Genomic DNA, 55,598 nt, shown 5'->3' with positions numbered 1-55,598 from the left:
ATCCGCGCGGGGCGCATCCTGGAGAATCGCGAAACGGCGTGGAGTCGCCTCGTCACGAGAAGGTGTCCCGTGCGCTCAGACGAGCGCCCACAGCGAACGGGCGCGTGAAAGCGACGCGCTCAGAGGGAGCAGGAACCGCCGCCGCAGCACTGCGAGGCCGAGGGAGCGTCATCCTCGGTCTCGACCGCGGGAGCGTTCAGCAGCGTGAGGAGCGGCGCGGACGCGGGAGTGTCAGACGTGGAGTCACCGGACATGCGCTCCATGCTACGCCTGCGCGCGAGCGCGAGGGCCGCGGCCTCCCACGACCGCGACGCCCGCCGTTTCCCGCCCGGCTAACCCCTGCTCGTGGCGACCGCAACCCCCGCCCCCGCGCCGCATCGCGTTCCTAGCGTGGATCACCTCACCGACAACGAAGAGAGGCGTATCCATGACCGATCTCAGCGGCAAGCGCATCGCGTTCCTGGCCACCGACGGATTCGAAGACAGCGAACTCACGAGCCCGTGGGAGGCCGTGACCTCGGCCGGCGCCGAGGCGGTGCTCGTTTCCCCGAGCGAGGGCAGCATCAGCGGCGAGAAGGGCCACGAGCAGAAGGTCGACCTCGCCGTCTCGGGCGCCTCGGCCGGCGACTTCGACGCCCTCGTGCTCCCGGGCGGCGTGCAGAACGCCGACGACATCCGCATCGTGAAGGATGCCGTGTCCTTCACCCGTGGATTCTTCGACCAGCACAAGCCGGTCGCCGTCATCTGCCACGGCGGGTGGATCCTGACCGAAGCCGACGTGCTGAAGGGCCGCACCCTCACGAGCTACCCGACCCTGCAGACCGACCTGCGGAACGCCGGCGCGACCTGGGTCGACGAAGAGGTCCACGTCGACCAGGGGCTCGTCTCGAGCCGCAACCCCGACGACCTTCCCGCTTTCAACGCCAAGCTCGTGGAAGAGGTCGCCGAGGGGAAGCACTCCGGCCAGACGTCCTGAGCATTTCTATGAAAGGGACCCGGACCACGGTCCGGGTCCCTTTCACGTCGGCCTGCGCGCACACCCTCCGTGATGCGCACAACCTCAGCCCGAAACCGCCCTCACGAACGGAGGATGCGCACATCACGGAGGCAATGTCGCGCCGACGCATCCCCGCCCGCGCGCGACACGACCCGTCGCCTCCGCGCACATCACGGACGCCATGACGTTCCGACGCAGACCCGCGCGCGCGGTGCCGAGGCACCCCCGCCCACGCGTCGGCCCACCAGCCCCGTAGAACCGGCCCTGCCGTCGCCCGAACCCCGCACGCGCCCGGCCCTCACCCACCCTGGCACGACGGGCACCACTGACCGCCGCCCTTGGTGCCGGGGATGTCCTCGATCGCACCGCCGCACCCGGGGCACGGCTCGCCCGTGCGGCCGTGCACTCGCATCGCGGCCACTTTCGCCGCCTTCTGCTCCGCGATGGGGACGCCGCGGCGCGCCGCCACGGCCGTCGCGAGGGTGTCGTGCAGGGCCTCGTACAGCCGGGTCACCTCCTCGGCGTTCAGCGAGGACGCGTGGGCGACCGGCGACAGCCGCGCGGCGAAGAGGATCTCGTCCGAGTACGCGTTCCCGATCCCGGCCAGCGTCTCCTGCTCCTGCAGCAGAGCCTTGAGCTGCTTGCGTCGTCCGCCGAGCGCCGCCCGGAGCATCTCGAGAGAGAAGGCCGGGTCGATGGCATCCGGTCCGAGCTTCGCCACCGACGGCACCTCTCGCGCGTCGTCGACGAAGTGCAGCTGCACCGACAGCCAGTCCCCCGCGTCGGTGATGCCCAGGATGCCGTCGGCGAAGACCACGCGCGCTATCACCGCGGCCGCGGTCGCGGGCTCCTCCTCATCGACCTCGGTCCAGGTCGCCCAGCCCGCCCGGCCGAAGCCGAGAGCGAGGTGCGCCCCCTCGAGGTCGAGGTCGACGTGCTTGCCGTACCGCGTCACCGCGGTCACCCGTCGCCCCACGAGCTGGTCGAGGGGACGGGCCCGGGTCTTCCACGCCCTCCCCTCGACGAGCTCGGTATCGACGACCTCGCGACCCGTCAGGCGCTCGCGCAGGAACAGCGCGAGCGCCTCGACCTCGGGAGCTTCGGGCATCGGCGGATGCCGCTCAGGCCCCGGACTCGGACGCCGTGGGCGCCGCGGGGGCGGTGGGAGCCGCAGACGCCGCCGCCGAGGGACGCGCCGCCGATTCGGCGAAGGCGTCGGCCACGACACGTCCCTGGATGATCTGCGTCAAGTCGATGCCGGTCGCCGCCCGGACGGCCTCGAACGACGAGCGCAGGCCCGTCGCCGACTCCGCGGCGAGATGGCCGCTGGCGCCCTCGCCACCGAGCACGGTGATGTTGCCGACCCGGTCGTAGCCCTTGGCGAACTCCGCCATCATCGGCACGAGCGCTTCGAGGGCCCGCTGCGCCAGCAGTGCCTCCTGGTTGTGCGACAGAGCCTCCGCCTCGGCGCGGATCGCCTCGGCACGTGCCTCACCGGCCAGGCGCACAGCCTGAGCGTCGGCCTCGGCGCGCACGCGCACGGCCGCGGCCTCCTGCTGGGCGATCTCGGCGCGCGCCTGAGCCGCCTTGATCTGGGCGTACGACTCCGCGTCGGCGTCTTTCTGACGCTGGTAGAGGTCGGCGTCGGCGACGCGGGAGACCTCGGACTCGAGGCGAGCCTGGGTGTTCTGCGCCTCCTGCTGCAGAACGGCCTGGCGTCGCTCGGCGCGCGTCAGGGCCTCCGCCTGCTCGGCTTCGGCGTTCGCGCGGCCGACCTCGGCCTTGGCCGCGGCGCTGTTCTTGTCGAGCTTGGTCTGCTCGATGAGGTTGGCCTCGTCGGTGGCGATCTGTCGCGCGCGGATCTCTCGGACCGCGTTGATGCGGGCGACCTCGGCCTCGCGCTTCACGCGCTCGACCTCGGTCGCGCCGAGCGCGGCGATGTAGCCGTTGCCGTCGGTGACGCCCTGGATCTGGAACGAGTCGAGGATGAGCCCCTGCGACGACAGATCGCCCTTGATGCCCTCGGCGATCTGGTCCGACAGACGCTGGCGGTCGCGCATGAGCTCCTCGACGGTCAGCGTCGCGACGACGCCACGCAGCGCGCCCTCGAGCTGCTCGGTCGTGAACTGCTCGATGGCCTTGTCCTGCGAGGCGAAACGCTCGGCCGCACGGCGCACCGACTCGGGGTCGGACCCGATCTTGACCAGTGCGACACCGCTGACGTTGACGGTGACGCCGTTCGACGACTGCGCGGTCGGCTCCATCTTGATCTGACGCGCGCGCAGCGAGATCATCTCGCCGCGCTGGGTGAGCGGGTTGACGATGGCGCCGCCGCCGGTGATGACGGTGATGCGCGAGGACTCCCCGTCCGCGCCCCTCTGCCGCTTACCCACGATGACCAGGGCTTCGTCGGCCTTCGCGACGCGGTACCAGCCGCGGATCAAGCCCGCGACGATCAACAGGACGACGACGACAACGACGAGTGCGATGACCACGACGATGCCGATCGCCCCCAGAGCAGCAAATTCCATGGTTCTCCTTCGACAGGCACCGCCGGAGGCGGCGCGGGGGAATTGCTTCCAACCTATCCGGGGCCCCGCGGGCACTGTCCAGCCCCGGAGCGCACGATCGACGTCCCCGAGGGGCCGGCCGGGAGCGTACCGTTGAGGGTGAGGCGGCCCGAACCGCCCGAAGAAGGGTCCCCCATGAAGATCGTTTCGTCGCAGGACTGGCGGGATGCCATCCGCTTCGACGCCCCCGTCCTCGTCGCCGATGTCGTCCCGGGCGAAGCCACCCGCTGCGTCGCCTGCGGAACCGAGGGTCCGCTCTACGAGCGCACCGAGCTGTGGGCGGTCAAGCACCGCCATCCGAAGCACCACGGCGGATTCGTCCGTTTCTACTGCGAGGCGCACAAGCCGGCTGCCCCGCCTCCGCCGCCCGCGCCGACCATTGAAGCCCGCCGCGCCCGCGCCACCTCCGCCCCCAAGGAGCGTCGCGCGCCGAGCCTGAAGCCCACTCCGATCACCGACCGCCCCACGCGCGCGATGTGCCCCGACTGCTTCGTCGAGGTCTCCGCCGGCGGCGACTGCGGAATGTGCGGCGCTCAGGTCGTCTGACCGACCGCCCACGCGAAAGAACCGCCCCGGATCGCTCCGGGGCGGTTCTCGCGTTGCAGTGACCTCAGCGCGCCGAGATCGTCCACCCCGCGTCGTGCGAGGCACCGGGGTCGAGCGAGACCACGCCGGTGGCGAAGTCGTAGGCGTCGTCGTTGAACGCGTCGGGCGCGCAGGTCATCGGCTCGACCGCGAGTCCTGCTCGATGTCCGGGGGTTCCGGGCCCCGTCGGCAGGTCGGCCGTGTGGATCTGCACCCACGCGCAGTCCTCGTCCCACGTCATGGCCACGGCCGAACCGGAGGGATCGGTGAGCGTCACGGTCGCGCGGCCGTCGGCATCCCGGATCAGTCCGGTGTAGGCGTGATCGATCTCGACCGCGCCGAGCACGCGCTCGTCGCGGTAGTCGAAGCGGTCGCCGTCGACCTCGACGGATGCCAGGGCCACCGGCGCGAGGCGGTCGGGCGTGACCTCCAGCACGGTGTCGGCCGGCAGCGAGAGCGTCCATTCGTCGAGGCTCGCCGGACCCGCGACGAGGTAGGGGTGCGGACCGGTCCCCCACGGTGCGGGCGTGTCCGACAGGTTGGTCGCGCGGACCGTCTGCGTGAGGCCGTCGGCGTCCAGGCGGAACGTGGTCGAGACGGCGAGCCACCACGGGTATCCCGCCTGGGCGGTCACGGTCGCGGTGAGGGTCACGGATTCGTCCGATGCCTCGAGGATGTTCCAGTCGACCCACGACAGCAGTCCGTGCAGGGCGTGGCCACGGTTCGGCTCCGTGAGGGGCAACTGGTGCTCGACCCCGTCGAAACGATGGATGCCGTCCACCACCCGGTTGGGCCAGGGAGCGAGCGTCGTACCGCGATACGCGGGACGCAGTTCGTCGGCGTCGAAGGGGACCACGAGGTCGCGACCTTCGAAGGTGAGTGAGCGGAGGGACGCGCCGACGCTGGCGATCGCGGCTTCATAGCCGTGGGCGCGCAGGACGACGGGAGTGCCCGAGACGAGCGTGGGCGTCTCGGTGGGAACGGCAGCGGTCATTCCGCCATTATCGCGAACGCGGGCGCCCGCCCCCGGCATCCGTCCCGGAAACGACGAATGCCCCGACCGCGGGGGTCGGGGCATTCGGGGAGGGCGACTTACTTGAAGGCGTCCTTGACGTTCTCGCCGGCCTGCTTAGCGTGGGCCTTGGTCTGGTCCGCCTGGCCCTCGGCCTCGAGGCGCTCGTTGTTGGTGGCCTTGCCCGTGGCTTCCTTCGCCTTGCCCGCGATGTTCTCAGCGGCGTTCTTGATCTTGTCGTCGAGTCCCATGTCGGCACCTCCCGTTAGGTTTCCGGGTATCTCCCGATGTGCGTCCACGGTAGGTCGGCCCCCTCGACGCGCCGGGGGGGCTTGAAATTCGTGTGCGTGTGAGGCAGGCAGACCGGTTAGGTTCGAACTATGCGCCGGGGGGAAGCATCATTCGCGACGGTCGGTCTCGTCTCATGACCGCGCCGGACACGCTCGCCGATTTCTCGAGCCTGCTCGACGACGCACCGCGCGAGCCCGCGCCGCGCGGCCGGGGCGGCAGGATCGCGCTCATCGTCTTCCTCGTCGTCCTGCTGGCGACGCTCGGCGGCGGCGGTGGGTACGTCTGGTGGGCATCCGCGGCGCCCCTCCCGGCCCCGACCGTCACCTCGCAGGCTCCGAGCGTGAGCGCGGGGGCGGCGGCATCCCTCGTCCTGCCCTCCTCCGGCTCGGCGCGGGTGAGCATCGACGGAGGCGAACAGTACCTGGGACCGGACGCCGCGGGGGTGTTCGCGTCGTCGGGCGGAGACGAAGCCCGTCCCGTCGCCAGTATCGCCAAACTCGTCACCGCCCTGGTCGTCCTCGACGCGCATCCGCTGACCGACGCCGCCGACCCCGGTCCCACCATCGCCTTCACCGAGGCCGACACCGACCTCTACGACCGGTTCTACGTGCAGGGGGTCACGATCGCCAAGATGCCCGACGGCACGCGGATGCCGCTGCACGACGCCCTGGCGACCATGCTGCTCCCCTCGGCGAGCAACTACGCCGTCGCGATCGCCCGCTGGGGGTTCGGGTCGGAGGGCGCGTACGTCGACGCCGCCCGGTCGTGGCTGGCCCGCAACGGCCTGAACGACACCCGGATCGTGGATGCCACGGGCATCGACGCGCGCAACACCTCCACGCCCGGCGATCTCGTCGCCCTCGGCCGTATCGCCGCGGCGAACCCCGTGATCGCCGCGATCACCTCGCTCCGCTCGATCAGCGTCGCGGGCGCCGGAACCGTGACCAACACGAACGATCTGCTCGGCACGCTCGGCGTCGACGGGCTCAAAACCGGCAACCTCGGCGACGGCAGCTTCAATCTGCTGTTCACGGCCAGCCTCGACGTGGGCATCGGCACCCCGTTGAAGATCACCGGCGTCCGTCTGGGTGGTGAGACCCACGACAGCACCGACGCCGACGTGGCGCGGTTGCTGCAGAGCATCAGCGACGGGTTCCACGACGTGCCCGTCGGCTCGCTCGGCGCGACGATCGGCACGATCACGACACCGTGGGGATCCGAGGCGTCTCTCGTCCTCGCCAAGAACGCCGAGCTGCGCACCTGGTCCGACACCCCGGTGACCGTGACGCTCGACACCGTCGCCCCGCGCACCTTCGCCGACGGGGAGACCGTCGGGACGGTGACTTGGACGGCCGGTCCGCAGTCGACCTCGGCCGACGTGAAGATCTCTGGTGCGATCGAGGAGCCCACGCTGCTGTGGCGACTGACCCACCCGGGCGAGCTCGGCTGACGAAGGCCCGCGCCCCTCAGCGCAGGTGGTCGCGCGCCCAGAGGGCCGCGCTCGTGCGGTCGGCCACCCCGATCTGGCGGAACACACTGCTCAGGTGCGCCTTCACGGTGCGTTCGGTGATGCCCAGGGCCGTGGCGACCTGCTTGTTGGCCAGGCCGTCGGCGACGAGACGCAGCACCTCCTCTTCGCGGGCGCTCAGACCGCTGCCGGGGGCGGTGGGCTCCGGCAGCAGCGCACCCGCGACCCGCGGATCCAGCGGCGCATGACCCCCGTGCACGGCCCGGACGGCCGCGCGCAGGTCGTGGGGCTCGGCATCCTTCAGCTGATATCCCGTGGCGCCCGCCGCGACGGCACGCCGCACCTGCGCGCGGTCGCCGAACGAGGTGAGCACGAGCACCCGGATGCCGGGAACCCGGGCGCGGAGCTCCCGAGTGGCCGTCACGCCGTCCATCACGGGCATCGAGAGGTCCATGACCGCCACGTCGACGTCGACGCCCTCGACGAGGGCGAGGGCGTCGGCGCCGTTGGCCGCGGTCGCCACGACGGCGATGTCGCCCTCGGCCGAGAGGACGGATGCCAGGCCCTCCCGCACCATGGAGTGGTCGTCGACGACGAGGACGCGGATCACGGGGTCTCCCGGAGTGTGTCGGAAAGGCGGAGACGCCAGCGCGTACCCCGGCCGGGGGCGGTCGCGAGAGCGAGCTCGGCTCCCGCATCGGTGGCGAGGTCGTGGAGGACGCGCAGGCCGAGGTGCCCCTCGGCCGGGGCGTCGAGCGCGGCACGGGCGTCGAAGCCCGGGCCGTCGTCGGCGACGACGAGCTCGACCCGCCCGCCCTCATGGGCCACGGAGATCGTCACGGCGCACGGCGCGGCGTGGGTGACGGCGTTGCGGAGCGCCTCCTGGGCGACCCGGTAGATCAGGCGCTCGTCCGCCTCCGACAACGCCTCTACCGGCGTGCGCAGGTCGATCGAGACCTCGACGCCGCGCGTGCGGGCGGTGGCCGCCAGATCGTTCAGTGCGGAGGCCAGGCCGGCGGCCGCGAGGTTCTCGGGGTAGATGTCCACGAGCAGGGAGCGAAGGACCCGGACGTTTCCGCGCACGGCACCCGCGATCTCGCGCATTCCCGCCGAACCCTCCCCCTCGCCGCGCGCGGCCGCGGCGGTCGCGGCGGCCTCGGCTCCGTAGCTGGTGGCGACCAGCTCCTGCACCGGACCGTCGTGCAGCGAACCCGCGATGCGGCGCCGCTCGGCGTCCGAGGCGTCGACCGCCCGCTGGAGGAGTTCGGCACGGCGGGCCTCGGCTCCGCGCAGCTGGCGCAGCAGGGTCCACACGATCGGGGCGGTGAGCACGACCAGTAGCAGCAGGCTGCTCGTGGTCACGCCCGCGAATCCGCGCCAGAGCTCGGCGGAGCGGGCGGCCACCGGCTCGTAGGGGTAGTACGCCTCGAAGAGCACCTGCTGCCCAGCGGGCGTCCACATCGGTCGGTACACCTCGAGCAGTCGCGAGCCGGTCTCGAATTCGTTCTCGTCTTCCGACAGGTCGGACACCGCCGCCCGCGTCGACGGCGTGGACAGGGCCGCACGCTGGGCGTCTTCGAGGGCGAAGGTTCGCCCGATCAGCTGCGGCTCGTCGGCGTAGAGGACGCGGCCCTGCGTGCTCCAGATCTTCACCCGGATGACGTCGTCGCCCAGGATCTGGGTGCGCATGATCTCGTCGAACGCGGCGATCGCGCTCGGCTCCCCCGCGGCGAGCGCATCGGTGAGCGCGGGCCGCACGACGGCTTCGGCGAGCACGTTCGTCACGTGCGCGGCGTCATTGACGGCCTCGCGTTCCGCCAGCCATTGCGCCCCGAACCCGGCGAGCGCCGCGACCGCGACGAGGACGGCGGCCAATCCCAGGGCCAAACGCACCAGAACGGCACGTGTCGACAGACGACGCGGTGCGGCGGAGGCCGTGCGGGCCTGCACCAGCACCTCCCAGGAGGGCGCGGGCGGATCGGACGTCACTCAGTCGTCTCCCCCGTGGCCGCCGCCGTCGCGCCCGCCGTGATGCCCGTCGTCGCCCGAGGTCGACCCTCTCGAGGAGGATCCTCCCGAGGCCGCGTCGTCTTCCGAGGGCCGATCGTCGCCCGAGCCGGTCACCGCACCACCTGAACCTCCCGCATCCGATGACGAGCGGTCGTCACCGGGCTCCACCCGATCGTCGCGGGGAGCGTCGCCGCCGCGGTCGTCCGCGCCCGACGGCACGACGGCGTCGTCCGAACCGGTGGACCCGCCGCGGTCGTCCGTGGGGGAACCGGCATCGTCACCGCTCGAAGTGCCGGAGTCGCGGTCGTCTCCCGCCTCGGTGCGCTGATCCCGGGCGACGTCGCCGCCGTGATCGTCGGCCGTCGGAGAGGGCGTGGGCTGCAACACCTGCGCGGCCGTCGGCACGGGCACCGGAACGGATTCCGCGAACGAGGCGTTGCCCCACAGCCCGATGGCCGCGGGGGCGGCGGCGAGCACGAGTGCGCTCGCGCCGATGAGGATCCGCTTCTTCATGTCATCCGTCCTTCCGCCCATTGTCACCCGCGACACGGGCTGTCGTGATCCCTTCACTGTGCGCGAAGCGGCGTCCCCGGGGAATCGGACGATGGTCGTAGTACCAAGGTCGCATTGCCCGGTCCGTGGCCCCGGCCCGACGGTGGACACAGCTCGCCCACCGACGAAACGAGACACCATGAGCATCACAACCCCGCCCCGCCGTCGACTGGCCCGCGGTACCGCGATCGTCGCGGCCGCCCTGGTCGCGGCATCCGGGCTCCTCCTGCCCGCCGCGGCGCACGCCAAGACCACCTCGACGGGCGGCGACTACGCGGTCACCGTCAACGGCACCACCTACAACCCCGCTCCCGGCAAAGACGCGAAGCTCAAAGACCTCACCGTCTCGGGCCGCATCACCGTGAGCGGCAAGAACAACCGCTTCACGATCGATCCCTCAACTCTCGGCGTCTACGACTACACGCTCACCGGGGCGCCCGACACGCAGCGGATGGTGACGAGCCCCACCGTGGTGTTCGCCTCGAAGGTGCCGACCCTCACCGACGCGCAGCGCGCGGGAGCGCGCCTGTCCAGCCTCGAGGTGCGCGACGACGCGATCGTGGCGATCTTCACGACCGCGGGCGGCAAGCTGAAGATCCAGGCGAAAGACGGCGCGCAGGGCGGCATCTTCCAGATGGAGCCCGAGTTCGCCGCTCCCGTCGAGCTCGTGCACACGCTCGGGCCGGGCCTGTTCTACTTCGTGAACCAGTACACCGGCAAGGTCAACTTCGGCAACGGCGTGGATGCCGTCGCCTCCGGCGCGACCGCCCACCAGATGCTGCTCGGCAAGGACAGCCCGCAGGTCGCGACGAAGACGTATCAGGATGCCACCGTCACCCGGTGGACGGTGGCCTCGGGCGGTCGCATGGGCGGCGTGCTCGGCGAGGATGCGGTGGAGCTCTCGGCCGGCGCCACGAACTGCACCAGCCAGTGCCAGGCGCAGAACCGCATCAACGGCTCTCTCCCCGTTCCGCCCGACCCGACGAACCCGACGCCGATCGGCGGCTGAGTCGCGCCGTACCCCTCGGAACCCCCGGCCGCGTGGTCGGGGGTTCCGCGTGTTCGTGGCCGCGAGCCCCTGCGGCCCGACCGTCGTCCCCGCGGAGCTCGCGAAACCGTCGGCCGGAGCGGGCGGCCGGGTCGCTTCCTCGTTTCGACGCCCCGTCGCTACGCGGAGGGCGGGCCTCCGAGCGCGTCCACGAGGATCCGCGGGTCGATGTCGAGGTTCTCGGCGGAGACCGTGCGACGACGCCGCTTGCGCCCGTCCTGGCGCGCGAAGACGACGAGAGCCGTCCGCAGCAGACCGGACGCCGGTCGGATCTCCGCGGTCGTACCTTCTCGGGCCCACTCCTCACCGCGCACCCGCGGAAACAGACCCGACGGCCGCTCGATCGCGGGGAACTGCACGCTCGTGGGAGTGATCGCGACAGCGATCTCGGGGATGCGCGGCCGCCGCCGGAGCTGACGCACACCCAGCGCGCCCATGGCGAGAGGGACGACGAGCATCGCTGCGATAGCGAGGAAGAGCGAGACGCTCGCCTGTCCGACGATGGACGCCGCCACGACCGGCAGCAGAGTAACAAGTCCCCACAGCACGCCGAGAACGAGCAGCAGGATGCCCTGCTTCCGGACGAGCGTGGCCAGGGTCCGTCCCACGGCCGCTCGCTTCGCCGCGTCATGGCGCGCGGTGACGGTCACGTCCGCAGCCATCGATCGACCCCGTCCGTCCGACCCGCGCGTCAGTTGTTGAAGCGGAACTCCACCACGTCGCCGTCCTGCATGACGTAGTCCTTGCCCTCGAGGCGTGCCTTGCCCTTCGCACGCGCTTCGGCCACCGAGCCGAGCTCGACCAGGTCGGCGAACGAGATGACCTCGGCCTTGATGAAGCCCTTCTCGAAGTCGGTGTGGATGACACCGGCCGCCTGCGGGGCCTTGGCACCCTGCGGGATCGTCCAGGCGCGCGCTTCCTTGGGGCCGGCGGTGAGGTAGGTCTGCAAGCCCAGCGTGGCGAAGCCGATGCGGGCGAGCTGATCCAGACCCGACTCGTCCTGACCCGTGGATGCCAGCAGCTCGGCGGCGTCCTCGGGGTCGAGGTCGATCAGCTCGGACTCGATCTTGGCATCCAGGAAGACGGCCTTCGCGGGAGCGACCAGGGCCGCGAGCTCGTCCTTCTTGGCCTGATCCGTGAGCACGGCCTCGTCGACGTTGAAGACGAAGATGAAGGGCTTCGCGGTGAGCAGGCCCAGTTCGCGGATCGGCGAGAGGTCGAGACCGGATGCCGACAGCAGCACGCCCCGCTGAAGGGCGTCCTGCGCGGCCTTGGCGGTGTCGAGCACCGAGGGGTCGAGCTTCTTGCCCTTGACCTCTTTCTCGTACCGGGTGATCGCCTTCTCCAGCGTCTGGAGGTCGGCGAGCTGCAGCTCCGCGTTGATGGTCTCCATGTCGCTGGCCGGGTTCACCTGGCCGTCGACGTGGACCACGTCGTCGTCGGCGAATCCGCGGACGACCTGGGCGATGGCATCCGCCTCACGAATGTTCGCGAGGAACTGGTTGCCGAGCCCCTCGCCCTCGCTCGCGCCGCGGACGATGCCGGCGATGTCGACGAACGACACCGCGGCGGGCACGAGACGCTCGCTGCCGAACACGTCGGCGAGCTTCTGCAGCCGCGCATCGGGAAGGTTCACGACCCCGACGTTGGGCTCGATGGTGGCGAACGGGTAGTTCGCGGCGAGCACCGAGTTCTTGGTCAGGGCGTTGAAGAGAGTGGACTTTCCCACGTTGGGAAGGCCGACGATTCCGATGGTAAGAGCCACGGGAGTCCAGGTTACCCGGCCCGGGGCGCCCTCACCGCGTCAGGGCCGCCGCGCGCGGAACGCGTGGGTGACGTAGGGCAGCGCGACGGTGCCCCCGTCGGCCAGTTCGGGAACGGATGCCACCACCCCGTCGACCGCGGCGTCGATCCGCGCGCGCTCCCGCGGACTCGCGGTGATGATGTCGCTGCGCGAAGAGACGAGCTCGCGCAGCACGGGCAGGGTGATCGGCCGCTCCCACCGCCATTCGCGATGCTCGAGCCCCGCGAACGGCTCTCCGACGCGCGGGCCGGTGGTCGCGAGGAGCACCTCGGCGTTCGAGCCGCCCATGGCCGCCGTCAGGCGCCGCACCCAGTCGACGGCGTCGTCGCGGATGTTCCAGATCAGACCGAGCGAGCCGCCGCTGCGCAGCACCCGCCCGGCTTCGCGCGACGCGGCCTCGACGTCGACCCAGTGCCAGGCCTGCCCCATCACGAGGGCGTCGAGGCCGGCGTCGGGAAGCGGCAGGTGCTCAGCCGTGCCGACGAACGTGGGGACACCCCTCACCGCCTCGCGCAGAGTCGCGAGCATGTCGGCATCCGGGTCGACCGCCACGACGTCGGCGCCGAGCTCGACGACCGCGCGCGTGAGCTTTCCCGTCCCGGCACCGACGTCGGCCACGCGCAGGCCGCGTCCCGGCTCGCGCACCGGCGCGAGCAGCCACTCCACAGCCGCGGCCGGGTACCCCGGTCGGCCCGATTCGTAGGCGGATGCCGCCTGCCCGAACGACGTCGACTTCTCACTCCCCGTCATGGCCCCGACCCTACGCTGCCCCTCCGACACCGCAGCAGGGCGATCGGCCCGGCGTCGGAGGCGTGCCCCTCAGCCCGGGAGCCGTTGCGCGGAGTCGGTGCTCGACACGCCGATCCCGGATGCCGAACGCCGGTGTCTCGCCGACGGACCCCGCGCGACAGTGTCCGCCGCCCCCTCCGCCGTGCAGGGCGGACCCCGGTGTGTCGCCGACGGACCCGCGCGACGGTGTCCGCCGCCCCTTTCGCCCTAGGTGGCGGACCCCGGCGCGCCTCCCGGGCGACGCGGCCCCCACGGCGCAGGGTGGAGCCGTGGCTCTGGATTTCACCGCGATCGACTTCGAAACGGCGAACTCCAGCGGAGCGTCCGCCTGTGCCGTGGGGCTCGCGCGGGTGCGCGGGGGTCGCGTCGTCGCCACCGCGGCCTGGCTCATCAAGCCGCCGCCCGGGCACGACCACTTCGCCCCGATCAACGTCGGCATCCACGGCATCGAACCCGCCCACGTCGTGGACGCGCCGTCGTGGAGCGCCCAGCTCGAACGCCTCACGGCCTTCGCCGGCTCCGACGTGCTCGTGGCGCACAACGCCGGCTTCGACATGTCGGTCCTCCGTCGCGCGTGCGCCGCGACCGGCGACGAGTGCCCGCCCTACCGCTACCTCTGCAGCGTGCAGATGTCGCGCAAGACCTACACGCTCGACTCCTACCGGCTGCCGCTCGTCGCCGCCGAGGCGGGCTGTTCCCCCTTCGCGCACCACGACGCGCTCGCCGACGCCGTCGCGTGCGCCGAGATCACGATCGACTGCGCCCGGCGCGCCGGGGTCGACGACGTACAGGGCCTCGCCGCGCACTTGGGCGTGCGCATCTCGCAGATCGCCGTCGAACCGGCCGAGCGCGCCGTCGCCTGAATCAGGCCATCGCCTCCCGATCGCGGTCTGAGGCCTCCCACCGAGCACCACCGGCAACCTTCTCGCGTCGCATCCGCCCTCGCCCGCGCCCGCCCGGCCCGTCTTTCCGGCGATGTCGGAGGTGTGCGGCATGCTGACCCCATGGATGCCATCACCCTCGTGCTCGTGATCCTCGCCCTGGCGCTCGGCGTCGCCGGCGGGTGGTTCGTCGGTGGGGCCCGTGTGGCCGCGCGCAGCGCTGTCGACCAGCGCGATCTCGAGGCCCGCGCGGTTGCGGCCGAGACCGCGCGGGCGGGGCTGCAGCAGCAGCTCGAGCATCAGGCGGCGATGTATCGCGAGCTCGTCGGCCAGTCGCGATCCGACCAAGCCGCTCGCGAAGAACGCGAGCGTCGCGAGCAGACCGTCCTGCGCGCCCTCGACCCCGTCCGCGAGACCCTCGACGCGATGCAGCGCAAGGTCGACGGGCTCGAGCGCGACCGCGTCGAGCAGTACTCCGCGCTGGGCGAGCAGCTCAGGCTCTCGCGCGAGGCCGACGAGGCCCTGCGCGCCACCACCGAGTCGCTCGCCTCCGCCATGCGCTCGGGCGCGACGCGCGGGGTGTGGGGCGAGACGCAGCTCCGACGCGTCGTCGAAGCCGCAGGACTCACCCGCTACGTCGACTTCGACCTCCAGACGGCGATCTCCAGCGACGCCGGAGCCGGTCGCCCCGACATGGTCGTGCGCCTCCCCGGGGGCAAGGCCCTCGCGGTGGATGCCAAGGTCCCCCTCGACGCCTACCTGCAGGCGAGCGCCATCGCGGTGACCGCGCACGGCGACGAGGGCGCGCGGCGAGCATCGCTCCTGTCCAAGCACGCGCGGGCGGTACGGGCGCACGTCGACGCGCTGGCGAAGAAGGCCTACTGGGCGGGACTGACCACCAGCCCCGAGTTCGTCGTGTGCTTCCTCCCCAGCGAATCGCTCCTCGCTTCCGCTCTCGACGAAGATCCGACCCTGCTCGAGTACGCCTTCGCGCGGCGCGTCGCCCTCGCCTCTCCGGTCAACCTGTGGGCGGTGTTGAAGACGGTGGCGTTCACCTGGACGCAGCAAGACGTGTCCGACGAGGCTCGAACGCTGTTCCAGCTCGGCACCGAGCTGTACGAGCGGGTCGGGGTCCTCGCGGGGCACGCCAACGACCTGCGTCGCGCGATCGAGAAGACGGTCGACAGCTACAACCGTTTCGCGGGGTCGCTCGAGTCGCGCGTGCTCGTCACCGCCCGCAAGTTCCCGGGGATCGACGAGACGAAGCTCGCGGCCGTCAGCGCTCCCCCGGCCCTCGACGCGACGCCCCGCCGGTGGACGGCGCCCGAGATGCTCGACATCGACGCGCCGGCGTCACCGGCCGACCCCGAGGGCTCCGCCCCCGACGACCCCGCCGACGCGACGCTCGGCGAGACCGAAGCGGCCGCGGCGCCCACCTATGCCGATATCGGGAGCGTTCGCGAGCGGGCGGGGTTCCCCGCCGACCCGGGTCGACCGGCGGAGCAATGACGCGCCGCGACGCCGCGGCCTGAGCGACTCAGGTCGACGATCGACGGGCGCCATCCCCGCAGACGAGACCGGGCCGACCCTGACGGATCGACCCGGTTCGGAAAGCGGGATGCCGCGACCTCGGGCCGCGGTATCCGGAAGAAGGCTCAGGACCCGCCGGGCACCCAGCTCAGCAGGCTCACCACGGCGGCGGACACGCCCACGAAGGCACCGACCATCCACCACGCGCTGACCTCGTGACCCTCGTCGCGGCGGACGCGCAAGAGTACGTCGGGACGGCGAGCCGGGTCGACGGCGCTGGCGATGACCGCCTGCGCACCTGTCTGAGGTGCGGTCTGATTCGTCGGAGCTGTTGCCATGGACGATCCCCCTTCGGGTCTCGGAAGAACACAGCGTCGCCGTTGACACTCCTAGAGATTCTGCCAGACGAGGTCCGAGGGACCGGTCACGCTTGCGTCACGACACGCCCGGCTGTATCTGCACGCCGGTCGGTCGTTCGCGCTGCGGCGGTCCGCGGAACAGCAGCCCGCCGACGGCTGGTCGCCACGTCGCGGGCGAAATGTCGGCGACCCGCTCTTCGGACCCGATCGCCCGCTCGAGCTCGGCCCGTGCTCGCCTCACCAGCCGGCCCGTCTCGGCAGACGGCCCGTCCCCGAAGCCAGCCCGCCTCGGCAGCCGGCCCGTCTCAGCAGTCCGCCCGCGTCACAGCCACTTCGAGGTCAGGTGCTCCGACGAGATGCGCCGGAGCGTGCCCGAGGCTCCACGCAGGACGACGCTCTCGGTGTAGATGAAGTCACCGTCGCGGCGCACGCCCTGCACGAGCTGGCCGTCGGTCACGCCCGTCGCCACGAAGATCGTGTTCTTGCCCTTCACCAGATCATCGGCCTCGTAGACCGTGCCGTCGATCTTGAGGCCGGCATCCAGGCCCTTGTGCTTCTCGTCGTCGGTACGGGGAGCGAGCACGCCCTGGATGTGACCGCCGAGGGCCTTGATGGCGCAGGCGGTGACGATGCCCTCGGGGCTGCCGCCGATGCCCACGCACATGTCGGTACGGGCGTTGTGACGGGCGGCGTTGATGCCGCCGGCCACGTCGCCGTCGCTCATCAGACGGGTTCCGGCGCCCGCTTCGCGGATGTCGGCGATGAGCTGCTCGTGGCGGGGACGGTTCAGCACCGACACGACGATCTCGTCGACCGGCTTGCCCAGCGCCTTGGCCAGCAGGCGGATGTTCTCGCCGATGGGCAGGCGGATGTCGACCACGCCCACGCCCGCGGGGCCCGTGACGAGCTTGTCCATGTAGAAGACGCTCGATGCATCGAGCATGGTCCCCTGGTCGGAGACCGCGATGACCGAGAGGGCGTTCTGACGGCCGGCGGCCGTGAGCGAGGTGCCGTCGATCGGATCGACCGCGACGTCGCACTGGGGGCCACGGCCGCTGCCGACGCGCTCCCCGTTGTAGAGCATGGGGGCGTTGTCCTTCTCGCCCTCGCCGATGACGATCGTGCCGTCGAAGTTGACGGTGCTGAAGAAGGCGCGCATCGCGTCGACGGCCGCGCCGTCGGCGGCCTCCTTGTCACCCCGCCCGATGAAGGGGACGGCACGGATGGATGCCGCCTCCGTCGCCCTCACCAACTCCAGAGCCAGGTTGCGGTCGGGGTGCAAAGGGCTCATGTCGGCAGTCAGGCTCACCATGGGCCCCACTGTATCCAGCGTGGCCGTCACATTCGGCTGTTTTCCGCGCCGCGGACACGAAGGATTCGCCGTTCTTAACGAAACGACAGAACTGCCGCGTTCCTGTCGCCGCGGGACCGTCACGATCCGGCGGCTTCGCTAGAGTGACCGTTGTCCCGACAACACCAAGGAGCACCTCCATGCCCGTCGCTTCCCCTGAGCAGTACGCCGACATGCTGGACCGCGCGAAGGCCGGCGGCTTCGCGTACCCGGCGATCAACGTCTCGAGCTCGCAGACCATCAACTCGGTGCTCCAGGGCCTGACCGAGGCCGGCTCCGACGGCATCCTCCAGGTCACGACCGGTGGTGCCGACTACTTCGCCGGTCACACGGTCAAGGCCCGCGCCACCGGCGCCCTCGCCTTCGCCAAGTACGTGACCGAGGTCGCGAAGAACTACCCGATCACGGTCGCCCTGCACACCGACCACTGCCCGAAGGACGCCCTTCCCGGCTTCGTGCTCCCGCTGCTGGAGGCCTCCGAAGAAGAGGTCAAGGCCGGTCGCAACCCCATCTTCCAGTCGCACATGTGGGACGGCTCGGCCGTTCCCCTCGACGAGAACATCGACATCGCGGCCGAGCTTCTCCCCCGCATGAAGAACATCAACGCCATCCTCGAGATCGAGGTCGGTGTCGTCGGCGGCGAGGAAGACGGCGTGCAGCACGAGGGCTCCAACGAGGCGCTCTACACGACGGTGGCCGACGTCACCAAGGCCGTCGAGCGCCTCGGCCTCGGCGAGAACGGCCGCTACATCTCGGCCCTCACCTTCGGCAACGTGCACGGCGTGTACAAGCCCGGCGGCGTGAAGCTCCGCCCCGAGCTGCTCGGTGAGATCCAGGAGGGCATCGCGGCGAAGTTCGGCACCGGCCCCAAGCCCCTCGACCTCGTCTTCCACGGCGGCAGCGGCTCGACCGACGAGGAGATCGCCCTCGCGGTCGCCAACGGCGTCGTCAAGATGAACATCGACACCGACACCCAGTACGCCTTCACGCGCTCGATCGCGGGCTACATGTTCTCCAACTACGAGGGCGTGCTCAAGCTCGACGGCGAGGTCGGCAACAAGAAGCAGTACGACCCCCGCGCCTGGGGCAAGGTCGCCGAGTCGGCCATGGCCGTCCGCGTGGTCGAGGCCACGAAGCAGCTCGGCTCCTACGGCCAGTCGAAGAGCTGACCCACTCGCGCCTCACGAACGCCCCGGCTCCGGCCGGGGCGTTCGTCGTTTCCGGATGCCACGCTCCTCCGCCTCCGTCGGGCCCCACGACCGGAACGCACCGCGCCACCCAACGCCGCCCACGCACGCCCCCGCGCACAACGGCTGGACGAATGGACGACTCGCCGCCTCCGTCGAGCCCCACGGCCGAAACCCACCGCCCCCACCCAACGCCGCCCACGCACGCCCCCGCGCACAACGGCAGGACGAACGGACGACTCGCCGCCTCCCACGCCTGCCGGCCGGCGTGTCGCCAAAACTTCCCGCCGTCGTGCACAGCCGCCCCAATGGCGCGCACGCCCACCGTCGGCCGATCCCCCGGCACCGGCGCGCACGCCCGACGGCCCGCGGCTCAGCTGCGATACACCTCGAGCACGGTCGGCGCTCCCTCCGGCGACGACACGACCTCGACGGCATCCCCCGCGCGCACCTCGCCCGCGCGACGCACGCGCAGATAAGCGCCCAGACGCCCCTCGTCGGAGAACCGCTTGACCCATCCGCGTGCCGCCGCGCCGCCGACCCAGCGTGCGAAGGTCGCGCAGGGCGTGCGGGGCATCGTCACCTCCACCTCGACGGCGTCACCGATGCGCCACACCTCGCCGATGCGGGCGTTGTTGACGTCGATGCCCTCCACGCGCAGGTTCTCCCCGAACCATCCCGGGTGCAGCTCGCGGCCGAGCTCGCCCTCCCAGAACGCGGCGTCCTCCGCCGCGTAGGCGTAGACCGCCTTGTCGGGGCCGCCGTGATGCTTCCGGCTCGCCTGCACATCGGCGCGCACCCCGAGCTTGCCCACGCGCACGGCGCCGTCGAGTGCGCGCTTGTCGATCGCGGTCACGCCGACGGACCCGGCATCCGGATGCAATTCACGAACGGCGCAGACGGCGACGAGACGGGGCATGGATCGATGCTAGAGCGTCGGCGCAGGGCGGCCGCACCACGTCTCGGCATCGCACACGCCCGCCGCATCACGACGGGGTCCGCGCCTCACGGCGTGGTGAACTCCCGCCGCATGACGACCGTGTCGCCGTCGAGGGTGCGGATCTCCACCGATCCGATGTCGGCGGCCGCCAGATCGGTTCCCGCGCTCAGTTCGGTCGTCGATCCCGGGCCGGCGCGCCACGTCGACAGCACGCTCGTGGATCCCGAGTCGTCGGTGATGGCGAGCGCGTACGGCCACCCCCCGGGAGGAGCGTCGAGCACCTCACCGGTGTACTGGCACACGAGGTCGATGCGCGTGCCCCACGGGGCCGAGGTCAGCTTGACCGACGCCTCCAGCGGTGCGCCCGACACGCCGTCCAACGCGTACACCGTTCCCGACGACGACACGGCGCTGTTCAGCGCGACGACGCCCGGAACGGCGACCGCGACCAGGGCGATGGATGCCGCGAGCGCCCACCCCGTGATCCGTCGCCGACGACGACGCCGAGCGGCCTGCACGACCCGGCCGCGCAGCGCGGGATCGGGCGCGGCCACCGGCGCCGGTCCGGTGCCCGCGTCGATGCCCCGCGCGCGGTCGGCCGACAGCCGCGACAGCAGCCCCGCCGTCGGCGCGATCTCTGCGACCGCGGCGCGGCACTCCGCGCACACGACCAGGTGGGCCTCGAACTCCGCGCGGTCGGGTGCCGACAGCGCTCCGAGCACGTAGGCGCCGTCCCAGCTCGACAGACGCTCGTGGTCGACGTTCACCGGGTCACCCCTCTCTCCTGCAGGGCGAGCCGCAGCGCTCGCACCGCGTAGTGCAATCGCGACTTGACGGTCCCGGAGGGGATGCCGAGTTCCTCCGCCGTCTGGGCGACGCTGCGCCCTCCGTAGTAGGCGCTGACGATGACCGCCCGATGGTCGGGGGTGAGGGTCGCGAGCGCTTCCTCGACGAGGAGCGCGTCGAACATGGCATCCGTGTCATCGCTCCGCGCCGTCTCGGGGAGCTCGTCGACGGGATGCTCGTGCCGCCGCCGCGCACTGCGCGCCTCGTCGATCACGAGATTGCGGGCGACCGTGTACATCCACGACCGCAGCGATGCCGGGTCGTCGCTCATCACGCGCGGCGTCCGCCACGCACGGAGCAGGGTCTCCTGCACGATGTCGTCGGCGCCGGCGTGATCGCCGGTCAGGCTCACGACGTAGCGCCAGACGGGGGTGGCGTGCGCGTCGTACAGCGCCGTCAGCTGCGCGTGATCGTCTCTCACCGCGGCATCCCCTCTCCCTCGTTCACAGGGGACACGGGATGCCGGGCCTCGCGGTTCAGTTCGGGACGCTGTCGAGGATCGCCGACATGAACTGCGCGTCACCGACGAGGGCCATCGTCACGCAGACACCGGCGACGAGCGCCGTCGCGACGAAGCCGACGAGGGGGACCCAGAACGCGATCCGGCCGCGGCGCAGACGCCGCCAGGTGAAGACCGCCGTGAGCAGCCACCCGACGCCGTACACCAGGGCGGCAGCGGCGCCCCAGACGTATCCGGCCGAGAGGTTGGTGAACGTCGCCGTCACGCCCAGCATCTGGGCGCCGCGCTCCGCATACTCGGGGAAGTTCAGCAGCTGGACGATGGTCGTGACCACCGAGAACAGGCCGTAGAACAACAGGCCGAAGGTCACGATGCGGTCGACGCGCGCCCCACCGGTGGCGGGCGCGGCCAGGGCCACGGGAGCCTTCGCGGCGGCCGGCGACTCCCGCTCCGGCTGCGGGGCGACACCCGCCTCGAGCGCCTCGGTCACCTCGGGTCGCTGGATGCGCGCCCTCTGCTCCTCGGGCGTGGCGTACTCCCCGAACTGCGGGCGCGGACGCTCCGCGCCCGGGGCAGGCACGCCGGAGTCGTCGCTCACGCGCGACCCCGACCGCCGAGGGCCCGGTTGTCGCGCTTGCCGCTGGCATCCTGCCGCAGCTCCTTGGGGAGCGAGAAGATGAGGTCCTCCTCGGCGGTGCGCACCTCTTCGACGTCGCGGTAGCCGGCGCCGGCGAGTTCCTCGAGCACCTCGGTGACGAGCACCTCGGGCACCGAGGCGCCGCTGGTCACGCCGACCGTCTGCACGCCCTCGAGCCACTCCTGCTTGACCTCGTCGACGTAGTCGACGCGGTACGCGGCCTTCGCGCCGTGCTCCAGGGCGACCTCGACCAGACGCACGCTGTTCGAGGAGTTCGCCGAGCCGACCACGATCACGAGATCGGCACCGACGGCGACCTTCTTGATCGCGACCTGGCGGTTCTGCGTGGCGTAGCAGATGTCGTCGGAGGGCGGATCCTGCAGCTCCGGGAAGCGCTCGCGGAGGCGCCGGACGGTCTCCATCGTCTCGTCGACCGACAGCGTGGTCTGCGACAGCCACACGACCTTCGAGGGGTCGCGCACCTCGATGGTGTCGGCGTGGTCGGGCGAGTTGACGACGGTGACGTGCTCGGGAGCCTCGCCCGCCGTGCCCTCGACCTCTTCGTGGCCCTCGTGGCCGATCAGCAGGATCTCGAAGTCGTCGCGCGCGAAGCGCACGGCCTCGCGGTGCACCTTCGTGACGAGGGGGCAGGTCGCGTCGATGGCCTGGAGGCCCCGATCGGATGCCGCCGACACCACGGCCGGTGACACGCCGTGGGCGCTGAAGACGACGTGCGCGCCCGAGGGGACCTCGTCGACCTCTTCGACGAAGATCGCACCCTTCTTCTCGAGCTCGGTGACGACGTGGATGTTGTGCACGATCTGCTTGCGCACGTACACCGGAGCGCCGTAGCGCTCGAGGGCCTTCTCGACGGCGATCACGGCGCGGTCGACACCCGCGCAGTATCCGCGCGGCGCCGCCAACAGCACCTTCTTCTGTCCGTCGACGGGGATATCCTGGAGCCGCCCGCGTCGACCCGGGATACGGGGAACGGGCAGGTGGACGGCAGGTGAGCTCACCCCTCGATTCTACGGGGGCGCCCCTGGACGCCGGCCGAACCTCCCCCACCGCGACCCGCACGGATACGATGACCCCCTCCCCTCCCCGCCCCTCCCGCCGCCACCGGCGCGCATCCGAGCCGATGACATGACCTCCTTCCAGCCCGAGACCATCCCCGGTCAGGCCCCACCGGCCGACAGCGTTCACCCCCGCGATTCGCGCACCGACGCGCCCACCTCCGTCTCGCGCTTGAACGACACCATCCGCGGCTTCATCGAACGGTGGGGTTCGGTGTGGGTCGAGGGCGAGATCACCTCGTTCAACCGCCGCGGCGGCAACGTCTTCGGGCGTCTGAAAGACCTGGGCACCGAGTCGACGGTCTCGTTCCGGATCTGGTCGAGCACCCTCGCGCGACTGCCGAAAGACCTGCAGGTGGGCGATCACGTCGTGGCGTGCGTCAAGGCCGATTACTTCCCCCGCACGGGCGATTTCTCGTTCGCGATCTCGGCGATGCGCCACGTGGGCCTGGGCGAACAGCTCGAGCGCCTCGAGCGCCTGCGCGTGCAGCTGCGCTCCGAGGGGCTCTTCGACCCCGCGCGGAAGAAGCGCCTGCCGTTCCTGCCGCAGTGCATCGGCCTCATCACGGGCGAGAACTCGGATGCCGAGAAAGACGTGCACCGCAATGCCGAGCTGCGCTGGCCGCGCGTGCACTTCCGCACGAAGCACGCGGCGGTGCAGGGCGACCGGTGCGTCCCCGAGACCATCGCCGCCCTGAAGGCCCTGGATGCCGACCCCGAGGTCGACGTGATCGTGATCGCACGCGGCGGCGGCGACCCGCAGACGCTGCTCGGCTTCAGCGACGAGCGCCTGCTGCGCGCGGTGGCCGCGGCATCCACGCCGGTCGTCAGCGCCATCGGGCACGAGAACGACCGCCCCCTGCTCGACGAGGTCGCCGACGTGCGGGCTTCGACGCCGACCGACGCGGCCAAACGCGTCGTACCCGACGTGAGCGAGCAGCGCGCGCTGGTCGCCCAGCTGCGCGCGCGGCTGACCGGGCGCCTCACGCAGCGCGTGGTGCACGACATCGCTCAGCTCGAGCAGATCCGTTCACGTCCCGCGCTGCGCACTCCCCACTCCATGCTCACCTCGCGTGCGCAGGAGCTGTGGATGCTGTCCAACCGCGGCCGCGACATCGTCGACCGCCGCCTCGAGAGCGAGCGGCGGCGCACGCGCGAGCTGAGCGCGGGCCTGCGCGCTCTGTCGCCGCTGGCCACCCTGGCACGGGGCTATGCGATCGCGCAGCTACCCGACGGCGCCGTCCTGCGCGACGCGGCCGACGCCCCCGCGGGCACGGCGCTGCGGCTGACGCTCGAACAGGGCACGGTCGCGACGACCTCGGAGGGCGTCGTCGCGGATGCCGTCCCCCACGGCTCCTCCCCCGCTCCCGCTCCGTTCGACGACGAGGCACCCGACGCCGGTCCGGCCGACGGGGCCGCCTAGAATGGATGCCATGACCGCGACGACCCCCGGCCCCGCCGCCGACGTCGCCACCCTCTCCTTCGAGCAGGCTCGCGACGAGCTCGTGCGCGTCGTCGCCGAGCTCGAACAGGGCGCTCCGACGCTCGAGGAGTCCCTGGCCCTCTGGGAGCGCGGCGAGAAGCTCTACGCCCGCTGCGAGGAGTGGCTGCTCGGCGCCAAGCGCCGTCTCGACGCCGCACGCGGCGAAGGAGACGACGACTGATGGCCCGCGTCGTCGCCCACCTCGGCCGCCCCGAGACCCCGCAGGAGACCGCCGACCGCAAGGCCGAGGCCTCCCGCCGGTACCGCTCGAGCAAGACCTTCCGCAACCTCATCGCCGCCCTGCTGGTGACGGTCGCCGTCGTCTTCGTCGTGGTCGCCGGCGTCCCGCGCGGCGAGCCGACGCCCCCGCCGGCCCCCGACGTGCCCGCCCTCGCGGCTGAGATCGAAACGGACCTCGGGCGCCCCGTGCTCTCGCCGTCGCTCGGCGAGGGGTGGCGGGTCAACCAGGCCACCACCGAGGGCGTCGGCGGCACCGAAGCCTGGACCATGGTCTACGTGCGCTCCGGCGAGTCGGGGTTCCTCCGCGTCGCGCAGGGGTTCGACGCCGACGAGAACTGGGTCGGCCAGGTGCTCGACGGCACCCGCAGCACCGAGACCGTCGACATCGACGGCATCACCTGGAACGTCTACCGCCCCTCCAACCCCTCGGGGACGGGCAACATCGACTACGCCCTGGCCACCCCGGCCGGCCCGGACTACGTGCTCGTCTACGGCGACGCCGCACCCGAGACCGCGGCCCTGGCGGCCGCATCCGTCACGTCCCAGATCGAGCAGTTGAGAGAGGTCCCGTGAGCGAGCGCATGACCCCCCGTCAGGTGTGGCAGCAGATGGTGGAGGGCAACCGGCGCTTCGTCGCCGGTGAACCCGCTCACCCCCGTCAAGACGTCGAGCGTCGCGCCGAGCTCGCCAGCTCGCAGCATCCGACCGCCGCGCTCTTCGGTTGCTCCGACTCGCGTCTGGCCGCTGAGATCATCTTCGACGAGGGCCTCGGCGACCTCTTCGTCGTCCGCAACGCCGGCCAGGTCATCTCCGACTCGGTCATCGGCAGCCTCGAATACGCCGTGGGCGTGCTCGAGGTCCCGCTCATCGTGGTTCTCGCGCACGACGCGTGCGGCGCCGTGGGGGCGGCGATCGACAGCACGGGCGTCGACGCGCCCACCCTCCCCGCCTACATCTGGCGCCAGATCGCGCCGATCGTGCCGGCCGTGCGCCGCGTCCAGCGCGAGAGCGCCGTCGACGGGCACCTGCCCGACCACGTCGACCCCGAACTGGTGGGTCGCGAGCACCTCCGCCACACGGTGGCCGACCTGCTCCGCGCCTCGGAGCTGATCAGCGAAGCCGTGGCCGAGGGCCGCACCGCCGTCGTGGGCGCGAACTACCGTCTCGACGAGGGAGAAGCCTTCCCCGTCGTCATCGTGGGCGACGTCGACGACCCGCGCGTCTGAGAACCGCGCATCCGAGAACCGCGCACCTGAGAACCGACCGAACGACCTGGAGGAACGACGACGTGACCGACATCGAGTACCGCATCGAACACGACACCATGGGTGAGGTGCGGGTACCCAAAGACGCCCTCTACGCCGCGCAGACCCAGCGCGCGGTCGAGAACTTCCCCATCTCGGGCTCGGGCCTCGAATCGACGCAGATCGCCGCCCTCGCGCGCGTCAAGAAGGCCGCCGCCCTCGCCAACAAGGAGCTGGGCACCCTCGACGGCGCCATCGCCGACGCGATCGCTCAGGCGGCCGACGAGGTCGTCACCGGTCGACACGACGCGCACTTCCCGGTCGACACCTACCAGACCGGTAGCGGCACCTCCTCGAACATGAACATGAACGAGGTGCTGGCGACGCTGGCCACCGGCATCCTGGGCTCGACCGTGCACCCCAACGACCACGTGAACGCCTCGCAGTCGTCGAACGACGTCTTCCCGACCTCGGTCCACATCGCCGTGACCCAGGCCCTCATCACCGACCTCGTCCCCGCGCTCGAGCACCTCTCGGTCGCCCTCGAGGCCAAGGCCGAGGCGTGGAAGGGCATCGTGAAGTCGGGCCGCACCCACCTGATGGATGCCACGCCCGTCACCCTGGGCCAGGAGTTCGGCGGCTACGCGCGGCAGATGCGTCTGGGCATCGAGCGCGTGCAGGCCGTCCTCCCCCGCGTCGGCGAAGTGCCCCTCGGCGGCACCGCCGTCGGCACGGGCATCAACACCCCCCTCGGCTTCCCGCAGAAGGTCATCGAGCTGCTCGCGGCCGAGACCGAGCTGCCCATCACCGAGGCGAAGGACCACTTCGAGGCGCAGGCCAACCGCGACGGACTGGTCGAGGCCTCCGGAGCGCTCCGCACGATCGCGGTGTCGCTCACGAAGATCAACAATGACATCCGCTGGATGGGTTCGGGCCCCAACACCGGCCTCGGCGAGCTCCACATCCCCGACCTGCAGCCCGGCTCCTCGATCATGCCCGGCAAGGTCAACCCGGTCGTGCCCGAGGCCACGCTCATGGTGTGCGCGCGAGTCATCGGCAACGACGCCACCGTCGCCTGGGCCGGCGCCTCGGGCTCGTTCGAGCTGAATGTCGCGATCCCCGTGATGGGCACGGCGTTGCTGGAGTCGATCCGCCTGCTCTCCAACGCGATGCGCGTGCTCGCCGACAAGACGATCGACGGTCTCGAGGCCAACGTCGCCCGCGCCGAGGCGTTCGCCGGCATGTCGCCGTCGATCGTCACGCCGCTGAACAAGGTCATCGGGTACGAGGCCTCGGCCAAGATCGCCAAGCACTCCGTGGCGAAGGGCATCACGGTCCGCGAGGCCGTCATCGACCTCGGCTACGTGGAGCGCGGTGAGATCACCGAAGAGGTGCTCGACGCCAAGCTCGATCTGCTGTCGATGACCCACCCGGGCTGAGTTCGCACGCACCGTCCCCGACGCCACTTCCGACGCCGAGGCGCGCCATAATCGGAGGATGAGCCCCGCGACGAGACCTGTCTCGACGCGGGTGCGACTCCTCGGGGCGCTCCTCGGCGTCGTGCTTCTCGGCATGATCGTCGCCGGCGGCGTCACCTTCCTCGTCCAACGCGACAGGGTGCTGGCCAACGCGCAGCGACAGCTCGACGGTTTCGTGGCCTCGGTCGCCACCAGCGACGAGTCGGCGGCCGACCTCGTCGACGCCGTGATCCCCGGCCGCACCGACGGCACGCTCGCGATCGACGGCGCGCGTGTCCTCACCGCGACCCCGTCGCCTCCCGGCCTCGCCGTCGGCGACGACCCGGGACTCGTGGAAGCCCTCGATCGCGCCATCGCCGACGGACGACTCACCGGGCGTCTGGAGAGCGCCCGCGGGCCGGTCCTGTACGCCGCCGCTGCGGCATCCGGCGGCTACGCCGTCCAGGTCATCTCGATCGACCAGCGCATGGAGCTGGTCGCCCTGTCATCCGTCACCTACGCCTCCACGGCGCTCGCGGTGCTGCTCGTCGTGGGCGCGGTCGGGTGGTTCGTCACCGGACGGCTCTTCTCCCCCCTGAAGCGCCTACGAGACACGGCGGACGCCATCACGATCGACGATCTGGGCACGCGGTTGCGCGCACACGGCAACGACGAGATCTCCGACCTCACCACGTCGGTCAACTCCATGCTCGACCGCCTCGCGATGTCGGTCGACGCGCAGCGACAACTCCTCGACGACGTCCGGCACGAGCTCAAAACGCCCATCACCATCGTCCGCGGGCATCTCGAGATGATGGATCCGGCCGATCCTCACGACGTCGCCGAGACGCGGCAGCTCGGCATCGCCGAGCTCGACCGCCTCACCCGGCTGGTCGACGACATCGACACCCTCGCCGACGTCGAGGCCAATGCCCTGTCGAGCGAGGTGATCGACGTCGCCGCCCTCACCGATCGCGTGGCGGAGCTCGCAGGCGCCCTTCCCGGTCACCCGTGGAGCGTGGCCCAGCGTGCACGCGTCCGGATCGAGGGAGACGCCGACCGCCTGGTGCAGGCGTGGCTGCAGCTCGCCGACAACGCCGCGAAGTACACGCCCGAGGCGGCGCCGATCGAGATCGGCAGCACCGCCGACGACACCGTCGCGCACCTGTGGATTCGCGACCACGGTCCCGGCATCCCCCCGGCCGCGCGGCATCGGGTCTTCCGCCGGTTCGACCGCCTGTCGACGCGGCGCGGCGTCGACGGTTCGGGACTCGGACTCTCGATCGTCGATGCCATCGCCAAGGCGCACGACGGACACTGCTCGATCGGCGACACGCCGGGCGGAGGCGCCACCTTCACGCTCCACATCCCGCTCACGGGGGCGCAGTCGCCCGCCGCGCTCCCGACGCCCGTGCGCGCCGGCGACGTCGTCATGCAGAGAGAGGCCACCGGATGACCCGCATCCTCATCGCCGAAGACGAAGACCGCATCTCGGCCTTCGTCGCGAAGGGCCTGGAGGCGGCCGGCTATCAGACGCTGATCGTCGACGACGGCGCCGAGGCGCTCGACACGGCCCTCTCGGGAGAGGTCGACCTCGTGCTGCTCGACGTCGGGCTGCCCTCCCTCGACGGCTTCGAGGTCTTGCGGAGCCTGCGCGGGCAGGGATCCACCCTGCCGGTGATCATGCTCACCGCCCGGACGAGCACGCGTGACACCGTCGACGGCCTCGACGCGGGCGCGAACGACTACGTGGCGAAGCCGTTCAAGTTCGATGAGCTGCTCGCCCGCGTCCGATCCCGGCTGCGCGAACCGGTCACCCAGGGCACGATGACCGTGGCGCACGGCGACGTGTCGCTCGACATCCTGGCGCGCCGCGCGACCGTGGGTGGCCGCGAGATCGACCTCAGCGCGCGGGAGTTCGCCCTCGCCGAGGAGTTCATCCGGCACGCGGGTCAGGTGCTCTCGCGCGAACAGTTGCTGAGCCGGGTGTGGAGTCTCGACTTCGACCCCGCGTCGAACGTCGTCGACGTGTACGTCCGCTACCTGCGGGCGAAGGTGGGACCCGCCCACATCGTCACCGTACGCGGGGCGGGTTATCGCTGGGAGTGACTCCTGGAACCCCGAAAACCCCCGGTGGGGGGATCGACCGGGGGTTTTCGAGGGAGATCGCGTCGGTGGTCTTCCGACTCACCCGAAGAGCGGTGACCTGCGCGAACGGACCTCGTGTTTCCTTGGGGGGAACCGCCGGGGCGGTGGCGAGGTCTCCCTCGCCGATGTGACCACTCTGTCCGTCGTTCGTGAGAGCCCGGGGAGCCGCAGATGAGAACCTTCTCATCCGAGTCCCCGGCGCGGAACGTCCGCCGAGCGCCCGCACGGAGGAAGGGCCGGGGTGCCACGGCATCCCGGCCCTTCCTCCGTCATGCAATCAGGACAGTTCGCCGGCCTCCAACAGCTCCGTCACCAATGCGGCGATGGCGGAGCGCTCCGAGCGCGTGAGCGTGACGTGCCCGAACAGTCCGTGACCCTTCAGGGTCTCGATCACCGAGGCGACACCGTCGTGGCGACCGACGCGCAGGTTGTCGCGCTGCCCGACGTCGTGCGTGAGCACCACGCGCGAGTTCTGACCGATGCGGCTGAGCACCGTGAGCAGCACGTTGCGCTCGAGCGACTGCGCCTCGTCGACGATCACGAACGCGTCGTGCAGCGACCGACCGCGGATGTGCGTCAGCGGAAGCACCTCGAGCAGCCCGCGCGCCAGCACCTCTTCGAGGACGTTGCCCGACACCACGGACCCCAGCGTGTCGAACACCGCCTGGCCCCAGGGCCCCATCTTCTCGGCCTGATCGCCCGGGAGGTAGCCGAGCTCCTGCCCACCGACCGCGAAGAGCGGGCGGAACACGATGATCTTCTTCTGCTGCTGGCGTTCGAGCACGGCCTCCAGTGCCGCGCACAGCGCGAGGGCCGACTTCCCGGTGCCGGCCCGGCCGCCGAGCGACACGATGCCGACCTCGGGGTCGAGCAGCAGGTCGAGGGCGATCCGCTGCTCCGCCGAGCGCCCGTGCAGGCCGAAGGCGTCACGGTCGCCGCGGACGAGGCGGAACTGCCCCTTGCCGGTCACGCGACCCAGGGCCGATCCGCGCTCCGAGTGGATGATGAGCCCGGTGTTCACGGGGAGCCCGACCACCGCGTCGCTGACGGCGACCTCGCTCTCGTACAGGTCGGTGATCTCGTCGCCCGAGACGTCGATCGAGGCGATCCCCGTCCATCCCGAGTCCATCGCCTGCTCGGCGAGGTACTCCTCGGTCGCCAGACCCAGGGATGCCGCCTTCACGCGCATCGGCAGATCCTTCGACACCACCGTGACCTCGGCGCCGTCCTTGGCGATGTTCATGGCCACCGCGAGGATGCGGCTGTCGTTGCCGCCCGTGCGCATGCCCGACGGCAGGACCGACGGATCGGTGTTGTTCAACTCGACGCGCAGCGTGCCGTCTTCGCCGACGGGGACCGGGAAGTCGAGCCGGCCATGCTCGATGCGCAGCTCGTCGAGGTGGCGCAGAGCCTGGCGGGCGAAATACCCGATCTCGGGATCGTGACGTTTGCCCTCGAGCTCCATGATCACCACGACGGGGATCACGACGGAGTTCTCGGCGAACCGGAAGAACGCCCGCGGGTCGCTCAGAAGGACGGAGGTGTCCAGGACGTACGTGCGGAGCGCCTGATCGGCCCCCGCTTCGGACTCGGTGCTCTCGACGACGCGACGCTGGTCGTACGGTGCTCGTGCAGTCACAACCCACTCCCGACCCGGGTGTTTCACCCGGTTGTCACGAGTCGACCTGTGGGTCACGAGTCGCGATCCGAAGGTCGACTCGACCGGACTCCGTGTCCGATGTGATCACCGTACGTCCCCCGGACACCGCTCAGGGTCGTTAACACGCCGCGAATGTGACGAGTTCGTGAACACCGGGAACACGGGGGTTCGTCCCGGCAGATGGTTTAGTCCGGGATGCCACGGCCCGCGGCCGCGACGACGGTCGGCGTCACTGGCCGAAGCGTCGATCGCGCGCCGCGAAGTCGCGGATCGCGCGGAGGAAGTCGACCTCGCGCAGGTCGGGACCGAGCGCCTCGACGAAGTAGAACTCCGAGTGCGCGGACTGCCAGAGCAGGAAATCGCTCAGGCGCTGCTCCCCCGACGTGCGGATCACCAGGTCCGGATCGGCCTGGCCACCGGTGTACAGGTGCTCGCCGATCTGCTCGGGCGTGAGACTGTCGGCCAGCTCTTCGAGCGACCCGCCCGACTCGTCGTGCTTGACGATGATCGAGCGCACGGCATCCACGATCTCGCTGCGACCGCCGTAGCCGACGGCGAGATTCACGTGCAGTCCCCTGTGCCCGCGCGTGCGCTCCGTGGCCTCGTGCAGCACCTCGGCGAGCTCCGGGGGGAGCCCTTCGGCGCGACCGACGTGCTGGACGCGCCAGTTCGGCTCGCGGGAGAGCTCTCCGGCGAGTTCGGCGATGATCTCGAGCAGGTCCTGCAGCTCTTTGCTGTCGCGTTTGACGAGGTTGTCGTTCGAGAGGAGGTAGAGCGACACCACCTCGATACCGAGGTCGTCGCACCATCGGAGGAACTCGTGCATCTTGGCCGCGCCGGCGCGGTGCCCGTGGGCGGCGCTGTCGTAGCCGAGCTGCCGCGCCCAACGCCGGTTGCCGTCGATCATCATGGCCACGTGGTGGGGCACCGTGGCCGGCATGCGGCGACGCAGGCGCGAGATGTAGAGACGATAGAGCGGGCCCCGCCCCTCGTTCTTCCACACGCGCGCCACCCGCCTACGCTACCGCGTCGGGGGCCTCCGGCCGCATCGGATCCGGGTGGCACTTCCTGGGGGAAGGGTGAGTGCTGCTCCCATGTTCCGCCCGCGGCATAGGAGCGGACGTACTGTCGAGGAGTGACCCCCCGAAGCCCGGCCGACGGCCCCGAGATGCCCCAGCTCCCCCTCCTCGAAGCCGGAGCCGTGGGTGCGCAGGCGGAGCTGAAGCCCACCTGGCGCGGGTGGATCCACGCGGGGACGTTCCCGGTGGCGATCGCCGCGGGGATCGTGCTCATCGCCCTCGCGCAGGGCGCCCCCGGCAAGTGGGCGGCGGCGGTGTTCATGGCGACGTCGATGCTGCTGTTCGGGAACTCCGCGCTCTACCACCGCTTCCACTGGAAGCCGAAGACCCTGGCCGTGCTCAAGCGCATCGACCACGCGAACATCCTCCTGCTCATCGCCGGAACCTACACGCCGCTCGCCGTGCTCGCCCTGCCGACGCCGAAGACCGTGCTCCTGCTGTCGATCGTGTGGGGCGGTGCGCTGCTCGGCATCCTGTTCCGGGTGTTCTGGATCAACGCCCCGCGCTGGCTCTACGTCGCCCTCTACCTCGCCCTGGGATGGGCGGCGGTGATGTATCTCGGCGACCTGCTGGCGGCGAACGTCGCCATGATGGTGCTCGTCGTGGTGGGCGGACTGCTCTACACCGCGGGCGCAATCATCTACGCCCTGAAGAAGCCCAACCCCTGGCCCGGGCACTTCGGCTTCCACGAGATCTTCCACGTCTGCACGGTGCTGGCGTTCCTGTGCCACTGGACGGCCTGCCTGCTGATCGCCCTCGCCCCGGCGTACCACGGCGGCTGACCGCGCGACTCGCCAGAATTCGTCGCTTCTTATTCGCGCGAGGCGACGATCCCTGGCGACTCACGCGAGGCGGAGTTCCGGATGCCGTCGGCTCGCGGCCCGGGATCAGCGGCGCGGAGCGGCGGGGTCGATGTCTTCGTCGTCGACGTCGCCGGCTCGCTCGGCCGCGCGGGCCTGCTCCTCGGCATCCAGCTCCGCGTTGACCTCCTCGCGGTAGCGTCCACGGCGGATGCGTCGCAGCATGTCCCAGACGAGCAGGAACACGGCGATGCCGATGAAGGCGATCGCGGCGAATCCGAGCGGCCCGGGCGTGACGATCGACTCGTCGGGGGTGACGGCCGGGGAGGGCGTTGTCGCGAGAGCGACGATCACGGGAAGCATGGAGTCCTTCGGTCCGGGCGGAAGCGCGTAGCCTGGAAGTCCAGCCTAAAGCCCGGAGAGAGCATGACGACGCAAGCCCAACTCGACGACCGCTACGGGCGCACGCGTTCCCCGCGGCGACGCATCGTGGGGTGGTCGATCGTGGGCGTCCTCGCCCTTGGGGCGGTCGGCTTCCTGGGCTGGACGACGGTGTCGAACAGCCTGAACGCGGTCACGGCCACCGACACCGGATACACGGTCGTCGATGACCGCACCGTCACCTCCACGTTCCAGATCACCGCGCCCACCGGTCGACCCGTCGCCTGCGCCCTCGAGGCCCGCGATGAGGAGCACGGAACCGTCGGTTGGCGTGTGGTCGAGTACCCGGCATCCGAGGATCACACGCGGGCCTTCACGGAGGAGATTCCGACGCTGTCGCTCGCGACCACGGGTTTTGTCAACGCCTGCTGGGTGCCGTAAACTCGCGGAATCACGACGCGCCCCGGCTCGATGCCGGGGCGTTCGACATATCCCCCGCCGACGGCCCGACACCGCCTGCCGTCAGCGCCTCGACGAAGGAGTAACCGTGTCCAACGACGCTCAGGTGACGTTCCTCACGCAAGACGCCTACGACCGCCTGGCCAACGAGCTCGAGCACCTCTCGACCACGGGTCGCGAGGAGATCGCCAAGCGCATCGAGGCCGCTCGCGAAGAGGGCGACCTCAAGGAGAACGGCGGCTACCACGCCGCCAAAGACGAGCAGGGCAAGCAGGAGGCGCGCATCCGCACGCTCCAGCAGCTGCTGAAGGATGCCAAGGTCGGCGAGGCCCCCGAGAGCCACGGCATCGTGGAGTCGGGCACCGTCGTCACGGCTGTCGTCGCCGGTGGCGAGGAGAAGTTCCTCCTCGGCAACCGCGAGATCGCGGCCAACTCCGAGCTCGACGTCTACAGCGAGGCCTCGCCGCTGGGCGCCGCGATCCTCGGCCTCAAGGAGGGCGACAAGGGTTCGTACACCGCTCCCAACGGCAAGGAGATCTCGGTCGAGATCGTCAAGGTCGAGACCTACTCCGGCCAGTAAGCGCCGCACCGTCCGCGAGCCGCTCCCCCGCTGCCGGGGTGGCGGCTCGCGGCGTTTCCCGGACGCGCAACCTCAGCGATGCGCACGAACTCAGCCCGTACCGCAGCCGCGCGGCTGAACCTACGCACATCGCTGAGGGTGTGCCCCGCGACACAGCCCGCGACACAAACTCAGCGATGCGCAGAAACTCAGCCCGAATCGCGGCCCTGCAGCTGAACCTACGCGCATCGCTGAGGATGCGCCCTCGCCCCGCGCGCCGACCCACGTCACGCTCGGACTCACGTCGCGCCGCGCGACGCCGACGTCAGTCGGGTACGACGGTGGCGACGAAGCCGGCGTCCTCCAGGGTCTTGATGACCAGCGCCCGGTGCTCGGCCCCGCGCGTCTCGACGCTCAGCTGCAGGATCACCTCGCTGATCTGCAGTCCCTGGCCGTGGCGCGTGTGCAGCACCTCGATCACGTTCGCTCCCACCTGCGCGAGCAGCTCCGACACGCGGGCGAGCTGCCCCGGCCGGTCGGGAAGCGGGATGCGCAGCGACATGTAGCGTCCGGATGCCGACAGGCCGTGCGCCACTACGCGCTGCAGCAGCAGAGGGTCGATGTTGCCGCCCGACAGGATCGTGACGGTCGGACCGCTGGCCTTCACCTTGCCCGCGAGGATGGCCGCCACGCCCACGGCGCCCGCGGGCTCGACGACCTGCTTGGCGCGCTCCAGCAGCACGAGAAGGGCTCGCGCGATGTCGTCCTCGGTGACGGTCACGACCTCGTCGACGTACTGACGGATCAGCTCGAACGGGAGGTCGCCGGGCCGCGCGACGGCGATGCCGTCGGCGATGGTCGGCGTGGTCTCGACCTGCATCGGCCGACCCGCTGCGAGCGAGGAGGGGTAGGCGGCGGAGTTGTGCGCCTGCACCCCGATGATGCGCACCTCGCGCCCCTCCGCGGCCGCACGGGCCTTGACCGCCGCCGCGACGCCGGCGGCGAGCCCGCCGCCGCCGATGCCGACGATGACCGTCTCGAGGTCGGGCATGTCTTCGACGAGCTCGAGGCCGAGAGTGCCCTGACCGACGACGATGTCGCGGTGGTCGAACGGGTGGATCAGCACCGCACCGGTACGCTCGGCGAACTCGGCGGCGAGGCGCAGTGGGGTCTCGACGGTGGCCCCCTCGAGGATCACCTCAGCTCCGTAACCCTTCGTCGCGAGCAGCTTGGGCACGGGAACACCCAGCGGCATGAAGATCGTCGCGGCGATGCCGAGCTGTTGCGCGGCCAGCGCGACGCCCTGGGCGTGATTGCCGGCGGAGGCGGCCACGACACCGCGCGCACGCTCCTCCGGGGTCAGCCGGGACAACCGATAGGTCGCTCCGCGGATCTTGAACGAGCCCGTGCGCTGGAGGTTCTCGAGCTTGAGGTTCACGGGCACGCCGAGCAGGTCGGTCAGGTGCAGCGACTCGTCGAGGGGTGTGCGCGTGATGATGCCGCGCAGAGCCTGCGCGGCATCCTCGAACTCGGCCAGAGTGGGAGTGTCGTTCATGATCTCCTTCCGCGCTCACGCGGGACGGTCTGCCAGATGAGATCTCGGGATGCCAGGTCTTGGCCGGCGTGCTGCCACGCCTTCGAGCTGAGGTACACGGCGACGACGTTGACGAACGCGGCGAGCGGCACGGCGAACAGCGCGCCGGCGATCCCGCCGATCATCGCGCCGCCGGCCACGACCAGCACGACGGCCAGCGGGTGCACCTTGACGGCCGAGCCCATGAGGATCGGCTGCAGCACGTGGCTCTCGATCTGTTGCACGCCCAGCACAACGATCAGCATGAACAGCGCCACGAGCGGCCCGTTGTAGACCAGCGCGATGAACACCGCCAGGGCTCCCGTCGCCACGGCTCCCACGAACGGGATGAACGCACCGAGGAAGACGAGCACGCCGATCGGGATCGAGAGCGGCACGCCGAGGAGGAACGCGCCGAGGCCGATGCCGATGGCGTCGATGGTGGCCACCAGCAACTGCGTGCGGGCGTAGCTCTTGACCGTCCGCCATCCCGCGCGACCGGCACCGTCGACCGCGGGGCGGGCGACACGCGGGAACAGGCGCGTGGTCCACCGCCAGATGCCCCCTCCGTCGGCGAGCAGGCACAGGAGGATGAACAGCGTCAGCAGCACGCCCGTGCCGACGTGGCCGATCGTGGTGCCGATGGCGAGGGCGCCGGTCCACAGCACCTCGGCCTGCTGCTGCAGGAAGGTGCCCGCCTGGCGCAGACCGTCGTCGATCTGCTGCGCGCTCAGGTGCAGGGGCCCGTCGATCAGGTACTGGCGGAACTGCGAGACGGCGTCGACGGTCCGCTCCTGCACGGAACCGAACTCGCGCGTGATCTGCCAGACGGCCAGCCAGACGAGTCCGGAGATGAGGGCGATCGTGCCGAGCACGGTCACGACGATGGCGAGCCACTTCGGCCACCGATGACGCAGGAGGAAGGAGAACGCGGGCCAGACCAGGGCGGTCACCAGGATCGCCACGAGAAGGGGCACGACGAGGAGCTTCAGCTGGATGACGACGAAGATCACGACGCCGAGAGCGGCGGCGATCACGAGCAACCGCCACGCGTAGGCGGTGGCCTGACGCAGCGCCGGCGGGACCGGGGGCTGCAGGTCGCTCGAGACGGTGCGTCGTTTGAGGGCGTCGAGGAAGGATCCACGGGGTTCGGGATCGGTTCCACTCATCTTGTCAGCCTACCGCCGCGCTCCCCCGGCGAACGCTGGATGTCGGAGGCTGTGGATACGGTGGCACGCATGACCACGACGCTCCGTCGCGCCGATGCACGCCGCATCGCCCTCGCCGCTCAGGGCTTCGCCCGGCCGAGGCCCGAAACGGTCGGCACGCGCCACATCACGGCGACCCTGCGTCGCATGCGCATCCTCCAGATCGACTCCGTCAACGTCTTCTCGCGCTCGCACTATATGCCGCTCTTCGCCCGCCTCGGCGCCTACGACACGTCGCTCCTCGACGCCCTGGCCTTCTCGCGCCGCCCGCGCTGGGTGGAATCGTGGGCGCACGTGGCATCCCTCGTCTCGACCGAGGATTGGCCGCTCCTGCAGTTCCGTCGTGACGACCTGCGGCGCAAGTACGCCGGCGACGCGTGGGCGCAGGCGAACCAGCCCCTCCTGCAGTGGCTGCGCGATGAGCTCGCCGAACGGGGGCCACTGCGCCCCGCCCAGATCGACCATGACGCCCGTAGCGGGTCTCGCGGGTCGTGGTGGGGGTGGGACGACGTCAAGAACGGCTTGGAGCGCCTGTGGCTGTTCGGCGACGTCGCGATCGCGGGACGCCGCGGATTCGAGCGTCGCTATGCACTGGCATCCGATGTGCTGCCCGCGTCGGCGCTCGAGACGCACGTCCCGCGCGACGAGGCCATCCGCGAGCTCGTCCGGAGGGCGTCGGTGGCCTACGGCGTGGCGACGGCCTCCGACCTCGCCGACTACTGGCGCATCCGCGACCGGCCGGCGGTCATGGCGGCCCTGCACGACCTCGTCGACGCGGGCGAGCTCCAGCCCGTCCACGTCGAGGGGTGGTCCGTCGGCGGGCGTCCCGCGAAGGCATGGCTGCATCGCGACGCCGCGCGCCCCCGCAGGGTCGATGCCACCGCGCTGCTCACGCCCTTCGACCCCGTCGTCTGGTTCCGCGATCGTGCGGAGCGTCTCTTCGACTTCGACTACCGCATCGAGATCTACACCCCGGCACCCCAGCGCCGGTTCGGCTACTACTCGCTCCCGGTGCTCGTCGGAGACGACGTCGTGGGTCGACTCGATCTCAAAGCCGACCGCGGGGCGAGCGCCCTGCGCGTGCAGTCTGCATGGTGGGAGCACGGTGCTCCCCCGGATGCCGCCGAGCGCGTCGCCGCCGAGCTGCGCACCGCCGCGCGCTGGCAGGGCCTCGAGCGGGTGACGGTGGCGCGGTGGGGCGACGCCGCCGACGCGATCGCCGGCGCGCTCTCGGCCGAGCGGCACGAGCATCCCGACGGACGCTCGAACTGAGAAGCGCCCCCTCCGACCAGCGGAGAGGGCGCTTCTCTGGAGCGTCAGAACTGCACGCGAGGCGGCTCGGAGATGGCCGCACCGTCGATGACCTCGAAGAACTCGCGCTCGTGGAAGCCGAGCTGACGGGCGAAGAGGTTGTTCGGGAACACCTTGATCTTGGTGTTGAGTTCGCGCACACCGCCGTTGTAGAACCGGCGCGACGCCTGGATCTTGTCTTCGGTGTCGACGATCGCCTGCTGCAGAGCGAGGAAGTTCTGGCTCGCCTGCAGCTGCGGATACGCCTCGGCCACGGCGAAGAGCGACTTCAGCGCCTGCTGCATGTGTCCTTCGGCGACACCCGCCTCGGCGGGGCTCTCGACGTTCAGCGTTTCGGCGCGGGCCCGGGTGACGTTCTCGAAGACCGCCTTCTCGTGGGCCGCGTACCCCTTCACCGTTTCAATGAGGTTGGGCAGCAGGTCGGCGCGACGCTTCAGCTGGACCGTGATGTCACTCCACGCCTCGTCGACGCGCACGTTGAGCGACACGAGGGCGTTGTACGTGGCCCACAGGTAGATGCCGGCGATGACCAGGATGCCGACGATCACGATGACCGGTACGAGCCACTCCCACATAAGTCCCCACACTCCGTTCGAGAGATTGCCCTTCAGTGTAACTGCGGGCCGGTCGGCGGCACGGAGCCGGGCGGGGACTCTCAGCGGATGCGATGGATGCCGTACCCCCGGTGGGACTCGAACCCACACTGAAGCGATTTTAAGTCGCCTGCCTCTGCCATTGGGCTACGGGGGCCCGTCATCCACCGTAGCGCGGGGCGGCTCGCGTCCGCCGACGCCCGTCCGGCGGATCGACCGGGGCCCCGATCCGGCGTGGCGGGCTCGACCTCCGCACGACGACGCGAATCGAGCTGACCACGCACGCGCCGGCCGCATGGCGGGACGACGAGACCCCCGCGCCTCGAGGGCACGGGGGTCTCGAACGGGAAGAGGTTACTTCGCCGCGACGGGCTCGGCCTTCTTCTCGGCCGGGGCCGGAGCGTCGGCCGCGGGAGCGGCCGGGCGCGGACGCGCCGCGAACTCCTCGAACGCCGCACGGGGCTTCTGCACGGCCTCGAGCGACACGACCTCGCGGCCGTGGACGAAGTTCTGGATCCAGTCGCCGATGACGCGGAACTTGCGCTCCCACGTGGGCATGGCCAGGCCGTGGTAGCCGCGGTGGGCGAACCAGGCGATCAGACCGGTCAGGGCGATGTTGCCCGACTGGAACGCGCCGTTGTACAGCCCCAGACCGGCGACGGCACCGAGGTTCTTGTGGTTGTACTGCTTGGGCTCCTCGCCGCGCAGCACGGCCACGAGGTTCTTCGCCATGAGCTTGCCCTGACGCACCGCGTGCTGGGCGTTGGGGACGCAGAAGCCGCCCACGCCGCCGCCCGACAGGTCGGGAACGGCCGAGACGTCACCGGCGGCCCAGGCGCCCTCGACGATTTCCTCGTCGGTGCCCACGCGCAGGTCGGGGCGGGTGCGGATGCGACCGCGCTCCTCGACCGGGAGGTCGCTGCCGCGCACCACCGTCGGGTTGGCCATGACGCCGGCGGTCCAGATGATGAGGTCGGTGGGCAGCTGCTCACCGGTGGACAGCTCGATGACACCGTCGACGGCGCCCTTGACCTGCGTGTCGAGGTGCACGAACGCACCCTTCTTCGCGAGGTCGGCGAGCACCCACTCGCTCGTCTTCTGCGACACCTCGGGCATGATCCGACCCATGGCCTCGATGAGGTGGAAGTGCGTGTCGTCGAACGCCAGCGTGGGGTACTGCTTGAGCAGCGACGACGCGTAGGCGCGCAGCTCGGCGAACACCTCGATGCCGGCGAAGCCGCCGCCGACGACGACGACGGTCAGCAGACGATCGCGCTCGGGACCGGCGGGAAGCACCGAGGCCTTGTCGAAGTTCGACGTGAGGCGGTCGCGGATGGCGACGGCCTCTTCGATGGTCTTCAGACCGATCGCGTTGTCGGCGATCCCGGGGATCGGGAACGTGCGCGAGACGGCGCCGGCGGTCACGACGATCTGGTCGTAGCCCTGCTCGAAGGTCTCGTCACCCGCGATCGGGGTGATCGTGGCGGTCTTGGTCGCGTGCGAGATGCCCGTGACCTTGCCCGCGATGACGGTGGTGCGCTTGAGGTGGCGACGCAGGCCGACCACGACGTGGCGCGGCTCGATCTCACCGGCGGCCACCTCGGGGAGGAACGGCTGGTACGTCATGTACGGCAGCGGGTCGACGAGCGTGACTTCGGCCTCGCCACGCCCGAGGAGCTTCTCGAGCTTCCAGGCGGTGTAGAAACCTGCGTAGCCCCCACCGACGATGAGGATTCTGGGCACGGTAGTGGTCACGATGGGAGGGACTCCTCGTTTGTGGTGCGGCTCGGCTCGCGGGAGGTGCGCGCCTGTCGGATTCGCCGGGCAGCAGCACTGACGCCGAGCGCAATCATTATAGCGGCCAGCGTGGCACCCCCGAGCGGCAACGATCCGTACAGCACGCTATCGCGCGACGGGAGAAGAGGCGAACCGGCCTCGGGCGCCGAGTCGACCGGCGGCAGAGCCGGGATCTCGACCGGACTCGCCGTCGGCTCGGGCGCCGGTTCGGCATCGGCGCGACGGTACAGGCGGATCCATTCCTTCAGGCTGCCGAGCGGGTTCTCGCTGACCGTGTCGACCCTCGCCGACACCGCGCCGGCGGCATCCACCAGTCCGTAGCCGTACAGCTTGTCGGGCACGCTCGTCGCGCCGGCCGCGGGCTTGGCGGTCTGGATGAGCCGGTTCAGCACGTTGTTCGCGTCGAGTTCCGGGTGGGCCGCGCGCACCAGCGCGGCGATGCCCGCGACGATCGGCGCCGCTCCGCTGGTGCCGTTCCACCCCACCAGGGTGCCGTCGGACGAGACGCCGATGAGCCGCTCGCTGGGGGCGGAGAGCCCGATCGTGATGCCCTGGGTCGAGGCGCTGTTGCTCGCGGTGCCGTTCGGATCGACGCCGCCGACGGCGAGGACGCCGGGGATCGTGGCCGGGGCGCCCACGCGGTCGGTGCCGCTCCCCCGGTTTCCCGCGGCGACCACCACCACGACGTCGTTGTCGAAGGCGTACTCGAACGCGGTGTCCCAGCTGGTGTCCCAGTCGAGGGTGTTGGTGGTCAGCGAGAGGTTGATGACGGTCGCACCGTTGTCGACCGCCCACGTCATCGCCTCGGCGATCTGCTCGGAGAACGGCTTGGTGCTCGAGGCGCCGAAGCCGACGGAGATCGAGAGCAGCTCGGCCTCGGGCGCCACGCCGATCATGCCGCGACCGTCGCCCGTGCCGCGCGCCGCGGCGAGCGAGGCGACCCAGCTGCCGTGGTTGGCATCCACGGCTCCCACCGGCGTCCGTCCGTCGGATGACCCCACGCCCGAGACGTCGGTGCCGGCGGCCACCGCGCCGGTGAATTCCGCGGGGCCGCGGGCGATGCCGGTGTCGATGATGGCGATCTTCTGACCGGCCCCGCGCGTGGTCTTCCACGCCTCGCGCACGCCGTACTGGTCGAGCCAATACTCCGAGGCGCGCACCGAATCGGTGGGGTCCTCGGGCACCGGGCCCGACGTCGCCGCCGGAGAAGCCGTCGCGCCGGTCATCACCGCCATGAGGATGACGGATGCCACGACGACGACGACGCGCTTCATCCGCCGGCCCCGGGGCTCTCGCACTCGCATCGCTCGGGTGACCAGGTACCGCGCTCGAGAGCCCGATCGCCGATCGGGTTGACGCCCGGGCCCGCCGCCAGGGAGTGGCCGGCGAGGGCGTGCAGGCACTTCACGCGCGTCGGCATCCCCCCGGCCGAGATGCCCGCGATCTCCTCGGGCTCGCCGTAGGCGGCGCGGTCTCGCAGGTACGCCTCGTGCGCCAGGCGATAGGCGGCCTGCAGCTCCTCGTCTTCCGCGAGCTCGTCGGAGAACTCCTTCATGACATGCCCGGCCTCGAGCACCGACATCGCCGCGGTCGCGGCGGGGTGGGTGAGGTAGTAGAACGTGGGGAACGGGCTGCCGTCGTCGAGTCGCGGAGAGGTGGCCACGACCGTCGGGTTGCCGCACGCGCACCGTGCGGCGATGCCGATGACCCCGCGCGGGACACGGCCGAGCTGCGCCTGCAGAACGGCGAGGTCGGCGTCGGAAGCGGGAGGAAGCGGTGCGGTAGTCATCTCTGCCAGGGTACCCGGCGTGTCCGACACCGCGCCCGGAGCCGTCGGCGCCTCATCGCGGAGGCGGGCGGAGCCGACCACCGGAAGGTCACCGGACGCGGATTCAGCCGGCCGGTGTCTCCGACGGAGACGGGTCGGGCACGCCGATCTGGAGGGACGGCACCGCCACCTGCGCCGCTCCAGATGCGGCGACCGAGCGCACGAGCTGCGCCATCCAGTCCGTCCGGGTCTGCCCGACGTCGTCGCTCACGTCGGCCTGCTCCTGCGGCGTCGCCGAGGCGGGCAGGTCGTTGTCGATGAGGTACACCACCTCGCCGGGGAAGGTGTAGCCGAGACGCTCGCGCGCCTGCGTCCGGATGTACGCCGGGTCGGACCACCGCTCGCGCTGCGTCTGCAGGTCGGCGACCTCCGACTGGCTCAGGGCGACGGCGCTGCGCAGCGCCTGGATCTGCTGGCGCTGATCCATGTACGTGCCCACGGTCGGCACCAGGACGAACGTGCCGAGCACGACCAGGCCCAGCATGATGACGACGAAGCCCGAGATGCGCACCTTGCCGAGCCACTCGCGCACGTCGAGACGGGGGCGCGTGGCCGGCCGCGAGGTCGGCGTGCGCCGCGAGGGCGTCGAGGCGGGCTGGCGGCGCGGCGCCTTCTTCCCGGCGGCCGGCCGGGGAGCGGGCGTCTTGCGGGGCGGCAGTGTCGGTCGATCCACGTCCAGCCCCTCTCATCCGCCCGGTGCACACGTGCCCGGACCGCAGGCGAGTCTACGTCGGCGGCCCCGGCGTTCCCCGTGGGCCACGCCGCGTGCTCCGTCGAGCCGAGCCCACAGGATCGGTCTCCCCCGCGTCCCTCGTCGAGCGGATGCCACGGGATCGACCTCGCGAACGCGCCCCGGCCCGCGGCACGACGGCGCCGTGGCCCGGGAACGACGAAGGAGGGGGAGCCGTCGGGCTCCCCCTCCTCACGTGTCAGACGCTCAGCCCTTGAAGCGGGGGAACGCCGAGCGGCCGGCGAAGACGGCGGCGGCGCCGAGCTCTTCCTCGATGCGCAGCAGCTGGTTGTACTTCGCGACGCGCTCGCTGCGCGCGGGGGCACCGGTCTTGATCTGGCCGGCGTTGACCGCGACGGCCAGGTCGGCGATCGTGGTGTCCTCGGTCTCACCCGAGCGGTGCGACAGCATCGAGGTGTAGCCCGAGCGGGTCGCCAGCGAGATCGCGTCGAGCGTCTCGGAGAGCGTGCCGATCTGGTTGACCTTCACCAGAAGCGAGTTGGCGACGCCGAGGTCGATGCCCTGCTGCAGGCGCTTGGGGTTGGTGACGAACAGGTCGTCGCCGACGAGCTGGACCTTGGAGCCGATGGCATCCGTCAGCTTCTTCCAGCCGTCCCAGTCGTCCTCGGCGAGGGCGTCTTCGATCGTGACGATCGGGAAGTTGGCGACGAGGTCGGCGAAGTAGTCGACGAGCGTGTCGACGCTCCACTCCTTGCCCTCGACCGTGTAGACGCCGTCCTTGTAGAACTCGGTGGCGGCGACGTCGAGGCCGACGGCGATGTCCTTGCCCGGGGTGAAGCCGGCCTTCTCGATCGCGCGGATGAGGAAGTCCAGGCCCTCGCGGTTGCTGGGCAGGTCGGGGGCGAAGCCGCCCTCGTCGCCGAGGCCGGTGTTGTAACCCGCGAACTTCAGCTCGCCCTTGAGGACGTGGTAGACCTCGGTGCCCCAGCGCAGCGACTCGCCGTAGGTCTCGGCGCCGATGGGCGCGAGGAAGAACTCCTGGAAGTCGATGCCGTTGTCGGCGTGCTCGCCGCCGTTGATGACGTTGAACAGCGGGACGGGCAGCAGGTGGGCGTTGGGTCCGCCGAGGTAGCGGAACAGCGGCAGGTCGGCGCTGTCGGCGGCGGCCTTGGCGACGGCGAGCGAGACGCCGAGGATGGCGTTGGCGCCGGTGCGCGACTTGTTCTCGGTGCCGTCGGTCTCGATGAGGATCTCGTCGATGATGCGCTGCTCGCTGGCCTCGACGCCCTCGATGGCGGGGCCGAGCTCGTCGACGACCGCGGCGACGGCCTTGAGCACGCCCTTGCCGCTGTAGCGGCCCTTGTCGCCGTCGCGCAGCTCGTAGGCCTCGAACGCGCCGGTGGACGCGCCGGAGGGGACGGCCGCCCGCTGGACGATGCCGTCGTCGAGGAGCACCTCCACCTCGACGGTCGGGTTACCGCGCGAATCCAGGATCTCGCGCGCGTTGACAGCCTCGATAAGTGCCACGAAGGACTCCTCGTTGGTTCTTGGGTGGAGAGGGGGCGGAGCGTCGTCGGTCCGTGGTCGAGTCTAGTGACCCCGCTCGGCGGGCGTGGGGCCGGCTTCTCCGCCAGGAGGTCCGAGCCACCGGCGCCCGCGCGACCCGGGCCCTTCGGCAGGGTCGGAGACCCGGCGATCGGGCTGCCGGGTCAGGATGCCGCAGGGGTCACGACGATCGCGAGCGCGATCCCGTCCCAGCCCTTGCGGTCGAGGGTCTGCAGGGCCGTCGCGTCGAAACGGGGGTCGGTGCCGAGCATCTCGATGCCCCGGCGCGCGCCGAGCACCTTGGAGTCGGCGGTCCCGGCATCCGCCACTTCTCCCCCGCGCACGACGTTGTCGAGCACGATCACCGTGCCGGGGCGGCCCAGGCGCGCCGCCCAGTCGAGGTAGACGGTGTTCGACTCCTTGTCGGCGTCGATGAAGACGAGGTCGAAGGGCTCGCCCCCGTCGAGGGTCGGGAGCACCTCCGTACCGCGACCGAGCAGGATCTCCACGCGATCGGCCACTCCGGCCCGCTCCAGGTTCGCCCGGGCGACGGCGGCGTTGGCGGGCTCGGCCTCGATCGTGACGACCCGCCCCTCGGCGCCCACGGCGCGGGCGAGCCAGATGGTGGAGTACCCGCCGAGCGTGCCGATCTCGAGCACGCGGCGAGCGCCCGCGATGCGCGTGAGCAGGTGCAGGAACTTGGCGTTCACCGGGGCGACCTCGATCGCGGGCATGCCGGCCTCGTGCTGCGCCCGCAGCGCGGCGTCGAGGGTCGGGTCCGCCGTGAGGAGCGTCTCGGTCAGGAACGCGTCGACGTCATCGTGGGTGGGCACCCTCCCAGCCTGGCGCGACGGAGGATGCGGGTCAACGCTCCCCGCGCAGGTGCGCGCGCGTCATCCGGTCGTACTCCTCGTCGCTGAGGTCGTCGAAGCCCTTCGCCTCGACCCGGTCCGACCGCATCCACCGGATCATCAGGAGGACGAGGATCGGCACGTCCGCGAACTCGGCGATGAACCAGATCATGTCGCCCGCGAGGTGCTGGTCGTGCAGCGTCGACGGCCACCATGACACCGCCTGCGCGGCATCCGGGATGAGATCGAGCACCGAATCGTTCAGGCGCATCAGCAGGCCCGGAACGGAGTCGATCAGGAGCTCGACGAAGGCGAGGAGGAACTCGATCGCGATGAAGGTGCCGGTGTGCACCGCTCCCAGCGCCATCATCGGCAGCACCATCGCGAGCCCCAGGAGGGGAACGACGACACCGAGCGAGGCCTCGACGACCGCATTCACGCGCAGGATGCCGGCCACGGGCGTGAGGAAGAGGCAGAACACCGCGGCGATGACCACGGTGGCGACCATCGCGTTCCCGAAGACGCGCGTCACGCGTGACGCCAGCAGGCGCTCCCGCACCCGCGAGGGGGCGAGATCCAGGGGGCGGCCCGCCGCGATCCCGGCGGGGACGGCGAAGATCAGCAGCGCGATGCGGGTCGAGAACGCCCACCGCAGCTGCCCCGAGTACACGCCGAGGAACCCGAGCTCGATCACGGCGTAGGGAAGGAGGCCCAGGACGAAGAAGCCGATCGAGCGCCGAAGCGGCCAGGCTTCTCCTCGGCGGCGCACCCGGCGGACGCCGAACAGGTACGCGATGGCTGCCACGAACAGCACGCCGAGCGTGAGGGGGTCGGCGCGCCAGGTGCTGAGGAAGTCTTCGACGGGAGGCGTGAGGGCACGCTAGGCCGCGAAGCTATGCGGGAGCCGGGACGCCCCCTCGAGGCGGGCTCAGCGGTCCGCCTCGACGGCGACCGGCGCGATCTCGAGCGCCGCGAGGATCGCCGGCAGCAGGGCCTCGGCGGTGCGCCGGTACCCGAGCGCGCTCGGGTGGAAGCGGTCGACGCTGAACATCTCGTCGGGGCGCTCGGCGAACACGGGTCCGACGGCGCGGGCGAGGGCGACGACGCGGCCTCCCGCCCGGTGCACCGCCACCGCTTGCGCCGCGGCGAGCTGCCGCGACGACCGTGCGGCCAGCGCGCGCAGGGGCTGCGGGATCGCCCGCAGCGTGCCGAGGTCGGGGCAGGTCCCCACGACGACGGGGATCCCGTCGTCCCGCAGACCGCGGACGACCTCCTCGAGCTGCCCCGCGGAACGGGATGCCGGGATCCGGTGGGTCACGTCGTTCCCGCCGACGACGATGACCGCGGCATCCGGACGATATCCCTCGGGGAGTGCGGCGATCTGCCCGGCCAGCGCCGAGGTCTCCGAGCCGACGACCGCCGCGGTGCGCAGTCGCACCGGCCGCGCCGCGGCGCGAGCGATGCCCTTGGCCAACCGCGCCCCGAGGGTGTCGCGTCGATGCCCGGCGCCCAGGCCCGCCGCGATCGAATCCCCGAGCAGCAGCAGCTCGACCGGTCGCCCCGGGTGCTTCTTGCCGCGCCAGACCCGATCCGCGTCGAGCGCCTGCTCCCCCAGCGGCTTGCCGATGCGGCGACGGGCGATCGCCGCCTGGCGCGCGATGAGGGTGCGCAGCCCCACGGCACCGGCGCCCAGGAGCGCGATCGCGGAGGCGGCGGTCACGGTCACCGGACGACGCATGCTCCGATGACACCGGGCCGCGGTGAACGAGCGGTGGACGCCCCGTGACGACGCGGCGACGGCGGGCTCCCGGCATCCTGAGTCCCGACCGGATGCCGCGCGCCCGCCGCGCGCGTTCAGCCCGCGGTTCGAGCGCTCCGGGCGCGCAGCACGATCGCGAGCACCAGCACCGCGACGGCGAGGGCGATGTCGAGCGCGAGACCCGCGATCAGCTCGTCGCGCCCGGCGGCGCCGGTGACGCTCACGACGCCCCCGATGACGATGACGCCGAACGACAGCGCCAGCTGCTGGGCGGTGCTGAACATCCCGCCCGACAGGCCCGCCGCCTCTACGGGGACCTCGCGCACCACGAGCTGCGTGAGCGGCGAGAAGATCAACGCCTGCCCGACGCCGAGCAGGATCAGCGCGGGCTGCAACCACAGCCCGATGTCGCTCCCCCACGCGATGCCGAGGGTCGCGGCCATGGCGATGAGCGCGACGATCTGCAGGGCGACCCCGAGCACGAGCGTCGTGTCCCCCAGCCGGCTCTGCACCCGCGCGACCGCGAGCGACATGGCCGCGAACACCACCGCGAAGGGCAGGAGCGCGAGCCCCGCCTGCAGCGAGCTCAGCCCGCCTGCCTCGACGGCGCGCGGGAAGACGTACAGCAGAGCCGAATAGCCGGCGAAGAACAGTGCGGCCGCGATCAGCCCCAGCTGCAGGGGGCGCAGGCGCAGGACGCTGGGCGGCAGCAACGGCACGCGCCCCGACCGCTCGATGCCGTCCTGGTGCCGCCACATCGCCACGAAAGCGACCGCGGCGACGACGAGGGCCACCGCGACGGGCCACGACCAGTTCCACACCGGTCCGAAGGTGAGAGCCACGGACGCCGCGAGGATGCCGACGGCGAGCGCCGCGGTCCCGATGAGGTCGATGGCCACCACCTCGTGCGAGCGGGAGCGCGGTGCGAGCGGTGCGAACGAGATCGCCGCGACCGCGATGAGGGCGACGACGACGAACACCGCGCGCCAGCCCTCGACGGGACCGAACGACAGGGCCGCGAGAGCGCCTCCGGCCACCTGGCCCACGGCGGCGCCGATTCCGCCGCTCGCGCCGAAGGCGGCGATCGCGCGGGTGCGCGCCGCTCCGCGCGAGGTCGCCTGGATCGTGCCGAGCACCTGCGGCGTGCACAGCGCCGCTCCCACACCCTGGACGACCCGGGCCGCGATCAGCGTCTCGATCGACGGGGCCAGGGCGCACGCGATCGCCGACACCAGGAACAGTCCCATTCCGAGCGTGTACAGCCGGTGGCGTCCGAAGCGGTCGCCTAGTCGTCCGCCGAGGATCAGCAGCACCGCGAACGGGATGCCGTACGCCGCGATGACGAGTTCGAGGGCGATGTCGCCGGCGGCGAACCGCTCCCGGAGCGTCGGGAGGATCACGGTGACGGCGTTGAAGGCGAAGGTGCCGGCGCCCGGCCCGAGCAGGAAGCCGAGGTAGCGCCAGGTCGGCACGTCGTCGGCCTGGGGGCGGATCGGCACCGGGGCGCTGCCGGTCGACGGCTGTGCGGAGGTGGTCATGGTGCCAGCATGGAAGGCGCGGCATCCTGGTACCAGGAGCCCCGTCATCCTGGTACTGACAGCACTCCCCAGGGGGCGGGCGAGCCATCGGCGCGGTTCTAGGATCGCCGGAGGAGGATCCCATGACCCGGTCCGACGATGTCCGCGCGGAGTTCGCGGCGTTCCTGCGCAGTCGTCGTGCGCGCCTGCGCCCCGCCGACGTCGGTCTGCCCGACGGAACCCGGCGCCGGGTCGCGGGACTGCGCCGAGAAGAGGTCGCCCAGCTCGCCGGGGTGGGGCTGACCTGGTACACCTGGCTCGAGCAGGGGCGCCCGATCGCCGCCTCGGCTCAGGTCGTCACGGCGATCGCCCGCGCGCTCCTGCTGAGCGATGACGAGCGCGACCACCTCTTCGCCCTCGCCGACCTCCCCCTCCCCGACCGTGCGGCGCGGATGTGCGTCGGGCAGACGCACCTCGATCTGCTCGAGAAGCTCATGCCCTACCCCGCCGCGGTGCAGACGTCGCGGTTCGACATCCGCGCGTACAACCGGTCCTACCGCTACCTCTTCGACGACCTCGACGACCTGCCCGTCGAGCGCCGCAACTGCGCCGTGCTGCTGTTCACCGACTCCGCGTGGCAGCGGGCCCACGTCGACCTCGACCACGCGCAGCGACGCATCGCCGCCCGCCTGCGCGCCGCCTACGGCCGCCACCACGACGAAGCGTCGTGGCAGCGCTTCGTCGCCGAGCTCGACGCGGAGTCCCCGCGCTTCGGCGAGCTCTGGCGTCTGGGCGACGTCGGCGGGGAACGCAACGCCCCCAAGCATCTCGTGCACCCCCGCGTCGGCGAGCTGCACCTCGAGATGTCGAGCCTGTGGATCGACGAGGCCCTCGGATCGCGCGTGGTGTGGTTCTCGCCCCGCGATGCCGCGACCGCCGAGCGTCTGGAACGGCTCGCCGCCGAGCGCCCGAGCGAAGCCCTGGTCAGCGCCGCGGCCTGATCCCGGCACGGGTCCGCCTCGTCAGCGGCGCGACGCGAGCGTCGCGCTCACGAGAGGGGCTTGAGCTCCAGGGAGTCGGCGGTGGTCTCGGTGGCCACCGAGGCGAACGCGGTGTACCCGTCGGCCGCAGAGCGCTCCAGCAGGGCCTTCATGTTCTTCACACGCTGCTCGAGGCGCACGCGCGCACCGTCGGCGACGAGGCGGCTCTTCAGCGCGACCAGTCGGTCCAGCGGAACGTCCCGGTCGTGCACGAGCACGACGGAGCGCTCCCCGTCGGCACCGTCGTCGGGCAGCAGGTCGACGATCCGCTCGAACCCGATCGAGAAGCCCACCGCCGGTACTTGCTGGCCGAGGAACCGCCCGATCATGCCGTCGTATCGGCCGCCCCCGCCGAGGGAGTAGTCGACGCTCGGGTGGGCGAGCTCGAAGATAGTGCCGGTGTAGTACCCCATGCCGCGCACGAGGAACGGGTCGAACACCAGCGGTGCGTCCGCACCGCGCGCCGCGGCCACGGTCTCGCCGAGCGAGACGAGATGAGCGATGACCTCGTCGGGGATGCCGTCCGGCAGGGCCGCGCGGATGCCGGCATCGTCGAACGAGGGGGTGGCGGCGGGTCGGTCGAGATAGGCGGCGAGGGCGTCCACGGCGGGGCCGCTCGCCTCACGGTCGCGGAGCTCCGCGACGATGCCCGACGGGCCGATCTTGTCGAGCTTGTCGACGGTGATGAGCACTCCCGGCCGCTCGTCCGGAGCGAAGCCGAACGCGTCGAGCATCGCGTCGAGCACCCGGCGGTCGTTCACGCGGATCGAACCGCCCTCGAGTCCCAGCGTGTCGAGCACGTCGAGACTCGCGACCATCAACTCCGCCTCGGCGCGCGCCGAGGCGTCGCCGATGATGTCGATGTCGCACTGCATGAACTGGCGGTAGCGCCCCTTCTGGGGGCGCTCCGCGCGCCACACCGGCGCCATCTGGATCGCCCGGAAGACGGTGGGCAGCTGCGCACGGTTGGTCGCGTAGAAGCGCGCCAACGGAACGGTGAGGTCGTAGCGCAGACCCAGGTCGGCGAGGGCCGCCGGGTCGTCGGCTGCGGCGCGGATGCCCTCGGCATCCATCCCCCGCTTGAGGATGCTGAACGACAGCTTCTCGTTGTCGCCGCCGAGACCGGCGTGCAGACGGGAGTACTCCTCCATGACGGGGGTCTCGATCTCGTCGAAACCGTGCGCGCGGTAGCGCTCCCGGATGACGGCGAGCACGCGCTCGCGACGGGCCTTGTCGGCGGGGAGGAAGTCGCGCATGCCGCGCGGCGGGTTCACGGATGCCACCCGTCCATTGTTCCAGGCTCCCGGCCGTCCCCCGCGCGCCCGAGATCACGCGTTCAGCGCGAGGTCACCCTCTCCCGCCTCGCCGCGCCGGGCACCCTCGACCCGATCATGTGCGCTCGAACGGGGGCGTCAGTCGACCGGCGAGACGGCCCCCTACTCCGCCGCGCGCACGTCGGCACGCAGCGCGCGGAGGCGCTCGCGCAGCGCGCGCTCGGCATCCCAGCCGTGCGCGCGCGCGAACTGCACCAGCGTCAGCAGCGCATCGCCGAGCTCGGCCTCGGTCTCCGGATCCCTGAGGTGGTGCGACGGCGCCGGCACCCCGACCTGCGCCGCCTTGCCCACGAGCTTCTGCGCGAGGGCGAGCGACGGCATGTGCTCGCTGACGCCGTCGAGCACGCTCGTGCGCTCGCGCTTCTCGGCCGCCTTCGCGGCGTTCCAGTGCACGAGCACTTCTTCGGGGGTGGATGCCACGGCATCCGCGAAGACGTGCGGATGCCGGCGCACCATCTTCTCGGTGAGCCCGCGCGCGACGTCGTCGATGTCGAACGGCTCGTCGGCATCGCCCGCCGCGATCTCGGCGTGAAAGAGCACCTGCCACAGCAGGTCGCCGAGCTCCTCCCTGAGATCGGCCCGTGTTCCGGTCTCGACCGCGTCGATGACCTCGGCGCTCTCCTCCACCAGGTACGGCACGAGGTCGCGGTGATCGATCTGCTGCGTCCACACGCAGCGCTCGCGCACCGCACGCATGGTCTCGGCGGCTTCCCGCAGGGCGTCGTCGCTCACGGTCTCTCCCTCCGCGGGCCCGGCGGCCCCGTCGACAGCGAGTATGCCCCGGCCCGACGGTCGCAGGCTCCTGACGTGCCGAAACGCACGCGCCGAGCCCCTTCCCGATCGCGACCGACCCGGCATCCGTCGGCCTGTTCCTGGTCTCCGTGCACCGACCTCCGGAGATTTCCGGATGCCGCACGGCCGACGTCGCCAATTCCTCTGGCCGCGGGCCCTCGATCCCGGAGAAAGTCCGGAGTTCGGCCCGTGTGGCCGTCGAGGAACGTCACACGTGATCTGCACGCAACAGGACGCGGATAATCTGGGGCGTGTGCGTGAACTGACCCCGACCGAGGCCATCGACCTCGTGGGCCGCTTCGAAGCCGGCCAGGAACTGCCCGAGCAGATGCGCGCCGACGTGCGCCTGCTCGGATCGCTCCTCGGCCGCGTCCTTCAGGAGAGCGGCTCCCCCGGACTGTACGACGACGTCGAGCGGCTGCGCACGGCGACGATCCAGGCCTACACCGACGAGACTTCGGAGGCGTTCGAGCGAGCCGCGGCCATCGCCGACGGGTTCTCGATCGAGCGCGCCGACGAGGTGGCCCGCGCCTTCACGGCGTACTTCCACCTCGTCAACCTCGTCGAGGAGCACCAGCGCGTCCGCGTCCTGCGCGAACGCGGTGACGCGCCCTCGCGCTCCGGCACGCCCGACACGATCGCCGCGGCGTTCGACCGTCTGGCCGGCGAGGTCGGGCGCGAGACGGCGCTCGAGCGCCTGCAGTCCCTGCGCTTCCACCCCGTCTTCACCGCCCACCCCACCGAGGCGCGCCGGCGGGCGATCTCCACCAGCATCCGTCGCCTCTCCGAGCTGCTCGCCGAGCACGACGACGCCGCCGGCAACGACAGCGAGAGCCGCCGCGCCGAGCGCCGCATGCTCGAGGAGATCGACACGCTCTGGCGCACCGCTCCGCTGCGCCGCGAGAAGCCGTCGCCGGTCGACGAGGTGCGCTCGGTGATGGCGGTCTTCGACGAGACCCTCTACACGGCCGTGCCCCGGGTCTACCGCCGCATCGACGACATCCTCCAGGGCGAGAACGCCGGGGCCCGCGTTCCCATCGTGAAGCCCTTCGTGCGGGTCGGCTCCTGGGTCGGCGGCGACCGCGACGGCAACCCGTTCGTCACGGCGTCCGTCACGCGCAAGGCCGCCGCGATCGCCAGCGAGCACGTGCTGCTGGGCCTCGAGCGGACGACGCAGCGCGTGGGTCGCGGATTGACCCTGGATGCCGAGACCACCCCGCCCAGTGACGCCCTCGTCGCACTGTGGCACCGCCTGCGCGCGGCCGACGAAGACGCCGCCGCGGAGATCGCCGAACGCTCCCCCGACGAACCGCACCGCCGCATCCTGCTGCTGCTCGCCCGCAAGATCGCCGCGACCCGCACGCGCAACGCCGACCTCGCCTACCGCGATCCCGAGCACCTGCTGGCCGACCTGCGCTGCGTGCAGGACTCCCTCGTCGCCGCGGGTGCCGCTCGACAGGCCTACGGTGCACTCCAGCGCCTCGTATGGCAGGTCGAGACCTACGGCTTCCACCTCACCGAACTCGAGGTGCGCCAGCACTCGGCTGTGCACCGCAAGGTGCTCGACGAGCTCCGTGCCGGCGACGCGCGCAGCGAGCTGACCGAGGAGGTGCTCGAGGTCTTCCGCTCGATCGCCTATGTGCAGGAGCGCTTCGGACCGCGCGCCGCCGGCCGCTACATCGTGTCGTTCACGCAGTCGGCGCAGGATCTCGCCAACGTCCACGAGCTCGCGACCTTCGCGGTGGGCCCCGGCGAGCAGCCTCCCGTGCTCGACGTCATCCCGCTCTTCGAGACGTTCGCCGACCTGCAGGCCGCCCCCGGCATCCTCGCCGAGATCGTGTCGCACCCGGCCTTCGTGTCCCGACTGGATGCCACCGGTCGCCGCCTCGAGGTCATGCTCGGCTATTCCGACTCCTCGAAGGACGTCGGCCCCGTCGCCGCCAACCTCGCGCTCTACGAGGCGCAGGCGAAGATCTCGACGTGGGCCCAGGCCGAGGGGATCGAGCTCACGCTCTTCCACGGACGTGGCGGTGCCCTCGGGCGCGGCGGCGGTCCCGCGAACTCCGCGATCCTCGCGCAGCCCCCGCACTCGGTCGACGGTCGCTTCAAGCTCACCGAACAGGGCGAGGTCATCTTCGCCCGCTACGGCGACCCCGACATCGCGATGCGTCACATCGACCAGGTCGCCGCGGCGGTGCTCACGGCATCCTCGCCGTCGAACGAACGCCGCAACCGCGGTGCCGCCGACGCCTTCGCCGACGTCGCCCGGAAGATGGACGTGGCCTCGCGCGAGCGCTTCTTCGCTCTCGTGAAGGCCCCCGGCTTCGCTCCGTGGTTCGCCACGGTCACGCCGATGGAGGAGCTCGGGCATCTCGCGCTGGGCTCCCGGCCCGCCCGTCGCGGCCTCTCGGTCGAGTCGCTCGAAGACCTCCGCGCCATCCCGTGGGTGTTCTCGTGGACGCAGGCACGCATCAACCTCGCCGGCTGGTTCGGGCTCGGCAGCGCTCTCGACGCCGTCGGCGACGCGCAGCGTCTCAGCGAGGCGTACGAGCAGTGGCCGCTGTTCCGCACGATGATCGACAACGTCGCGATGAGCCTCGCGAAGGCCGACGAGCGTATCGCCCGGCGCTACCTCGCGCTCGGCGACCGCGACGACCTCGCCCAGCTCGTCATGGACGAGATGCTTCTCACCCGCTCCTGGGTCGAGCGCATCACCGGCGGCGACCTGCTCGGCAACAAGCCCATCCTCCAGCGCGCGGTCAAGATGCGCAGCCCCTACGTCGACGCGTTGTCGCTCCTCCAGCTGCGGGCGCTTCGCGCCCTGCGCGACGTCGATGCAGAGAATCCGACTCCGGATGCCGAACACCAGCGCCTCCTGCTGCTGTCGGTCAGCGGTGTCGCGGCCGGCCTGCAGAACACCGGCTGAGCGACTCCGCCCCGTCGATGCGCCGGCTCCTCCTCACGAGGGGTCGGCGCATCGTCGTCTCACGCCGACAGCGTCGCGGCCATCGCCACGCCGAGTCAGTCGATTCGGCGATCCGTCCCGTGGCGGGAGAGGCTGCGGCCGTAACGCTCGGTGAGCTGCACCATGAGATCCGGCGTCTCGCGGTCCAGACCGAAGACGTACCCGGGGAAGTCGAGCTCCTTCTGCGCCGCCCAGATCTCTTCATGACAATCGGGCGGAAGGATCAGCAGGGGATCCCTCACGGCCACCCAGGAGATCGGCACGACGGTTTCCGGCGGGAGCACGGTGCGGAGGTGCACCACGGCGTTGATGCGCACTTCGCTCCGGTCACCGATCTCGGCGCCGTTGAAGACGCGCGTTCCCGTGGCGAGGAACACCTCTTCGCCGATGTCCGCCCCGGCGATGCTCGCCATCGGGCCGACGAGCGTGTGCGCGCCGACGTGGACTGCGTGGGTGGAACTCGCCCGCACGAGGGCGTTCTCCATCACGATCGTGTTCTCCCCCAGGACGATCGGACTGCCCTCCGCCGTGATGACGGCTCCGTGCAGCACCTGACAGCCCGCGGCCACCGTCACGTCTCCGCTGATGACCGCGGTCGGCGCGAGCACCGCATCGGGGTGGATATGCGGTTCCGATCCCAGGTGTGCGAACAGCATCGAGTGTCCTTCCGGTCGGTGATGCACAGCGTAGACCCGTGCCTCACCGAGCCGCGAGCACGTCGCCGTCCGGGTACGACGAAGCGCCGATACGCGTCCCCCGTGTCCACGGAGGGTGCGTACCGGCGCTGTCATCTCACGGGGAATGTCCCCCGTATATGCGAAATGGCCACCCAGCGTTGGGTGGCCATTTCGTTAAAGGAAGTCCGGCGGTGTCCTACTCTCCCACAGGGTC

Annotated in this window: 56 protein-coding genes and 1 tRNA gene; 20 read left to right on the top strand and 37 right to left on the bottom strand. The window is 71.1% G+C overall.

Annotated features, from left to right (window positions below; genetic code table 11):
• Positions 1-119: 119 nt before the first annotated feature.
• Positions 120-254, bottom strand: a complete 135-nt coding sequence (locus Q0818_RS04215) for a hypothetical protein (RefSeq protein WP_298871838.1) — start codon at positions 252-254, stop codon at positions 120-122.
• 173 nt (positions 255-427) lie between these two features.
• Between Q0818_RS04215 and Q0818_RS04210 the strand changes: the two genes are divergently transcribed.
• Positions 428-976, top strand: a complete 549-nt coding sequence (locus Q0818_RS04210; RefSeq protein WP_298871835.1) for a type 1 glutamine amidotransferase domain-containing protein — start codon at positions 428-430, stop codon at positions 974-976.
• A gap of 319 nt (positions 977-1,295) precedes the next feature.
• On the opposite strand, the gene Q0818_RS04205 is transcribed toward Q0818_RS04210, so the two are convergent.
• Together Q0818_RS04205 and Q0818_RS04200 are read right to left on the bottom strand one after the other, a co-directional pair.
• The gene (locus Q0818_RS04205; RefSeq protein WP_298871833.1) at positions 1,296-2,105 is read right to left on the bottom strand and encodes a DNA-formamidopyrimidine glycosylase family protein; all 810 of its coding nucleotides are present in this window, start codon (positions 2,103-2,105) and stop codon (positions 1,296-1,298) included.
• 13 nt (positions 2,106-2,118) lie between these two features.
• Positions 2,119-3,528, bottom strand: a complete 1,410-nt coding sequence (locus tag Q0818_RS04200; protein WP_298871831.1) for a flotillin family protein — start codon at positions 3,526-3,528, stop codon at positions 2,119-2,121.
• Between the two features lie 174 nt (positions 3,529-3,702).
• Here Q0818_RS04200 and Q0818_RS04195 point away from each other — a divergent pair, with 174 nt between their 5' ends.
• Complete coding sequence (locus Q0818_RS04195) at positions 3,703-4,113, top strand: glucose-6-phosphate dehydrogenase (RefSeq protein ID WP_298871828.1); 411 nt, start codon at positions 3,703-3,705, stop codon at positions 4,111-4,113.
• 64 nt (positions 4,114-4,177) lie between these two features.
• Here the strand turns inward: Q0818_RS04195 and Q0818_RS04190 are convergent, their stop codons facing one another.
• The gene (locus Q0818_RS04190; RefSeq protein WP_298871824.1) at positions 4,178-5,146 is read right to left on the bottom strand and encodes an aldose 1-epimerase family protein; all 969 of its coding nucleotides are present in this window, start codon (positions 5,144-5,146) and stop codon (positions 4,178-4,180) included.
• 98 nt (positions 5,147-5,244) lie between these two features.
• Complete coding sequence (locus Q0818_RS04185; protein WP_279366652.1) at positions 5,245-5,415, bottom strand: CsbD family protein; 171 nt, start codon at positions 5,413-5,415, stop codon at positions 5,245-5,247.
• 173 nt (positions 5,416-5,588) lie between these two features.
• Between Q0818_RS04185 and Q0818_RS04180 the strand changes: the two genes are divergently transcribed.
• On the top strand, positions 5,589-6,905 hold the full coding sequence (locus tag Q0818_RS04180; RefSeq protein WP_298871821.1) for a D-alanyl-D-alanine carboxypeptidase: 1,317 nt from the start codon (positions 5,589-5,591) through the stop codon (positions 6,903-6,905).
• Positions 6,906-6,921: 16 nt separating this feature from the next.
• Here Q0818_RS04180 and Q0818_RS04175 read toward each other — a convergent pair whose 3' ends face one another.
• The 3 genes from Q0818_RS04175 to Q0818_RS04165 are packed head-to-tail and all read right to left on the bottom strand — an operon-like array spanning position 6,922 to position 9,446.
• Positions 6,922-7,533, bottom strand: a complete 612-nt coding sequence (locus Q0818_RS04175) for a response regulator transcription factor (RefSeq protein WP_298871818.1) — start codon at positions 7,531-7,533, stop codon at positions 6,922-6,924.
• Positions 7,530-8,912: an ATP-binding protein gene (locus Q0818_RS04170; RefSeq protein ID WP_298871816.1), complete on the bottom strand. Its 1,383-nt coding sequence runs from the start codon at positions 8,910-8,912 to the stop codon at positions 7,530-7,532. Before Q0818_RS04170 ends, Q0818_RS04175 begins: the two co-directional genes overlap by 4 nt.
• On the bottom strand, positions 8,913-9,446 hold the full coding sequence (locus Q0818_RS04165) for a hypothetical protein (protein WP_298871814.1): 534 nt from the start codon (positions 9,444-9,446) through the stop codon (positions 8,913-8,915).
• A 178-nt stretch (positions 9,447-9,624) separates the two neighbouring features.
• On the opposite strand from Q0818_RS04165, the gene Q0818_RS04160 reads away from it, so the two are divergent.
• On the top strand, positions 9,625-10,494 hold the full coding sequence (locus Q0818_RS04160) for a hypothetical protein (RefSeq protein WP_298871811.1): 870 nt from the start codon (positions 9,625-9,627) through the stop codon (positions 10,492-10,494).
• A 158-nt stretch (positions 10,495-10,652) separates the two neighbouring features.
• On the opposite strand, the gene Q0818_RS04155 is transcribed toward Q0818_RS04160, so the two are convergent.
• Genes Q0818_RS04155 through Q0818_RS04145 form a run of 3 tightly spaced genes read right to left on the bottom strand, consistent with a single transcriptional unit; the run spans position 10,653 to position 13,087 of the window.
• Positions 10,653-11,195, bottom strand: a complete 543-nt coding sequence (locus Q0818_RS04155) for a hypothetical protein (RefSeq protein WP_298871806.1) — start codon at positions 11,193-11,195, stop codon at positions 10,653-10,655.
• A 29-nt stretch (positions 11,196-11,224) separates the two neighbouring features.
• Entirely contained in the window at positions 11,225-12,298 is a 1,074-nt protein-coding gene (gene ychF / locus Q0818_RS04150) for a redox-regulated ATPase YchF (RefSeq protein WP_298871803.1), read from the bottom strand.
• 39 nt (positions 12,299-12,337) lie between these two features.
• Positions 12,338-13,087, bottom strand: a complete 750-nt coding sequence (locus Q0818_RS04145; protein ID WP_298871801.1) for a class I SAM-dependent methyltransferase — start codon at positions 13,085-13,087, stop codon at positions 12,338-12,340.
• Between the two features lie 308 nt (positions 13,088-13,395).
• Between Q0818_RS04145 and Q0818_RS04140 the strand changes: the two genes are divergently transcribed.
• Positions 13,396-13,989 (top strand): 3'-5' exonuclease, encoded by a 594-nt coding sequence (locus Q0818_RS04140; protein WP_298871798.1) that lies wholly within the window; start codon positions 13,396-13,398, stop codon positions 13,987-13,989.
• A gap of 141 nt (positions 13,990-14,130) precedes the next feature.
• Positions 14,131-15,516, top strand: coding sequence for a DNA recombination protein RmuC (locus Q0818_RS04135; protein WP_298871795.1), 1,386 nt, complete (start codon positions 14,131-14,133; stop codon positions 15,514-15,516).
• Between the two features lie 146 nt (positions 15,517-15,662).
• On the opposite strand, the gene Q0818_RS04130 is transcribed toward Q0818_RS04135, so the two are convergent.
• Together Q0818_RS04130 and glpX are read right to left on the bottom strand one after the other, a co-directional pair.
• The gene (locus Q0818_RS04130; protein WP_251509429.1) at positions 15,663-15,875 is read right to left on the bottom strand and encodes a UDP-N-acetylmuramyl pentapeptide phosphotransferase; all 213 of its coding nucleotides are present in this window, start codon (positions 15,873-15,875) and stop codon (positions 15,663-15,665) included.
• Positions 15,876-16,218: 343 nt separating this feature from the next.
• The gene (glpX, locus tag Q0818_RS04125; RefSeq protein ID WP_298871784.1) at positions 16,219-17,208 is read right to left on the bottom strand and encodes a class II fructose-bisphosphatase; all 990 of its coding nucleotides are present in this window, start codon (positions 17,206-17,208) and stop codon (positions 16,219-16,221) included.
• Positions 17,209-17,387: 179 nt separating this feature from the next.
• Here glpX and fbaA point away from each other — a divergent pair, with 179 nt between their 5' ends.
• Positions 17,388-18,416, top strand: a complete 1,029-nt coding sequence (gene fbaA, locus Q0818_RS04120; RefSeq protein WP_144785501.1) for a class II fructose-bisphosphate aldolase — start codon at positions 17,388-17,390, stop codon at positions 18,414-18,416.
• A 391-nt stretch (positions 18,417-18,807) separates the two neighbouring features.
• Here fbaA and Q0818_RS04115 read toward each other — a convergent pair whose 3' ends face one another.
• From Q0818_RS04115 to Q0818_RS04095, 5 genes are all read right to left on the bottom strand, one after another.
• Complete coding sequence (locus tag Q0818_RS04115; protein ID WP_298871781.1) at positions 18,808-19,353, bottom strand: MOSC domain-containing protein; 546 nt, start codon at positions 19,351-19,353, stop codon at positions 18,808-18,810.
• 86 nt (positions 19,354-19,439) lie between these two features.
• Positions 19,440-20,141: a zf-HC2 domain-containing protein gene (locus Q0818_RS04110; protein WP_298871778.1), complete on the bottom strand. Its 702-nt coding sequence runs from the start codon at positions 20,139-20,141 to the stop codon at positions 19,440-19,442.
• Positions 20,138-20,641 carry a sigma-70 family RNA polymerase sigma factor gene (locus Q0818_RS04105; protein WP_298871775.1) on the bottom strand — a complete coding sequence of 168 codons (504 nt, stop codon included), beginning with the start codon at positions 20,639-20,641 and terminating at the stop codon, positions 20,138-20,140. Before Q0818_RS04105 ends, Q0818_RS04110 begins: the two co-directional genes overlap by 4 nt.
• Before the next feature lie 55 nt (positions 20,642-20,696).
• A complete protein-coding gene (locus Q0818_RS04100) occupies positions 20,697-21,278 on the bottom strand; it encodes a DUF6264 family protein (protein ID WP_298871772.1) in 582 nt (193 codons plus the stop codon).
• On the bottom strand, positions 21,275-22,336 hold the full coding sequence (locus Q0818_RS04095) for a 4-hydroxy-3-methylbut-2-enyl diphosphate reductase (protein ID WP_298871770.1): 1,062 nt from the start codon (positions 22,334-22,336) through the stop codon (positions 21,275-21,277). Before Q0818_RS04095 ends, Q0818_RS04100 begins: the two co-directional genes overlap by 4 nt.
• 127 nt (positions 22,337-22,463) lie before the next feature.
• Here Q0818_RS04095 and xseA point away from each other — a divergent pair, with 127 nt between their 5' ends.
• The 7 genes from xseA (at position 22,464) to Q0818_RS04060 (ending at position 28,926) form a co-directional block, all read left to right on the top strand.
• On the top strand, positions 22,464-23,816 hold the full coding sequence (gene xseA, locus Q0818_RS04090; protein ID WP_298871767.1) for an exodeoxyribonuclease VII large subunit: 1,353 nt from the start codon (positions 22,464-22,466) through the stop codon (positions 23,814-23,816).
• A 10-nt stretch (positions 23,817-23,826) separates the two neighbouring features.
• Positions 23,827-24,057: an exodeoxyribonuclease VII small subunit gene (locus Q0818_RS04085; protein WP_298871764.1), complete on the top strand. Its 231-nt coding sequence runs from the start codon at positions 23,827-23,829 to the stop codon at positions 24,055-24,057.
• Complete coding sequence (locus Q0818_RS04080; protein WP_298871762.1) at positions 24,057-24,689, top strand: DUF4245 family protein; 633 nt, start codon at positions 24,057-24,059, stop codon at positions 24,687-24,689. Before Q0818_RS04085 ends, Q0818_RS04080 begins: the two co-directional genes overlap by 1 nt.
• Positions 24,690-24,697: 8 nt before the next feature.
• Positions 24,698-25,342: a carbonic anhydrase gene (locus tag Q0818_RS04075; protein ID WP_298873125.1), complete on the top strand. Its 645-nt coding sequence runs from the start codon at positions 24,698-24,700 to the stop codon at positions 25,340-25,342.
• A 62-nt stretch (positions 25,343-25,404) separates the two neighbouring features.
• Positions 25,405-26,799: a class II fumarate hydratase gene (locus Q0818_RS04070; RefSeq protein WP_298871760.1), complete on the top strand. Its 1,395-nt coding sequence runs from the start codon at positions 25,405-25,407 to the stop codon at positions 26,797-26,799.
• Between the two features lie 58 nt (positions 26,800-26,857).
• Positions 26,858-28,273 carry a HAMP domain-containing sensor histidine kinase gene (locus tag Q0818_RS04065; protein ID WP_298871758.1) on the top strand — a complete coding sequence of 472 codons (1,416 nt, stop codon included), beginning with the start codon at positions 26,858-26,860 and terminating at the stop codon, positions 28,271-28,273.
• Positions 28,270-28,926 (top strand): response regulator transcription factor, encoded by a 657-nt coding sequence (locus Q0818_RS04060; RefSeq protein ID WP_298871756.1) that lies wholly within the window; start codon positions 28,270-28,272, stop codon positions 28,924-28,926. The genes Q0818_RS04065 and Q0818_RS04060 overlap by 4 nt, the downstream gene beginning before the upstream one ends.
• 316 nt (positions 28,927-29,242) lie before the next feature.
• Here Q0818_RS04060 and Q0818_RS04055 read toward each other — a convergent pair whose 3' ends face one another.
• Both Q0818_RS04055 and Q0818_RS04050 read right to left on the bottom strand, forming a co-directional pair.
• Entirely contained in the window at positions 29,243-30,604 is a 1,362-nt protein-coding gene (locus Q0818_RS04055) for a PhoH family protein (protein WP_298871753.1), read from the bottom strand.
• A 250-nt stretch (positions 30,605-30,854) separates the two neighbouring features.
• Complete coding sequence (locus tag Q0818_RS04050; RefSeq protein ID WP_298871750.1) at positions 30,855-31,637, bottom strand: isoprenyl transferase; 783 nt, start codon at positions 31,635-31,637, stop codon at positions 30,855-30,857.
• Between the two features lie 156 nt (positions 31,638-31,793).
• Between Q0818_RS04050 and Q0818_RS04045 the strand changes: the two genes are divergently transcribed.
• Entirely contained in the window at positions 31,794-32,486 is a 693-nt protein-coding gene (locus tag Q0818_RS04045; protein ID WP_298873124.1) for a hemolysin III family protein, read from the top strand.
• Between the two features lie 105 nt (positions 32,487-32,591).
• Here the strand turns inward: Q0818_RS04045 and Q0818_RS04040 are convergent, their stop codons facing one another.
• Complete coding sequence (locus tag Q0818_RS04040; RefSeq protein ID WP_298871746.1) at positions 32,592-32,867, bottom strand: hypothetical protein; 276 nt, start codon at positions 32,865-32,867, stop codon at positions 32,592-32,594.
• Positions 32,868-32,930: 63 nt separating this feature from the next.
• Here Q0818_RS04040 and Q0818_RS04035 point away from each other — a divergent pair, with 63 nt between their 5' ends.
• Entirely contained in the window at positions 32,931-33,326 is a 396-nt protein-coding gene (locus Q0818_RS04035) for a DUF4307 domain-containing protein (RefSeq protein WP_298871743.1), read from the top strand.
• Between the two features lie 106 nt (positions 33,327-33,432).
• Complete coding sequence (gene greA, locus Q0818_RS04030) at positions 33,433-33,924, top strand: transcription elongation factor GreA (protein ID WP_298871742.1); 492 nt, start codon at positions 33,433-33,435, stop codon at positions 33,922-33,924.
• A gap of 304 nt (positions 33,925-34,228) precedes the next feature.
• Here greA and ilvA read toward each other — a convergent pair whose 3' ends face one another.
• Positions 34,229-35,458, bottom strand: coding sequence for a threonine ammonia-lyase (gene ilvA / locus Q0818_RS04025; RefSeq protein ID WP_298871741.1), 1,230 nt, complete (start codon positions 35,456-35,458; stop codon positions 34,229-34,231).
• A complete protein-coding gene (locus Q0818_RS04020) occupies positions 35,455-36,645 on the bottom strand; it encodes an AI-2E family transporter (RefSeq protein WP_298871740.1) in 1,191 nt (396 codons plus the stop codon). The genes ilvA and Q0818_RS04020 overlap by 4 nt, the downstream gene beginning before the upstream one ends.
• A 69-nt stretch (positions 36,646-36,714) precedes the next feature.
• Between Q0818_RS04020 and Q0818_RS04015 the strand changes: the two genes are divergently transcribed.
• On the top strand, positions 36,715-37,956 hold the full coding sequence (locus tag Q0818_RS04015) for a crosslink repair DNA glycosylase YcaQ family protein (RefSeq protein WP_298871738.1): 1,242 nt from the start codon (positions 36,715-36,717) through the stop codon (positions 37,954-37,956).
• 44 nt (positions 37,957-38,000) lie between these two features.
• Here Q0818_RS04015 and Q0818_RS04010 read toward each other — a convergent pair whose 3' ends face one another.
• From Q0818_RS04010 to Q0818_RS03960, 11 genes are all read right to left on the bottom strand, one after another.
• Positions 38,001-38,570 (bottom strand): LemA family protein, encoded by a 570-nt coding sequence (locus Q0818_RS04010; RefSeq protein WP_298871736.1) that lies wholly within the window; start codon positions 38,568-38,570, stop codon positions 38,001-38,003.
• 102 nt (positions 38,571-38,672) lie between these two features.
• Positions 38,673-38,745 (bottom strand) — tRNA-Leu (locus tag Q0818_RS04005).
• 197 nt (positions 38,746-38,942) lie between these two features.
• Positions 38,943-40,343 carry an FAD-dependent oxidoreductase gene (locus Q0818_RS04000; protein ID WP_298871733.1) on the bottom strand — a complete coding sequence of 467 codons (1,401 nt, stop codon included), beginning with the start codon at positions 40,341-40,343 and terminating at the stop codon, positions 38,943-38,945.
• The gene (locus tag Q0818_RS03995; protein WP_298871730.1) at positions 40,340-41,659 is read right to left on the bottom strand and encodes a S8 family serine peptidase; all 1,320 of its coding nucleotides are present in this window, start codon (positions 41,657-41,659) and stop codon (positions 40,340-40,342) included. Before Q0818_RS03995 ends, Q0818_RS04000 begins: the two co-directional genes overlap by 4 nt.
• Entirely contained in the window at positions 41,656-42,174 is a 519-nt protein-coding gene (locus Q0818_RS03990) for a DUF501 domain-containing protein (protein WP_298871728.1), read from the bottom strand. The genes Q0818_RS03995 and Q0818_RS03990 overlap by 4 nt, the downstream gene beginning before the upstream one ends.
• A 103-nt stretch (positions 42,175-42,277) precedes the next feature.
• A complete protein-coding gene (locus Q0818_RS03985) occupies positions 42,278-42,886 on the bottom strand; it encodes a septum formation initiator family protein (RefSeq protein ID WP_298871724.1) in 609 nt (202 codons plus the stop codon).
• A 264-nt stretch (positions 42,887-43,150) separates the two neighbouring features.
• Positions 43,151-44,431 carry a phosphopyruvate hydratase gene (eno, locus tag Q0818_RS03980; protein WP_298871722.1) on the bottom strand — a complete coding sequence of 427 codons (1,281 nt, stop codon included), beginning with the start codon at positions 44,429-44,431 and terminating at the stop codon, positions 43,151-43,153.
• 182 nt (positions 44,432-44,613) lie between these two features.
• Positions 44,614-45,282 (bottom strand): O-methyltransferase, encoded by a 669-nt coding sequence (locus Q0818_RS03975; RefSeq protein ID WP_298871719.1) that lies wholly within the window; start codon positions 45,280-45,282, stop codon positions 44,614-44,616.
• A gap of 31 nt (positions 45,283-45,313) precedes the next feature.
• Positions 45,314-46,105, bottom strand: a complete 792-nt coding sequence (locus Q0818_RS03970) for a cytochrome c oxidase assembly protein (RefSeq protein ID WP_298871714.1) — start codon at positions 46,103-46,105, stop codon at positions 45,314-45,316.
• A 123-nt stretch (positions 46,106-46,228) separates the two neighbouring features.
• Complete coding sequence (locus tag Q0818_RS03965; protein WP_366943105.1) at positions 46,229-47,026, bottom strand: SGNH/GDSL hydrolase family protein; 798 nt, start codon at positions 47,024-47,026, stop codon at positions 46,229-46,231.
• A 128-nt stretch (positions 47,027-47,154) separates the two neighbouring features.
• Entirely contained in the window at positions 47,155-48,597 is a 1,443-nt protein-coding gene (locus Q0818_RS03960; RefSeq protein WP_298871708.1) for an MFS transporter, read from the bottom strand.
• Between the two features lie 122 nt (positions 48,598-48,719).
• On the opposite strand from Q0818_RS03960, the gene Q0818_RS03955 reads away from it, so the two are divergent.
• Positions 48,720-49,577, top strand: coding sequence for a helix-turn-helix transcriptional regulator (locus Q0818_RS03955; protein WP_298871706.1), 858 nt, complete (start codon positions 48,720-48,722; stop codon positions 49,575-49,577).
• 47 nt (positions 49,578-49,624) lie between these two features.
• Here the strand turns inward: Q0818_RS03955 and hisS are convergent, their stop codons facing one another.
• Together hisS and Q0818_RS03945 are read right to left on the bottom strand one after the other, a co-directional pair.
• Positions 49,625-50,872: a histidine--tRNA ligase gene (gene hisS, locus Q0818_RS03950; RefSeq protein WP_298873122.1), complete on the bottom strand. Its 1,248-nt coding sequence runs from the start codon at positions 50,870-50,872 to the stop codon at positions 49,625-49,627.
• A gap of 180 nt (positions 50,873-51,052) precedes the next feature.
• Positions 51,053-51,646 carry a MazG family protein gene (locus Q0818_RS03945; RefSeq protein WP_298873121.1) on the bottom strand — a complete coding sequence of 198 codons (594 nt, stop codon included), beginning with the start codon at positions 51,644-51,646 and terminating at the stop codon, positions 51,053-51,055.
• Between the two features lie 349 nt (positions 51,647-51,995).
• Between Q0818_RS03945 and Q0818_RS03940 the strand changes: the two genes are divergently transcribed.
• Positions 51,996-54,668 carry a phosphoenolpyruvate carboxylase gene (locus Q0818_RS03940; protein ID WP_298871704.1) on the top strand — a complete coding sequence of 891 codons (2,673 nt, stop codon included), beginning with the start codon at positions 51,996-51,998 and terminating at the stop codon, positions 54,666-54,668.
• Between the two features lie 95 nt (positions 54,669-54,763).
• On the opposite strand, the gene Q0818_RS03935 is transcribed toward Q0818_RS03940, so the two are convergent.
• Positions 54,764-55,363, bottom strand: a complete 600-nt coding sequence (locus Q0818_RS03935; protein ID WP_298871702.1) for a gamma carbonic anhydrase family protein — start codon at positions 55,361-55,363, stop codon at positions 54,764-54,766.
• Positions 55,364-55,598: the final 235 nt, after the last annotated feature.

Origin of the sequence: uncultured Microbacterium sp. (assembly GCF_947489255.1) — a bacterium.
GTDB lineage: Bacteria > Actinomycetota > Actinomycetes > Actinomycetales > Microbacteriaceae > Microbacterium > Microbacterium phycohabitans.
The sequence above is the reverse complement of the archived record's forward strand: the minus strand, read 5'-3'. Positions and strand labels throughout refer to the sequence as shown.

Excerpts from the sequence above, each read along its gene's own strand:
- Q0818_RS04215 (WP_298871838.1), bottom strand. The coding sequence starts at position 254 with ATGTCCGGTGACTCCACGTCTGACACTCCCGCGTCCGCGCCGCTCCTC.
- Q0818_RS04210 (WP_298871835.1), top strand. The coding sequence starts at position 428 with ATGACCGATCTCAGCGGCAAGCGCATCGCGTTCCTGGCCACCGACGGA.
- Q0818_RS04205 (WP_298871833.1), bottom strand. The coding sequence starts at position 2,105 with ATGCCCGAAGCTCCCGAGGTCGAGGCGCTCGCGCTGTTCCTGCGCGAG.
- Q0818_RS04200 (WP_298871831.1), bottom strand. The coding sequence starts at position 3,528 with ATGGAATTTGCTGCTCTGGGGGCGATCGGCATCGTCGTGGTCATCGCA.
- Q0818_RS04195 (WP_298871828.1), top strand. The coding sequence starts at position 3,703 with ATGAAGATCGTTTCGTCGCAGGACTGGCGGGATGCCATCCGCTTCGAC.
- Q0818_RS04190 (WP_298871824.1), bottom strand. The coding sequence starts at position 5,146 with ATGACCGCTGCCGTTCCCACCGAGACGCCCACGCTCGTCTCGGGCACT.
- Q0818_RS04185 (WP_279366652.1), bottom strand. The coding sequence starts at position 5,415 with ATGGGACTCGACGACAAGATCAAGAACGCCGCTGAGAACATCGCGGGC.
- Q0818_RS04180 (WP_298871821.1), top strand. The coding sequence starts at position 5,589 with ATGACCGCGCCGGACACGCTCGCCGATTTCTCGAGCCTGCTCGACGAC.
- Q0818_RS04165 (WP_298871814.1), bottom strand. The coding sequence starts at position 9,446 with ATGAAGAAGCGGATCCTCATCGGCGCGAGCGCACTCGTGCTCGCCGCC.
- Q0818_RS04160 (WP_298871811.1), top strand. The coding sequence starts at position 9,625 with ATGAGCATCACAACCCCGCCCCGCCGTCGACTGGCCCGCGGTACCGCG.
- Q0818_RS04155 (WP_298871806.1), bottom strand. The coding sequence starts at position 11,195 with ATGGCTGCGGACGTGACCGTCACCGCGCGCCATGACGCGGCGAAGCGA.
- Q0818_RS04145 (WP_298871801.1), bottom strand. The coding sequence starts at position 13,087 with ATGACGGGGAGTGAGAAGTCGACGTCGTTCGGGCAGGCGGCATCCGCC.
- Q0818_RS04135 (WP_298871795.1), top strand. The coding sequence starts at position 14,131 with ATGGATGCCATCACCCTCGTGCTCGTGATCCTCGCCCTGGCGCTCGGC.
- Q0818_RS04130 (WP_251509429.1), bottom strand. The coding sequence starts at position 15,875 with ATGGCAACAGCTCCGACGAATCAGACCGCACCTCAGACAGGTGCGCAG.
- glpX (WP_298871784.1), bottom strand. The coding sequence starts at position 17,208 with ATGGTGAGCCTGACTGCCGACATGAGCCCTTTGCACCCCGACCGCAAC.
- fbaA (WP_144785501.1), top strand. The coding sequence starts at position 17,388 with ATGCCCGTCGCTTCCCCTGAGCAGTACGCCGACATGCTGGACCGCGCG.
- Q0818_RS04115 (WP_298871781.1), bottom strand. The coding sequence starts at position 19,353 with ATGCCCCGTCTCGTCGCCGTCTGCGCCGTTCGTGAATTGCATCCGGAT.
- xseA (WP_298871767.1), top strand. The coding sequence starts at position 22,464 with ATGACCTCCTTCCAGCCCGAGACCATCCCCGGTCAGGCCCCACCGGCC.
- Q0818_RS04085 (WP_298871764.1), top strand. The coding sequence starts at position 23,827 with ATGACCGCGACGACCCCCGGCCCCGCCGCCGACGTCGCCACCCTCTCC.
- Q0818_RS04080 (WP_298871762.1), top strand. The coding sequence starts at position 24,057 with ATGGCCCGCGTCGTCGCCCACCTCGGCCGCCCCGAGACCCCGCAGGAG.
- Q0818_RS04075 (WP_298873125.1), top strand. The coding sequence starts at position 24,698 with ATGACCCCCCGTCAGGTGTGGCAGCAGATGGTGGAGGGCAACCGGCGC.
- Q0818_RS04065 (WP_298871758.1), top strand. The coding sequence starts at position 26,858 with ATGAGCCCCGCGACGAGACCTGTCTCGACGCGGGTGCGACTCCTCGGG.
- Q0818_RS04060 (WP_298871756.1), top strand. The coding sequence starts at position 28,270 with ATGACCCGCATCCTCATCGCCGAAGACGAAGACCGCATCTCGGCCTTC.
- Q0818_RS04045 (WP_298873124.1), top strand. The coding sequence starts at position 31,794 with ATGCCCCAGCTCCCCCTCCTCGAAGCCGGAGCCGTGGGTGCGCAGGCG.
- Q0818_RS04040 (WP_298871746.1), bottom strand. The coding sequence starts at position 32,867 with ATGCTTCCCGTGATCGTCGCTCTCGCGACAACGCCCTCCCCGGCCGTC.
- Q0818_RS04035 (WP_298871743.1), top strand. The coding sequence starts at position 32,931 with ATGACGACGCAAGCCCAACTCGACGACCGCTACGGGCGCACGCGTTCC.
- ilvA (WP_298871741.1), bottom strand. The coding sequence starts at position 35,458 with ATGAACGACACTCCCACTCTGGCCGAGTTCGAGGATGCCGCGCAGGCT.
- Q0818_RS04020 (WP_298871740.1), bottom strand. The coding sequence starts at position 36,645 with ATGAGTGGAACCGATCCCGAACCCCGTGGATCCTTCCTCGACGCCCTC.
- Q0818_RS04015 (WP_298871738.1), top strand. The coding sequence starts at position 36,715 with ATGACCACGACGCTCCGTCGCGCCGATGCACGCCGCATCGCCCTCGCC.
- Q0818_RS04010 (WP_298871736.1), bottom strand. The coding sequence starts at position 38,570 with ATGTGGGAGTGGCTCGTACCGGTCATCGTGATCGTCGGCATCCTGGTC.
- Q0818_RS03995 (WP_298871730.1), bottom strand. The coding sequence starts at position 41,659 with ATGAAGCGCGTCGTCGTCGTCGTGGCATCCGTCATCCTCATGGCGGTG.
- Q0818_RS03990 (WP_298871728.1), bottom strand. The coding sequence starts at position 42,174 with ATGACTACCGCACCGCTTCCTCCCGCTTCCGACGCCGACCTCGCCGTT.
- Q0818_RS03960 (WP_298871708.1), bottom strand. The coding sequence starts at position 48,597 with ATGACCACCTCCGCACAGCCGTCGACCGGCAGCGCCCCGGTGCCGATC.
- Q0818_RS03955 (WP_298871706.1), top strand. The coding sequence starts at position 48,720 with ATGACCCGGTCCGACGATGTCCGCGCGGAGTTCGCGGCGTTCCTGCGC.
- hisS (WP_298873122.1), bottom strand. The coding sequence starts at position 50,872 with ATGCGCGACTTCCTCCCCGCCGACAAGGCCCGTCGCGAGCGCGTGCTC.
- Q0818_RS03945 (WP_298873121.1), bottom strand. The coding sequence starts at position 51,646 with ATGCGTGCGGTGCGCGAGCGCTGCGTGTGGACGCAGCAGATCGATCAC.
- Q0818_RS03935 (WP_298871702.1), bottom strand. The coding sequence starts at position 55,363 with ATGCTGTTCGCACACCTGGGATCGGAACCGCATATCCACCCCGATGCG.